The organism is Escherichia sp. WS547 (assembly GCF_046486065.1).
GTDB lineage: Bacteria > Pseudomonadota > Gammaproteobacteria > Enterobacterales > Enterobacteriaceae > Escherichia > Escherichia coli.
Genome location: NZ_JBJQMA010000005.1, coordinates 57,672 through 115,342, shown reverse-complemented (window position 1 = coordinate 115,342; position 57,671 = coordinate 57,672). Strand labels below are relative to the sequence as shown.

The 57,671-nt window shown below is 52.2% G+C and carries 53 protein-coding genes and 1 riboswitch (2 of these 54 cut by a window edge); of the genes, 18 read left to right on the top strand and 35 right to left on the bottom strand.

Annotated elements, in window-relative coordinates; all coding sequences use genetic code 11:
• A protein-coding gene (acnB, locus tag ACJHWK_RS06540; RefSeq protein WP_001303793.1) for a bifunctional aconitate hydratase 2/2-methylisocitrate dehydratase crosses the window boundary here: on the bottom strand, positions 1–255 show its start. The gene continues 2,343 nt to the left of window position 1, outside the view; the window shows 255 of its 2,598 coding nt (coding positions 1–255); it begins with the start codon at positions 253–255; its stop codon lies beyond the left edge, outside the window.
• A gap of 354 nt (positions 256–609) precedes the next feature.
• Here acnB and ACJHWK_RS06535 point away from each other — a divergent pair, with 354 nt between their 5' ends.
• A complete protein-coding gene (locus ACJHWK_RS06535) occupies positions 610–2,367 on the top strand; it encodes a DUF3300 domain-containing protein (RefSeq protein ID WP_001520496.1) in 1,758 nt (585 codons plus the stop codon).
• A gap of 70 nt (positions 2,368–2,437) precedes the next feature.
• Here the strand turns inward: ACJHWK_RS06535 and lpdA are convergent, their stop codons facing one another.
• The 4 genes from lpdA to pdhR form a co-directional block, all read right to left on the bottom strand.
• Positions 2,438–3,862: a dihydrolipoyl dehydrogenase gene (gene lpdA, locus ACJHWK_RS06530; protein WP_000102485.1), complete on the bottom strand. Its 1,425-nt coding sequence runs from the start codon at positions 3,860–3,862 to the stop codon at positions 2,438–2,440.
• A 324-nt stretch (positions 3,863–4,186) separates the two neighbouring features.
• Complete coding sequence (aceF, locus tag ACJHWK_RS06525; RefSeq protein WP_001520495.1) at positions 4,187–6,079, bottom strand: pyruvate dehydrogenase complex dihydrolipoyllysine-residue acetyltransferase; 1,893 nt, start codon at positions 6,077–6,079, stop codon at positions 4,187–4,189.
• Between the two features lie 14 nt (positions 6,080–6,093).
• Entirely contained in the window at positions 6,094–8,757 is a 2,664-nt protein-coding gene (aceE, locus tag ACJHWK_RS06520) for a pyruvate dehydrogenase (acetyl-transferring), homodimeric type (protein ID WP_000003820.1), read from the bottom strand.
• 160 nt (positions 8,758–8,917) lie between these two features.
• Positions 8,918–9,682, bottom strand: coding sequence for a pyruvate dehydrogenase complex transcriptional repressor PdhR (pdhR, locus tag ACJHWK_RS06515; RefSeq protein ID WP_000331776.1), 765 nt, complete (start codon positions 9,680–9,682; stop codon positions 8,918–8,920).
• A gap of 540 nt (positions 9,683–10,222) precedes the next feature.
• Between pdhR and aroP the strand changes: the two genes are divergently transcribed.
• Entirely contained in the window at positions 10,223–11,596 is a 1,374-nt protein-coding gene (aroP, locus tag ACJHWK_RS06510) for an aromatic amino acid transporter AroP (protein ID WP_000969912.1), read from the top strand.
• 42 nt (positions 11,597–11,638) lie between these two features.
• Here aroP and ampE read toward each other — a convergent pair whose 3' ends face one another.
• Both ampE and ampD read right to left on the bottom strand, forming a co-directional pair.
• On the bottom strand, positions 11,639–12,493 hold the full coding sequence (gene ampE / locus ACJHWK_RS06505; RefSeq protein ID WP_000172019.1) for a beta-lactamase regulator AmpE: 855 nt from the start codon (positions 12,491–12,493) through the stop codon (positions 11,639–11,641).
• Positions 12,490–13,041: a 1,6-anhydro-N-acetylmuramyl-L-alanine amidase AmpD gene (ampD, locus tag ACJHWK_RS06500; protein ID WP_000923726.1), complete on the bottom strand. Its 552-nt coding sequence runs from the start codon at positions 13,039–13,041 to the stop codon at positions 12,490–12,492. Before ampD ends, ampE begins: the two co-directional genes overlap by 4 nt.
• An 87-nt stretch (positions 13,042–13,128) precedes the next feature.
• Here ampD and nadC point away from each other — a divergent pair, with 87 nt between their 5' ends.
• The 4 genes from nadC (at position 13,129) to hofC (ending at position 17,252) form a co-directional block, all read left to right on the top strand.
• Positions 13,129–14,022, top strand: a complete 894-nt coding sequence (gene nadC, locus ACJHWK_RS06495; protein ID WP_001135153.1) for a carboxylating nicotinate-nucleotide diphosphorylase — start codon at positions 13,129–13,131, stop codon at positions 14,020–14,022.
• A gap of 202 nt (positions 14,023–14,224) precedes the next feature.
• Positions 14,225–14,665, top strand: coding sequence for a prepilin peptidase-dependent pilin (gene ppdD, locus ACJHWK_RS06490; protein ID WP_000360904.1), 441 nt, complete (start codon positions 14,225–14,227; stop codon positions 14,663–14,665).
• Between the two features lie 9 nt (positions 14,666–14,674).
• Positions 14,675–16,060, top strand: a complete 1,386-nt coding sequence (gene gspE, locus ACJHWK_RS06485; protein ID WP_001025167.1) for a type II secretion system protein GspE — start codon at positions 14,675–14,677, stop codon at positions 16,058–16,060.
• Positions 16,050–17,252: a protein transport protein HofC gene (gene hofC / locus ACJHWK_RS06480; RefSeq protein ID WP_001520493.1), complete on the top strand. Its 1,203-nt coding sequence runs from the start codon at positions 16,050–16,052 to the stop codon at positions 17,250–17,252. Before gspE ends, hofC begins: the two co-directional genes overlap by 11 nt.
• Positions 17,253–17,286: 34 nt before the next feature.
• Here the strand turns inward: hofC and guaC are convergent, their stop codons facing one another.
• Together guaC and ACJHWK_RS06470 are read right to left on the bottom strand one after the other, a co-directional pair.
• Positions 17,287–18,330: a GMP reductase gene (gene guaC / locus ACJHWK_RS06475; RefSeq protein WP_001217337.1), complete on the bottom strand. Its 1,044-nt coding sequence runs from the start codon at positions 18,328–18,330 to the stop codon at positions 17,287–17,289.
• A 155-nt stretch (positions 18,331–18,485) separates the two neighbouring features.
• Positions 18,486–18,530, bottom strand: coding sequence for a protein YacM (locus ACJHWK_RS06470; protein WP_120795372.1), 45 nt, complete (start codon positions 18,528–18,530; stop codon positions 18,486–18,488).
• A gap of 24 nt (positions 18,531–18,554) precedes the next feature.
• Between ACJHWK_RS06470 and coaE the strand changes: the two genes are divergently transcribed.
• Genes coaE through yacG form a run of 3 tightly spaced genes read left to right on the top strand, consistent with a single transcriptional unit; the run spans position 18,555 to position 20,125 of the window.
• Positions 18,555–19,175, top strand: coding sequence for a dephospho-CoA kinase (gene coaE, locus ACJHWK_RS06465; protein WP_001269520.1), 621 nt, complete (start codon positions 18,555–18,557; stop codon positions 19,173–19,175).
• Complete coding sequence (zapD, locus tag ACJHWK_RS06460; RefSeq protein ID WP_001194736.1) at positions 19,175–19,918, top strand: cell division protein ZapD; 744 nt, start codon at positions 19,175–19,177, stop codon at positions 19,916–19,918. The genes coaE and zapD overlap by 1 nt, the downstream gene beginning before the upstream one ends.
• A gap of 9 nt (positions 19,919–19,927) precedes the next feature.
• Positions 19,928–20,125 (top strand): DNA gyrase inhibitor YacG, encoded by a 198-nt coding sequence (yacG, locus tag ACJHWK_RS06455; RefSeq protein WP_000005042.1) that lies wholly within the window; start codon positions 19,928–19,930, stop codon positions 20,123–20,125.
• Between the two features lie 201 nt (positions 20,126–20,326).
• Here the strand turns inward: yacG and mutT are convergent, their stop codons facing one another.
• The 23 genes from mutT to ilvI all read right to left on the bottom strand — a co-directional run bounded on the left by mutT (position 20,327) and on the right by ilvI (position 46,139).
• Positions 20,327–20,725 carry an 8-oxo-dGTP diphosphatase MutT gene (gene mutT / locus ACJHWK_RS06450; protein WP_000736024.1) on the bottom strand — a complete coding sequence of 133 codons (399 nt, stop codon included), beginning with the start codon at positions 20,723–20,725 and terminating at the stop codon, positions 20,327–20,329.
• A 59-nt stretch (positions 20,726–20,784) separates the two neighbouring features.
• The gene (gene secA / locus ACJHWK_RS06445; protein ID WP_000905780.1) at positions 20,785–23,490 is read right to left on the bottom strand and encodes a preprotein translocase subunit SecA; all 2,706 of its coding nucleotides are present in this window, start codon (positions 23,488–23,490) and stop codon (positions 20,785–20,787) included.
• A 61-nt stretch (positions 23,491–23,551) separates the two neighbouring features.
• Entirely contained in the window at positions 23,552–24,064 is a 513-nt protein-coding gene (gene secM / locus ACJHWK_RS06440) for a secA translation cis-regulator SecM (RefSeq protein ID WP_000014320.1), read from the bottom strand.
• A 231-nt stretch (positions 24,065–24,295) separates the two neighbouring features.
• Positions 24,296–25,213, bottom strand: coding sequence for a UDP-3-O-acyl-N-acetylglucosamine deacetylase (gene lpxC, locus ACJHWK_RS06435; RefSeq protein ID WP_000595482.1), 918 nt, complete (start codon positions 25,211–25,213; stop codon positions 24,296–24,298).
• A 100-nt stretch (positions 25,214–25,313) separates the two neighbouring features.
• The gene (gene ftsZ, locus ACJHWK_RS06430; RefSeq protein WP_001520491.1) at positions 25,314–26,465 is read right to left on the bottom strand and encodes a cell division protein FtsZ; all 1,152 of its coding nucleotides are present in this window, start codon (positions 26,463–26,465) and stop codon (positions 25,314–25,316) included.
• A gap of 60 nt (positions 26,466–26,525) precedes the next feature.
• Entirely contained in the window at positions 26,526–27,788 is a 1,263-nt protein-coding gene (gene ftsA / locus ACJHWK_RS06425) for a cell division protein FtsA (RefSeq protein ID WP_001520487.1), read from the bottom strand.
• Complete coding sequence (gene ftsQ, locus ACJHWK_RS06420; RefSeq protein WP_000075744.1) at positions 27,785–28,615, bottom strand: cell division protein FtsQ; 831 nt, start codon at positions 28,613–28,615, stop codon at positions 27,785–27,787. Before ftsQ ends, ftsA begins: the two co-directional genes overlap by 4 nt.
• 1 nt (position 28,616) lies before the next feature.
• Positions 28,617–29,537 (bottom strand): D-alanine--D-alanine ligase, encoded by a 921-nt coding sequence (gene ddlB, locus ACJHWK_RS06415; RefSeq protein WP_000130056.1) that lies wholly within the window; start codon positions 29,535–29,537, stop codon positions 28,617–28,619.
• Positions 29,530–31,005, bottom strand: a complete 1,476-nt coding sequence (gene murC, locus ACJHWK_RS06410; RefSeq protein WP_170886336.1) for a UDP-N-acetylmuramate--L-alanine ligase — start codon at positions 31,003–31,005, stop codon at positions 29,530–29,532. The genes ddlB and murC overlap by 8 nt, the downstream gene beginning before the upstream one ends.
• A 53-nt stretch (positions 31,006–31,058) precedes the next feature.
• The gene (gene murG, locus ACJHWK_RS06405; RefSeq protein WP_000016559.1) at positions 31,059–32,126 is read right to left on the bottom strand and encodes an undecaprenyldiphospho-muramoylpentapeptide beta-N-acetylglucosaminyltransferase; all 1,068 of its coding nucleotides are present in this window, start codon (positions 32,124–32,126) and stop codon (positions 31,059–31,061) included.
• Entirely contained in the window at positions 32,123–33,367 is a 1,245-nt protein-coding gene (ftsW, locus tag ACJHWK_RS06400) for a cell division protein FtsW (RefSeq protein ID WP_001295532.1), read from the bottom strand. Before ftsW ends, murG begins: the two co-directional genes overlap by 4 nt.
• Positions 33,367–34,683 carry a UDP-N-acetylmuramoyl-L-alanine--D-glutamate ligase gene (murD, locus tag ACJHWK_RS06395; RefSeq protein WP_000796455.1) on the bottom strand — a complete coding sequence of 439 codons (1,317 nt, stop codon included), beginning with the start codon at positions 34,681–34,683 and terminating at the stop codon, positions 33,367–33,369. Before murD ends, ftsW begins: the two co-directional genes overlap by 1 nt.
• Before the next feature lie 2 nt (positions 34,684–34,685).
• On the bottom strand, positions 34,686–35,768 hold the full coding sequence (gene mraY / locus ACJHWK_RS06390; protein WP_001520481.1) for a phospho-N-acetylmuramoyl-pentapeptide-transferase: 1,083 nt from the start codon (positions 35,766–35,768) through the stop codon (positions 34,686–34,688).
• The gene (murF, locus tag ACJHWK_RS06385; protein WP_001520480.1) at positions 35,762–37,120 is read right to left on the bottom strand and encodes a UDP-N-acetylmuramoyl-tripeptide--D-alanyl-D-alanine ligase; all 1,359 of its coding nucleotides are present in this window, start codon (positions 37,118–37,120) and stop codon (positions 35,762–35,764) included. Before murF ends, mraY begins: the two co-directional genes overlap by 7 nt.
• The gene (gene murE / locus ACJHWK_RS06380) at positions 37,117–38,604 is read right to left on the bottom strand and encodes a UDP-N-acetylmuramoyl-L-alanyl-D-glutamate--2,6-diaminopimelate ligase (RefSeq protein WP_170886335.1); all 1,488 of its coding nucleotides are present in this window, start codon (positions 38,602–38,604) and stop codon (positions 37,117–37,119) included. Before murE ends, murF begins: the two co-directional genes overlap by 4 nt.
• The gene (gene ftsI, locus ACJHWK_RS06375; RefSeq protein WP_000642204.1) at positions 38,591–40,357 is read right to left on the bottom strand and encodes a peptidoglycan glycosyltransferase FtsI; all 1,767 of its coding nucleotides are present in this window, start codon (positions 40,355–40,357) and stop codon (positions 38,591–38,593) included. The genes murE and ftsI overlap by 14 nt, the downstream gene beginning before the upstream one ends.
• Positions 40,358–40,372: 15 nt before the next feature.
• Positions 40,373–40,738 carry a cell division protein FtsL gene (ftsL, locus tag ACJHWK_RS06370; protein WP_000625658.1) on the bottom strand — a complete coding sequence of 122 codons (366 nt, stop codon included), beginning with the start codon at positions 40,736–40,738 and terminating at the stop codon, positions 40,373–40,375.
• Positions 40,735–41,676: a 16S rRNA (cytosine(1402)-N(4))-methyltransferase RsmH gene (rsmH, locus tag ACJHWK_RS06365; protein ID WP_000970479.1), complete on the bottom strand. Its 942-nt coding sequence runs from the start codon at positions 41,674–41,676 to the stop codon at positions 40,735–40,737. The genes ftsL and rsmH overlap by 4 nt, the downstream gene beginning before the upstream one ends.
• 1 nt (position 41,677) lies before the next feature.
• Positions 41,678–42,136, bottom strand: a complete 459-nt coding sequence (mraZ, locus tag ACJHWK_RS06360; protein WP_001295770.1) for a division/cell wall cluster transcriptional repressor MraZ — start codon at positions 42,134–42,136, stop codon at positions 41,678–41,680.
• Between the two features lie 600 nt (positions 42,137–42,736).
• On the bottom strand, positions 42,737–43,741 hold the full coding sequence (gene cra / locus ACJHWK_RS06355; RefSeq protein WP_000762401.1) for a catabolite repressor/activator: 1,005 nt from the start codon (positions 43,739–43,741) through the stop codon (positions 42,737–42,739).
• Positions 43,742–43,822: 81 nt separating this feature from the next.
• Positions 43,823–43,909 (bottom strand): fruR/shl operon leader peptide, encoded by an 87-nt coding sequence (locus ACJHWK_RS06350; protein ID WP_001303787.1) that lies wholly within the window; start codon positions 43,907–43,909, stop codon positions 43,823–43,825.
• Between the two features lie 11 nt (positions 43,910–43,920).
• Positions 43,921–44,412 carry an acetolactate synthase small subunit gene (ilvN, locus tag ACJHWK_RS06345; RefSeq protein ID WP_001252744.1) on the bottom strand — a complete coding sequence of 164 codons (492 nt, stop codon included), beginning with the start codon at positions 44,410–44,412 and terminating at the stop codon, positions 43,921–43,923.
• 2 nt (positions 44,413–44,414) lie between these two features.
• On the bottom strand, positions 44,415–46,139 hold the full coding sequence (gene ilvI / locus ACJHWK_RS06340) for an acetolactate synthase 3 large subunit (RefSeq protein WP_000425672.1): 1,725 nt from the start codon (positions 46,137–46,139) through the stop codon (positions 44,415–44,417).
• A 118-nt stretch (positions 46,140–46,257) separates the two neighbouring features.
• Here ilvI and ACJHWK_RS06335 point away from each other — a divergent pair, with 118 nt between their 5' ends.
• Positions 46,258–46,302 carry a protein YabR gene (locus ACJHWK_RS06335; RefSeq protein ID WP_120795371.1) on the top strand — a complete coding sequence of 15 codons (45 nt, stop codon included), beginning with the start codon at positions 46,258–46,260 and terminating at the stop codon, positions 46,300–46,302.
• Between the two features lie 154 nt (positions 46,303–46,456).
• On the opposite strand, the gene leuO is transcribed toward ACJHWK_RS06335, so the two are convergent.
• On the bottom strand, positions 46,457–47,401 hold the full coding sequence (gene leuO, locus ACJHWK_RS06330; RefSeq protein WP_001520476.1) for a transcriptional regulator LeuO: 945 nt from the start codon (positions 47,399–47,401) through the stop codon (positions 46,457–46,459).
• 658 nt (positions 47,402–48,059) lie between these two features.
• Here leuO and leuL point away from each other — a divergent pair.
• The 5 genes from leuL to leuD all read left to right on the top strand — a co-directional run bounded on the left by leuL (position 48,060) and on the right by leuD (position 52,920).
• Entirely contained in the window at positions 48,060–48,146 is an 87-nt protein-coding gene (gene leuL, locus ACJHWK_RS06325; RefSeq protein WP_032141177.1) for a leu operon leader peptide, read from the top strand.
• A gap of 92 nt (positions 48,147–48,238) precedes the next feature.
• A complete protein-coding gene (gene leuA, locus ACJHWK_RS06320; RefSeq protein WP_000082846.1) occupies positions 48,239–49,810 on the top strand; it encodes a 2-isopropylmalate synthase in 1,572 nt (523 codons plus the stop codon).
• A complete protein-coding gene (gene leuB, locus ACJHWK_RS06315; RefSeq protein ID WP_000042357.1) occupies positions 49,810–50,901 on the top strand; it encodes a 3-isopropylmalate dehydrogenase in 1,092 nt (363 codons plus the stop codon). The genes leuA and leuB overlap by 1 nt, the downstream gene beginning before the upstream one ends.
• 2 nt (positions 50,902–50,903) lie before the next feature.
• On the top strand, positions 50,904–52,304 hold the full coding sequence (leuC, locus tag ACJHWK_RS06310) for a 3-isopropylmalate dehydratase large subunit (protein ID WP_021522994.1): 1,401 nt from the start codon (positions 50,904–50,906) through the stop codon (positions 52,302–52,304).
• 10 nt (positions 52,305–52,314) lie between these two features.
• Entirely contained in the window at positions 52,315–52,920 is a 606-nt protein-coding gene (gene leuD, locus ACJHWK_RS06305) for a 3-isopropylmalate dehydratase small subunit (protein ID WP_000818239.1), read from the top strand.
• Positions 52,921–53,027: 107 nt separating this feature from the next.
• Here the strand turns inward: leuD and sgrT are convergent, their stop codons facing one another.
• Positions 53,028–53,159 (bottom strand): glucose uptake inhibitor SgrT, encoded by a 132-nt coding sequence (gene sgrT / locus ACJHWK_RS06300; RefSeq protein ID WP_001248769.1) that lies wholly within the window; start codon positions 53,157–53,159, stop codon positions 53,028–53,030.
• A gap of 88 nt (positions 53,160–53,247) precedes the next feature.
• Between sgrT and sgrR the strand changes: the two genes are divergently transcribed.
• The gene (gene sgrR, locus ACJHWK_RS06295; RefSeq protein WP_170886334.1) at positions 53,248–54,906 is read left to right on the top strand and encodes a DNA-binding transcriptional regulator SgrR; all 1,659 of its coding nucleotides are present in this window, start codon (positions 53,248–53,250) and stop codon (positions 54,904–54,906) included.
• Between the two features lie 229 nt (positions 54,907–55,135).
• On the opposite strand, the gene espY2 is transcribed toward sgrR, so the two are convergent.
• The gene (espY2, locus tag ACJHWK_RS06290) at positions 55,136–55,705 is read right to left on the bottom strand and encodes a T3SS effector EspY2 (RefSeq protein WP_001520471.1); all 570 of its coding nucleotides are present in this window, start codon (positions 55,703–55,705) and stop codon (positions 55,136–55,138) included.
• Between the two features lie 240 nt (positions 55,706–55,945).
• A riboswitch (TPP riboswitch) is annotated at positions 55,946–56,045 on the top strand.
• A 30-nt stretch (positions 56,046–56,075) separates the two neighbouring features.
• Here espY2 and thiB point away from each other — a divergent pair.
• Complete coding sequence (gene thiB / locus ACJHWK_RS06285) at positions 56,076–57,059, top strand: thiamine ABC transporter substrate binding subunit (RefSeq protein ID WP_001520470.1); 984 nt, start codon at positions 56,076–56,078, stop codon at positions 57,057–57,059.
• Positions 57,035–57,671, top strand: partial view of a thiamine/thiamine pyrophosphate ABC transporter permease ThiP gene (gene thiP, locus ACJHWK_RS06280; protein WP_170886333.1) — the 5' portion only. Its footprint extends 974 nt past the window's final position; the window shows 637 of its 1,611 coding nt (coding positions 1–637); it begins with the start codon at positions 57,035–57,037; its stop codon lies off the right edge, out of view. Before thiB ends, thiP begins: the two co-directional genes overlap by 25 nt.

Below are 57,671 nucleotides of genomic sequence, written 5' to 3'. Positions count from 1 at the left end.
TTTTTCCGGAGTCAGCAGTGGGGATTTGGCTTCGCCTTTCGCGACAGCAGCCAGGAAGCCTGCTTTGACATAGGCGGCTTCATCGACGCCAGGGGGAACACGGTTGGTTAACAGATCTAACAGGAATTCTTCTTCGCCCGCGGGCGGGTTTTTCAGCAGCTCTACAAGTGCGGCCATTTGGTTTGCATCCAGGGGTTTGGGCGCAATCCCCTCAGCGGCACGCTCAGCTACGTGCTTACGGTATTCTTCTAGCACGACGGTTCTCCTCGCTCTCATTGTCATAGTGCGGCAGGCGATTCTCTTCACGCTCCTGTGAGACAGCAGTTTGTAGGGTAAATGCCCAGTACCGCAACGGGCAGAATAGCAGGATTTTGACGATGTGTTAATCTGTTTACAAAAAAGCAACATAAAAAAGTGGCTGAATCGTTAAGGATGGTCTAGAGATTGTTTCCCTCCGTAAAAACTTCGTTAATTCGCATGGTGATAATCACCTTTCTCAACGAATCCCAAGATTAGTCAAAATTTAAACTACCGCCTCTTTATACTCGGATTCTCAGCACCTGCGGGTGGCAGTTCGCCGACCATTGCGATTTCCTTGAGATTCGAATTATGAAAATGACTTTGCCGTTTAAACCCCATGTGCTGGCGCTAATTTGCAGTGCCGGGCTTTGTGCCGCCTCTGCCGGGCTATATATAAAAAGCCGCACAGTGGAAGCGCCTGTGGAAGCGCAATCGACACAACAGAATGCGCCTGACATCTCCGCAGTTACGCTTCCTGCAACGGTTTCCGCACCTCCCGTAACACCTGCCGTCGTCAAATCTGCATTCAGCACTGCACAAATAGATCAATGGGTCGCGCCCGTCGCGCTGTATCCCGACGCCCTACTTTCGCAGGTGCTGATGGCATCAACCTATCCGACAAACGTTGCTCAAGCAGTGCAATGGTCGCACGATAATCCACTTAAACAAGGCGATGCTGCTATTCAGGCGGTATCTGACCAGCCCTGGGACGCCAGCGTCAAATCACTGGTGGCCTTTCCACAGTTGATGGCATTGATGGGCGAAAACCCGCAATGGGTGCAAAACCTGGGCGATGCTTTTCTGGCGCAGCCGCAGGACGTGATGGACTCGGTACAGCGATTGCGGCAACTGGCGCAACAAACCGGCTCGCTGAAGTCATCAACTGAACAAAAGATCATCACGACAACGAAAAAAGTCGTACCGGTAAATCAGCCCGCCAACGCCCCTGTCACACAATCAAATACCGTTTCTACGTCCAGCCCCGTCGTCGCAGAACCTGCACCGACCGTAATAACCATTGAGCCAGCCAATCCGGATGTGGTTTATATTCCGAACTACAACCCAAACGTGGTTTACGGCAGTTGGGCCAATACCGCTTATCCGCCAGTTTATCTGCCACCACCAGCCGGAGAACCGTTTGTTGACAGCTTTGTGCGCGGATTCGGCTATAGCATGGGCGTTGCTACCACATACGCACTATTCAGCAGCATCGACTGGGACGACGAGGATCATGACCATCATCATCATGACGATGATGATTATCATCACCACGATGGCGGTCATCGTGACGGTAATGACTGGCAACACAACGGCGACAACATCAATATCGACGTCAATAATTTCAACCATATCACCGGTGAGCATCTTACTGATAACAATATGGCATGGCGGCACAATCCAAACTACCGTAATGGTGTGCCCTATCATGATCAGGATATGGCAAAGCGGTTTCACCAAACCGATGTCAACGGCGGCATGAGCGCCACGCAGTTACCTGCTCTATCGCGCGACAGTCAGCGTCAGGCAGCAGCAAGTCAGTTTCAGCAACGAACATACACTGCGCCAGTCATTACGCGATATACTCAACGTCAGGCTGCGGCACAGCGATTTAATGAAGCGGAACATTATGGGAGCTATGACGACTTCCGCGAGTTCAGCCGTCGCCAACCACTGACCCAGCAACAAAAGGACGCCGCTCGTCAACGTTATCAGTCGGCCTCGCCTGAGCAGCGCCAGGCAGTCCGCGAGAAAATGCAGACTAACCCACAGAACCAGCAGCGAAAAGAGGCAGCGCGTGAGCGTATTCAGTCTGCAACTCCCGAACAGCGCCAGGTGTTTAAGGAAAAAGTACAGCAGCGCCCACTGAACCAACAGCAACGTGATAACGCCCGCCAGCGTGTTCAATCAGCATCACCTGAGCAACGTCAGGTTTTTCGGGAGAAAGTTCAGGAGAGCCGCCCACAACGTCTAAACGACAGTAACCGTACTGCCCGATTGAATAATGAGCAACGGTCAGCAGTACGCGAACGTCTCTCTGAGCGCGGAGCAAGGCGACTGGAAAGGTAAATTACAGACGTAAAAAAAGCGGCGTGGTTAGCCGCTTTTTTAATTGCCGGATGTTCCGGCAAACGAAAAATTACTTCTTCTTCGCTTTCGGGTTCGGCAGGTCGGTAATGCTACCTTCGAACACTTCTGCCGCCAGGCCCACAGACTCGTGCAGAGTCGGGTGCGCATGGATGGTCAGTGCGATGTCTTCAGCATCACAACCCATTTCGATTGCCAGGCCGATTTCACCCAGCAGCTCGCCGCCGTTAGTACCGACAATCGCACCACCGATCACACGGTGAGATTCTTTGTCGAAAATCAGCTTGGTCATACCGTCTGCGCAGTCGGAAGCGATAGCACGACCAGAAGCAGCCCACGGGAAGGTGGCAGTTTCATAGCTGATGCCTTTCTCTTTCGCTTCTTTCTCGGTCAGACCCACCCATGCAACTTCTGGTTCGGTATAGGCGATGGACGGGATAACTTTCGGATCGAAGTAGTGTTTCTTACCGGCGATAACTTCAGCGGCAACGTGACCTTCGTGAACACCTTTGTGTGCCAGCATCGGCTGACCGACGATATCGCCGATAGCAAAGATGTGCGGTACGTTAGTGCGCAGCTGTTTGTCAACGCGGATGAAACCACGGTCGTCCACTTCCACGCCAGCTTTGCCTGCGTCGAGGTTTTTACCGTTCGGCACACGACCAATCGCTACCAGCACGGCGTCGTAACGCTGCGGTTCAGCGGGTGCTTTTTTGCCTTCCATCGTCACATAAATACCGTCTTCTTTCGCTTCAACGGCGGTAACTTTGGTTTCCAGCATCAGGTTGAATTTCTTGCTGATACGCTTGGTGAAGACTTTAACGATGTCTTTGTCAGCTGCCGGGATAACCTGGTCGAACATTTCAACCACGTCAATCTGTGAACCCAGCGCGTGGTATACGGTCCCCATTTCCAGACCGATGATACCGCCACCCATTACCAGCAGGCGTTCTGGTACTTCTTTCAGTTCCAGCGCGTCAGTGGAGTCCCAGATACGCGGATCTTCATGCGGAATAAACGGCAGTTGGATCGGGCGAGAACCCGCTGCAATGATCGCGTTGTCGAAGTTGATCACGGTTTTGCCGTTCTCACCTTCAACTTCCAGGGTGTTAGCCCCGGTAAATTTACCCAGACCGTTGACCACTTTGACTTTGCGGCCTTTCGCCATACCAGCCAGACCACCGGTCAGCTGATTGATCACTTTCTCTTTCCAGGTACGAATCTTGTCGATATCGGTTTTCGGTTCGCCGAAGACGATGCCGTGTTCAGCCAGCGCTTTGGCTTCTTCGATAACTTTTGCTACGTGCAGCAGTGCTTTAGAAGGGATACAGCCGACGTTCAGGCAAACACCGCCAAGGGTGTTGTAACGTTCTACGATTACGGTTTCCAGACCTAAATCAGCGCAACGGAAGGCAGCGGAGTAACCTGCGGGGCCTGCCCCAAGTACCACGACCTGAGTTTTGATTTCAGTACTCATCATGACCTCTATATATTTATCTCCGGCGGTCATACCCGTCGTCTTTCAGGCCGCAGCGGCGTTAGCTTCACGCCCTCACCCCAGTCACTTACTTATGTAAGCTCCTGGGGATTCTGGCGCTTGCTACCTTGCTGCACCCAGAAATCCATAGGGTATGTGAAGTAATACCCTAACCACCACCGGGTCGTTCTATCCGTCGGTATTTTACAAAATTGTTAACAATTTTTAAACAACAAACGGCAACCGATTTGTCTATTCGCTAATAACCTCAATACATTCATGAGATTACCAGAAAAAAGCCGGCCGTTGGGCCGGCTCTTTTACTTACATCACCAGACGGCGAATGTCAGACAGCGTGTTGTTAATGATGGTAATGAAACGGGCACCATCAGCACCGTCGATCACGCGGTGGTCGAAGGAGAGAGAAATCGGCAGCATCAGACGCGGCACGAACTCTTTACCATTCCACACCGGCTCCATCGCGGACTTGGAAACGCCGAGGATAGCCACTTCCGGCGCGTTCACAATCGGCGCGAAGTGGGTAGTACCCAGGCCGCCGATGCTGGAGATGGTGAAGCAACCGCCCTGCATTTCGCCCGCAGTCAGCTTACCGTCACGCGCTTTCTTAGAAATAGTCATCAGCTCGCGAGACAGCTCGATGATGCCTTTCTTGTTGACGTCTTTGAATACCGGAACAACCAGACCGTTCGGGGTATCCACCGCCACACCGATGTTGATGTATTTCTTCAGGGTCAGACGCTGACCGTCTTCCGACAGCGAACTGTTGAAGCGAGGCATCTGCTCAAGAGCTGCAGCAACCGCTTTCATGATGAAGACAACTGGGGTTATCTTCACATCCAGCTTACGTTTCGCCGCTTCTTCGTTCTGCTGTTTACGGAACGCTTCCAGCTCGGTGATATCGGTTTTGTCGAAGTGAGTAACATGCGGGATCATCACCCAGTTACGGCTCAGGTTCGCACCAGAAATTTTCTGGATACGGCCCAGTTCCACTTCTTCGATTTCACCAAACTTGCTGAAGTCCACCTTCGGCCACGGCAGCATGCCTGGGATACCGCCGCCAGTCGCCGCCGGAGCCGCTTCTGCACGTTTGATAGCTTCTTTCACGTAAGCCTGAACGTCTTCGCGCAGGATACGACCTTTACGGCCAGTGCCCTTCACTTTCGCCAGGTTAACGCCAAACTCGCGTGCCAGACGGCGGATCAGCGGAGTCGCGTGAACGTAAGCGTCGTTTTCAGCAAATTCAGATTTGCCTTCCGCTTTCGCAGCCGGTGCTGCTGCCGGAGCTTCAGCTTTTGCTGCCGGAGCCGGCGCTGCCGCTTCCCGTTTCGCAGGAGCTGCCGCAGGCGCTGCGCCTTCAACTTCGAAGATCATAATCAGCGAGCCAGTTTTCACTTTATCGCCAACGTTGACTTTCAGTTCCTTCACGACGCCTGCAAACGGAGCCGGAACTTCCATAGAAGCTTTATCGCCTTCTACGGTGATCAGTGACTGTTCAGCGGCAACTTTGTCGCCCACTTTCACCATCACTTCGGTCACTTCAACTTCGTCACCGCCGATATCCGGAACGTTAACTTCTTTCACGCCAGCTGCTGATGCAGGGGCCGCTGCCGGAGCTGCTTCCTGTTTAGCCGCCGGAGCTGCCGCGCCTGCTTCACCCGCGACTTCGAAGACCATAATCAGCGAGCCGGTAGACACTTTGTCACCCACGTTCACTTTGATCTCTTTCACGGTGCCTGCAAACGGAGCCGGAACTTCCATAGAAGCTTTATCGCCTTCTACGGTGATCAGCGACTGTTCAGCTTCAACTTTATCGCCAACTTTCACCAGGATTTCGGTCACTTCAACTTCGTCGCTGCCGATATCCGGAACGTTAACGTCTTTTGCCGCTGCAGCCGCTGGTGCTGCTGCCGGAGCTGCTTCTTTCTTCTCTTCTGCCTGAGCAGGTGCAGCGTCAGCTGCACCGTCGGCGGAATCGAAAATCATAATCAGTGCGCCGGTCTGGGTTTTATCGCCAACAGAGACTTTGATCTCTTTAACGATACCCGCCTGCGGAGACGGAACTTCCATAGAGGCTTTGTCGCCTTCTACGGTGATCAGCGACTGTTCGGCTTCAACTTTGTCGCCCACTTTGACCAGGATCTCGGTGATTTCAACTTCATCAGCCCCGATGTCCGGTACTTTGATTTCGATAGCCATTATTCTTTTACCTCTTAAGCCAGACGCGGGTTAACTTTATCTGCATCGATGTTGAATTTGGCGATTGCGTCAGCAACCACTTTCTTATCGATTTCGCCACGTTTAGCCAGTTCGCCCAGCGCCGCAACCACGACATAAGAAGCATCAACTTCGAAGTGGTGACGCAGGTTCTCACGGCTGTCGGAACGACCGAAGCCATCAGTACCCAGTACGCGGTAGTCGTCAGCCGGTACGTAAGTACGGACCTGCTCAGCGAACAGTTTCATATAGTCGGTAGATGCCACTGCCGGAGCGTCGTTCATCACCTGAGCGATGTATGGAACGCGCGGAGTTTCCAGCGGGTGCAGCATGTTCCAGCGTTCACAATCCTGACCATCACGCGCCAGCTCGGTGAAGGAGGTCACGCTATAAACGTCAGAACCTACGCCGTAATCTTTCGCCAGGATCTCTGCCGCTTCACGGACGTGACGCAGGATAGAACCGGAGCCCAGCAGCTGAACTTTACCTTTGCTACCTTCAATGGTTTCGAGTTTGTAGATACCTTTACGGATACCTTCCTCAGCACCTTCCGGCATTGCCGGCATGTGGTAGTTTTCGTTCAGCGTAGTGATGTAGTAGTAAACGTTCTCTTGTTTTTCACCGTACATACGCTCCAGACCGTCATGCATGATGACAGCAACTTCGTAAGCGTAAGCCGGGTCGTAAGAGATACAGTTCGGGATAGTCAGCGACTGAATGTGGCTGTGACCATCTTCGTGCTGCAGACCTTCGCCGTTCAGGGTGGTACGACCGGAAGTACCGCCGATCAGGAAGCCACGCGCTTGCTGGTCGCCAGCCGCCCAGCACAAGTCACCGATACGCTGGAAGCCGAACATCGAGTAATAGATGTAGAACGGAATCATCGGCAGATTGTTGGTGCTGTAAGAGGTCGCCGCTGCCAGCCAGGAACACCCTGCGCCCAGCTCGTTGATCCCTTCCTGCAGAATCTGACCTTTCTCGTCTTCTTTATAGTAAGCAACCTGCTCGCGGTCCTGCGGGGTGTACTGCTGACCGTTCGGGCTGTAAATACCAATCTGACGGAACAGACCTTCCATACCGAAAGTACGCGCTTCGTCGGCGATGATCGGTACCAGACGATCTTTGATCGACTTGTTCTTCAGCATCACGTTCAGGGCACGAACGAAAGCGATAGTGGTAGAGATCTCTTTGCTCTGCTCTTCCAGCAGCGCGCCGAAGTCTTGCAGGCTCGGCAGCTCAAGCTTCTCGGTGAAGTTCGGCTGACGGCTTGGCAGATAACCGTGCAGTTTCTGACGCTGAGCGTGCAGATAGGTATGCTCTTCAGAACCTTCCGGGAAGGTGATGTACGGCAGTTTTTCGATATCGGCATCAGACACCGGCACATTGAAACGGTCGCGGATATGACGCACGCCGTCCATGTTCATTTTCTTAACCTGGTGCGCGATGTTTTTACCTTCAGCCGCGTCGCCCATGCCGTAACCTTTAATGGTATGAGCAAGGATTACCGTCGCTTTGCCTTTGGTTTCCTGCGCTTTCTTGAATGCAGCGTAGATTTTCTTCGGATCGTGACCACCACGGTTCAGCGCCCAGATCTGCTCGTCAGTCCAGTCTGCAACCAGTGCTGCGGTTTCAGGATATTTACCGAAGAAGTGTTCACGAACGTACGCACCATCTTTCGATTTGAAGGTCTGGTAGTCGCCGTCAACGGTTTCGTTCATCAGCTGGATCAGTTTACCGCTGGTATCTTTACGCAGCAGTTCATCCCAACGGCTACCCCACATCACTTTAATCACGTTCCAGCCAGCACCTTCGAAGATGCCTTCCAGTTCGTTGATGATCTTGCCGTTACCGGTGACCGGGCCGTCAAGACGCTGCAGGTTACAGTTGATAACGAAGACCAGGTTATCCAGTTTTTCACGGGTAGCGATGGTGATCGCACCTTTGGATTCCGGTTCGTCCATTTCACCGTCGCCGAGGAACGCGTAAACGGTCTGTTTAGAGGTATCTTTCAGGCCACGGTGTTCCAGATATTTCAGGAATTTAGCCTGGTAAATAGCACCAATCGGCCCCAGCCCCATAGATACGGTCGGGAACTGCCAGAATTCCGGCATCAGTTTCGGGTGCGGATAGGAAGAGAGGCCATTGCCGTGAACTTCCTGACGGAAGTTATCCAGCTGCTCCTGAGTCAGACGACCTTCCAGGAAAGCACGAGCGTAAACGCCCGGGGAGATGTGGCCCTGGAAGTAAACCAGGTCGCCGCCATCCTGCTCGTTGCGTGCACGGAAGAAGTGGTTAAAGCACACATCATAAATGGTTGCGGAAGACTGGAAGGACGCCATGTGGCCGCCCAGTTCGAGGTCTTTTTTCGACGCACGCAGAACCGTCATGATGGCGTTCCAGCGGATAGCTGAACGAATACGGCGTTCCAGTTCCAGATTACCCGGATACTCCGGTTGTTCTTCAACGGGGATGGTGTTGATGTAGTTGCTGATACCGGTGCCTGCGGCTACGTTGACACCGCCTTTGCGGGCTTCAGCAAGCAGTTGGTCGATCAGATACTGAGCACGCTCAACACCTTCTTCACGGATGACCGATTCGATCGCCTGGAGCCAGTCGCGAGTTTCGATCGGATCCACGTCATTTGGGAAACGTTCTGACATGGGTTATTCCTTATCTATCTAATAACGTTGAGTTTTCTGGAACCTGTCCCATTGAACTCTCGCCGGAAAGCTCAATAAGACAGGTTCTACGTTTAGTTGCCGCGCTTTTATATGCGCTTGATTTACAACATCTTCTGGTTAATTTTTACCAGAAAAATCACTAATTCTTTCGTTGCTCCAGACGACGTAGAGAACGCTCACGGCGGCTCTCTTCACGGCTTCTGTCGAGCAAAATTTCTTCGATAAAGGCCAGATGGCGATGCGATGCTTCGCGCGCTTCTTCCGGCTTACCGGCCATAATCGCTTCGAATATGCGGGTGCGGTGACTACTCACCAGCGGCAGCATCTCGCGACGCGAATAGAGCAATTCGAAGTTCTGGCGGACATTCTGAGCCAACATCGGCTCCATACACCTTAGCAGATGAAGCAGAACCACATTGTGGGCCGCTTCGGTGACGGCAATCTGATACTGGAGTACGGCGTTTGATTCCGCGTCCAGATCGCCAGACTGCTGCGCCAGCTCTATAGCGTGGTGGAGTTCACGGATGCGTTCCTTGTCTTCATCGGTACTACGCAGCGCGGCGTAATAAGCGGCGATACCTTCCAGGGCGTGTCGTGTTTCGAGCAAGTCATACTGTGATTCAGGATGGTCGGAGAGCAGCTCCACCAGCGGATCGCTGAAGCTTTGCCATAGGCTGCTCTGGACAAAAGTGCCGCCACCCTGGCGACGAAGCAACAAGCCCTTCGCTTCGAGACGTTGAATCGCCTCACGCAAGGAGGGACGGGAGACGTCAAACTGTTTTGCCAGTTCGCGTTCCGGTGGGAGTTTTTCGCCCGGGCGGAGAGTGCCTTCGAGGATCAAAAACTCCAGTTGCTGCTCAATCACATCGGAGAGTTTTGGTTGGCGGATTTTGCTGTAGGCCATGAGTTCCTGTCTTAAGCCACTTGCCGAAGTCAATTGGTCTTACCAATTTCATGTCTGTGACGCTAAAGTAACAAAGTATTCACCTTATGTCCATACAGGTTTTGATTGAAATCATGAAACTGTGCACATTTTAACAACTTGACATATATAACGTTTCAAAGTTGTAACTATGCACAAATGTAGACTTTACGTAGGAAAGGGATTTTTTAACGATTATTAAACTATAAAAATCCGAATTGAACCGATTCACTTACCAATTTATCGATTATTAATTCAAAAATAATGAATTTATATTCATTTTGTATATTGAGGGGATTTAAGGCTGACCTTTACAAACGGTTCCTTTTTAAGCAACTCATCTTCAACCATGCATAAAGCGGGTGCATTCGCTGCCGCATACCATTATTCTTGATCTGACGGAAGTCCTTTTGTAACAATTCAAACGTCTTTGATGTAAACAAATTAATACAACAAACGGAATTGCAAACTTACACACGCATCACTGCGTAGATCAAAAAAACAATCACCGAACGAGGTTTCATGATGGAAGGTCAACAGCACGGCGAGCAGCTAAAGCGCGGCCTTAAAAACCGCCATATTCAGCTTATCGCGCTGGGTGGCGCGATAGGGACCGGGCTATTCCTGGGTAGCGCCTCCGTAATACAGTCCGCAGGGCCAGGGATTATCCTGGGTTACGCCATTGCTGGTTTTATCGCCTTTCTGATCATGCGTCAGCTAGGTGAAATGGTGGTCGAAGAACCTGTCGCAGGCTCCTTTAGCCACTTTGCTTATAAATACTGGGGCAGTTTTGCCGGTTTCGCCTCTGGCTGGAACTACTGGGTACTGTACGTTTTAGTTGCCATGGCAGAGCTGACTGCCGTGGGTAAATACATTCAGTTCTGGTATCCGGAAATCCCAACCTGGGTTTCTGCCGCCGTGTTCTTTGTGGTGATTAACGCCATCAACCTGACCAACGTTAAAGTGTTTGGCGAGATGGAGTTCTGGTTTGCCATTATCAAAGTTATCGCGGTGGTAGCGATGATCATCTTCGGCGGCTGGCTGCTATTCAGTGGCAACGGCGGCCCGCAGGCGAGCGTTAGCAACCTGTGGGATCAGGGTGGTTTCCTGCCGCACGGCTTTACCGGGCTGGTGATGATGATGGCGATTATCATGTTCTCGTTCGGTGGTCTGGAACTGGTGGGGATCACCGCAGCAGAAGCTGATAACCCGGAGCAAAGTATCCCGAAAGCAACTAACCAGGTTATCTACCGCATCCTGATTTTCTATATTGGTTCGTTAGCCGTTCTGCTCTCGCTGATGCCGTGGACCCGCGTTACTGCTGATACCAGCCCGTTTGTACTGATCTTCCACGAATTGGGCGATACCTTTGTGGCGAATGCGCTGAACATCGTGGTACTGACTGCTGCGCTCTCCGTATACAACAGCTGCGTATATTGCAACAGCCGTATGCTGTTTGGTCTGGCACAGCAGGGCAACGCGCCAAAAGCGCTGGCGTCTGTCGACAAACGCGGTGTACCGGTTAACACTATTCTGGTGTCTGCGCTGGTTACGGCATTGTGCGTGCTGATTAACTACCTTGCACCGGAATCCGCATTCGGACTGTTAATGGCGCTGGTGGTATCTGCACTGGTAATCAACTGGGCGATGATTAGCCTGGCGCATATGAAATTCCGTCGCGCCAAGCAGGAACAAGGCGTGGTAACTCGCTTCCCTGCTCTGCTTTATCCGCTGGGTAACTGGATCTGCCTGCTGTTTATGGCGGCGGTACTGGTGATTATGCTGATGACCCCAGGAATGGCGATTTCGGTATACCTGATCCCGGTATGGCTGATCGTGTTAGGTATCGGCTATCTGTTTAAAGAGAAAACCGCCAAAGCCGTAAAAGCGCATTAATCTCTCTACGCCCTCACCCGTACAGGGTGAGGGCAATAATCTTTACACCAACGCCCCGTAAATCGTCAGTAGCGCAATCACCACCACGACCACGAACGAGGTTTTCTTCGCCATGGAAACCGCTGCCTTCGGCGTCTCCACCTTATCGACATGCGGTTCACGCGCCAGAGAGAACTGTGCCAGACGCGTTAATACCTGATATTGCGAAGTATGGAAATCACCCAGCGAAGCAAACCAGGCCGGTAACGCTTTCTCCCCATGACCGATCAAGGCATATACCACACCCGCAAGACGAACCGGCACCCAATCCAGTACATGAAGCACTGCATCGATGCCGGACTGTAAACGATGATGCGGCGTCTGGTATCGCGCCAGCCAGTATTGCCATGCACGCAAAAACGCATACCCCATCAGCGTAACGGGTCCCCAGGTTCCCCCCACAATCAGCCAGAACAACGGAGCAAGATAAAAACGAAAGTTAATCCACAGCAATGCATTTTGCAGCTCACGCAAATACTCACGTTCATCGCAGCCTGCCGGGACGCCGTGAATCATGGTGAGTTCGCCAGCCATCGTGGCACGGGCATGGCTATCATTACGTGAAGCAGCTGTCAGATAAGCATGATAATGAAGACGAACTTTACCTGCGCCAATACACAGCAAACCAATCAGCAGCCACACCAGCAGCGTGGGAACGTTGAATAATACTCCCTGCAATGTGCGTAACAGTAAAAAAGTCACGCCCATCGCAATAATGGTCATGCCTAATGTGCGCCCGAGAGAAAAATGTTTCACCCGCCGAAAGAACGCTTCAAGACGATGATCAAGCTGCCAGTGCTCGCCCAACTTAAACAGGCGCTCGAAAATTAACACCAGTAAGGTTGTAAATAGCGTCATGTTGTCTCCTTGCTGACCAGTGCACGAAACCGTGCCCAATCAAATGCAGGACCGGGATCGGTTTTCCGATCCGGCGCAATATCACAATGGCCCGTCATGTTATTAGCGATATCTGGATAGCGATCAATCAGTGCCCGCGTAACCGCCGCAAGCTGTTGATACTGCGCATCGGTATACGCCAGCGTATCGGTGCCTTCCAGCTCAATCCCAATAGAAAAATCATTGCAGCGTTCGCGCCCCTGATACTGAGAGACTCCCGCATGCCAGGCACGTTTATCGAAAGGAACATACTGGACTATTTCACCATCACGGCGAATCAAACAGTGAGCGGAGACGCGCAAATGGGCGATCTCAGCAAAGAAAGGATGTGCCTGCGGATCAATAGTTCCAGTGAATAATGCGTCGATCCACGGACCGCCAAACTCGCCTGGCGGCAGGCTAATATTGTGCACCACCAGCAGGGTGGGTGTTTCGTCATCCGGGCGGCAATCGTAATGTGGTGAGGGAACGCGGCGCGCGCCAACCAGCCACCCCTGTTCTAACAACATGCAGGATCTCCTTATATGTGGTGCTAATACCCGGTTCAGAGTAGCATGTTTCTACCTTATGATTCGTTAGCTATCTGGAGTTTTAACATGCCGCCTCGCCGCTATAACCCTGACACCCGACGTGACGAGCTGCTGGAACGCATTAATCTCGATATCCCCGGCGCGGTGGCCCAGGCGCTACGGGAAGATTTAGGCGGAACAGTCGATGCCAACAATGACATTACGGCAAAACTTTTACCGGAAAACTCTCGCTCTCATGCCACAGTGATCACCCGCGAGAATGGCGTATTTTGCGGCAAACGCTGGGTTGAAGAGGTGTTTATTCAACTGGCAGGCGACGATGTCACCATAATCTGGCATGTGGATGACGGCGATGTCATCAACGCCAATGAACCCTTGTTCGAACTTGAAGGCCCATCCCGCGTGCTGTTAACGGGCGAACGCACTGCGCTTAATTTTGTGCAAACCCTTTCAGGGGTTGCCAGTAAGGTACGCCACTATGTCGAATTACTGGAGGGCACCAACACGCAGTTGTTGGATACGCGCAAAACCTTACCCGGCCTGCGTTCAGCTCTGAAATACGCGGTACTTTGCGGCGGCGGAGCGAATCACCGCCTGGGGCTTTCTGATGCCTTCCTGATCAAAGAAAACCATATTATTGCCTCCGGCTCAGTGCGCCAGGCGGTCGAAAAAGCATCCTGGCTGCACCCGGATGCGCCAGTAGAAGTCGAAGTAGAGAATCTGGAAGAACTTGATGAAGCCCTGAAAGCAGGTGCCGATATCATCATGCTGGATAACTTCGAAACAGAACAGATGCGCGAAGCCGTCAAACGCACCAACGGCAAGGCGCTACTGGAAGTGTCTGGCAACGTCACTGACAAAACACTGCGCGAATTTGCCGAAACGGGCGTGGACTTTATCTCCGTCGGTGCGCTAACTAAACACGTACAGGCACTCGACCTATCAATGCGTTTTCGCTGATTGCTGACAGATTTATCCGCTCCATCGCGGGCGGATAATCTCCCCTTTCCCAACTTTCTTCGTAACGCCTCGCAAATTTCTTGTCTTTCGCTGCAACGTAATAAAAAACTCCGGAAGCTGCTTTCCCGTTTCGTTTTTTGCCCCTCGCTTGTGCTGATGGCGTTTGCCAAAGTAGCGCCAACCAAATCAAGGAGCGAAACAAATGGACAAGCAACGCGGTTTTACACTTATCGAACTGATGGTGGTTATTGGCATCATTGCCATTTTAAGCGCCATTGGTATTCCCGCTTATCAAAACTACCTGCGCAAAGCCGCACTCACCGACATGCTACAAACCTTTGTGCCTTACCGTACCGCCGTAGAGTTGTGCGCGCTGGAACATGGTGGATTAGATACCTGCGACGGTGGCAGTAATGGCATCCCCTCGCCTACCACTACCCGCTATGTTTCAGCCATGAGTGTGGCAAAGGGCGTGGTGTCGCTGACCGGGCAAGAAAGTCTCAATGGGCTAAGCGTCGTCATGACGCCGGGTTGGGATAACGCAAACGGCGTCACCGGTTGGACGCGCAACTGCAATATTCAAAGTGACAGCGCATTGCAGCAAGCCTGCGAAGATGTCTTTCGCTTTGATGACGCAAACTAAGGAGCGGCAATGAATATTCCACAGCTCACCGCCCTGTGTCTGCGTTATCAGGGAGTCTTGCTGGATGCCAGCGAAGAGGTGGTTCATGTTGCGGTAGTCGATGCACCTTCGCATGAGCTACTGGACGCATTGCATTTCGCTACCACCAAACGTATTGAGATCACCTGCTGGACGCGCCAACAAATGGAAGGTCACGCCAGTCGCACACAACAGACATTGCCCGTAGCTATTCATGAGAAGCATCAGCCCAAAGCAGAGTTGCTGACTCGAACGTTACAATCTGCGCTGGAACAACGCGCGTCTGATATTCATATCGAACCAGCGGACAATGCCTACCGCATACGCTTGCGTATCGACGGCGTATTGCATCCTTTACCGGATGTTTCACCGGATGCCGGAGTCGCATTAACCGCCAGATTAAAAGTGCTGGGGAACCTGGATATTGCGGAACATCGCCTGCCGCAGGACGGGCAATTCACTGTCGAACTGGCAGGAAACGCCGTCTCATTTCGTATTGCGACCTTACCATGTCGGGGTGGTGAAAAGGTGGTATTAAGGTTGTTACAGCAGGTGAGTCAGGCACTGGATGTCAACACGCTTGGAATGCAGCCGTTACAACTGGCGGACTTTGCCCATGCCTTGCAACAACCACAGGGACTGGTGCTGGTAACTGGCCCTACAGGCAGCGGCAAAACGGTCACGCTTTATAGTGCCCTGCAAACGCTGAATACCGCTGACATTAATATTTGTAGCGTCGAAGATCCGGTTGAGATCCCCATAGCCGGACTAAACCAGACGCAAATCCATTCGCGTGCCGGACTCACCTTTCAGGGCGTTTTGCGTGCGTTATTGCGCCAGGACCCTGACGTCATCATGATCGGAGAGATCCGCGATGGCGAAACGGCAGAAATTGCCATTAAAGCCGCGCAAACCGGTCACCTGGTGTTGTCTACCCTACACACTAATTCCACCTGCGAAACGCTGGTACGTTTACAACAAATGGGAGTCGCCCGCTGGATGCTATCATCGGCGCTTACGCTGGTAATAGCCCAGCGTCTGGTACGCAAACTTTGCCCGCATTGTCGCCGGCAGCAAGGGGAGCCCATCCATATTCCAGACAATGTATGGCCGTCGCCGCTGCCCCGCTGGCAAGCACCCGGTTGTGTACATTGCTACCACGGTTTTTATGGTCGTACGGCCTTATTTGAAGTTCTACCCATAACACCGATCATACGCCAGCTTATTTCCGCTAATACCGACGTTGAATCGCTGGAAACACACGCCCGACAGGCGGGTATGCGTACGCTTTTTGAAAACGGCTGCCTGGCCGTGGAGCAAGGCTTAACCACCTTTGAAGAGTTAATCCGCGTATTGGGGATGCCGCATGGCGAGTAAGCAACTCTGGCGCTGGCATGGCATAACCGGCGACGGCAATGCGCAAGATGGGATGCTATGGGCTGAGAGCCGTGCTTTGCTGCTCATAGCACTACAGCAACAGATGGTTACCCCACTTAGCCTGAAGCGAATCGCCATCAATTCTGCGCAGTGGCGAGGAGATAAAAGCGCGGAAGTCATTCATCAACTGGCGACGCTACTCAAAGCCGGGTTAACGCTTTCTGAAGGGCTGGCACTGCTGGCGGAACAGCATCCCAGTAAGCAATGGCAAGCGTTGCTGCAATCGCTGGCGCACGATCTCGAACAGGGCATTGCTTTTTCCAATGCCTTATTACCCTGGTCAGAGGTATTTCCGCCGCTCTATCAGGCAATGATCCGCACGGGGGAATTGACTGGTAAGTTAGATGAATGTTGCTTTGAACTTGCTCGACAGCAAAAAGCCCAGCGTCAGTTAGCCGATAAAGTGAAATCAGCGTTGCGTTATCCCATCATCATTTTAGCGATGGCAATCATGGTGGTTGTGGCAATGCTGCATTTTGTGCTGCCGGAGTTTGCTGCTATTTATAAGACCTTCAACACCCCACTACCGGTACTAACGCAGGGGATCATGACGCTGGCAGACTTTAGTGGCGAATGGGGCTGGCTGCTGGTGTTGTTCGGCTTTCTGCTGGCGATAGCCAATAAGTTGCTGATGCGCCGCCCGACCTGGCTTATCGCGCGGCAGAAATTGCTGTTACGCATCCCGATTATGGGTTCACTGATGCGGGGACAAAAACTCACGCAGATCTTTACGATTCTGGCGCTGACTCAAAGTGCAGGCATTACTTTTTTACAGGGCGTAGAGAGCGTCAGAGCAACAATGCGCTGCCCGTACTGGGTGCAACTTCTGACACAAATCCAGCACGATATCAGTAACGGTCATCCCATCTGGCTGGCGCTAAAAAATACCGGTGAGTTTAGCCCGCTCTGTTTGCAATTAGTGAGAACAGGAGAGGCATCCGGCTCGCTGGATCTCATGTTAGACAACCTCGCCCATCATCATCGGGATAACACACTGGCGCTGGCGGATAACCTCGCAGCCTTACTGGAACCGGCGTTGCTGATCATAACGGGAGGAATTATCGGTACGCTGGTGGTGGCAATGTATCTGCCCATTTTCCATTTAGGCGATGCAATGAGTGGAATGGGATAACGCTGGCGTGTTGCTCCACGCCAGCGTTGGGAGATTACAGGTTGTTGAAGATGCGGTTTTCTTGTTCCAGCACACGGATAAATGTGGTGCGCTTGGTCAGCTCTTTCAGGCGTGAAGCCCCAACGTATGTACAAGCTGAACGCAGGCCGCCCAAAATATCACGCGCGGTATTTTCAACCGGGCCTCGCAGCGGCAGCTTAACGGTTTTACCTTCTGCTGCGCGATATTCCGCAACGCCGCCAACGTGACGTTTCATCGCAGACTCGGAGCTCATGCCGTAGAACAGCATAAATTTCTCGCCGTTCTCCTCAACGATGCGACCGCCGCTCTCTTCGTGGCCCGCCAGCATGCCGCCAAGCATGACGAAATCGGCACCGCCGCCAAAGGCTTTCGCGACATCGCCCGGCGTGGTGCAGCCACCGTCGCTGACGATCATTCCGCCCAGACCGTGCGCAGCATCGGCACATTCGATTACCGCAGAAAGTTGCGGATAACCGACGCCTGTTTTGACGCGAGTTGTACAAACAGAACCTGGGCCAATGCCAACTTTAACGATATCGGCACCGGAGAGGATAAGCTCCTCACACATTTCACCAGTCACTACGTTGCCAGCACAAATGGTTTTGGTCGGCCACGCTTCACGCGCTTTCGCAACGAACTGCACGAAGTGTTCGGAATAACCATTCGCCACGTCAATACAAACGAAGTTTAATGCCGGGTTCAGGTCGAGAATCTGTTTAGTTTTTTCGAAATCTGCATCAGACGTGCCGGTAGAAACCATCACATGTTTCAGCACATCAGCGGAAGAATTGTTGATAAACGCTTGCCACTCTTCGACAGAATAGTGTTTATGCACAGCAGTCAAAATATCAAAAGAAGCCAGCGCAGAGGCCATAGAAAATGTGCCTACGGTGTCCATATTTGCGGCGATAATCGGCACGCCGGACCAGCTCTGACCTGAATGTTTGAAGGTGAATTGACGTTCCAGTTCAACATCGGAACGGCTTTTAAGAGTGGAGCGTTTAGGGCGGATGAGAACGTCTTTAAAACCTAACTTCAGATCTTCTTCAATACGCATGTGCGGATTCCTGGGGTTAATGGCTATAAGGGTAAGAGCGCAACTCCAGTGACGCTATCATACGCACTAATCAATGCGGCGCAAGACTGCGAAATTGTCTTTTTTTACGCTACAATCCCATAAATTTACCTGGTAAATAGTGAGCGAACGTTTCATCAATTTCGCTTTCGTGCGCTCATTTTTAACGTTTTGATAATCATGATGAATTCCCGGAAATATAAATTATGAGGTATATAGTTGCCTTAACGGGAGGCATTGGCAGTGGCAAGAGTACCGTTGCCAATGCGTTTGCTGATCTCGGAATTAACGTCATTGATGCCGATATTATTGCGCGTCAGGTGGTTGAACCAGGTGCACCTGCGCTACATGCCATTGCTGATCACTTTGGCGCTAACATGATTGCTGCTGATGGAACATTGCAGCGCCGGGCCTTGCGCGAGCGGATCTTCGCCAACCCGGAAGAGAAAAACTGGCTTAACGCCCTGCTGCATCCGCTGATTCAGCAAGAGACGCAACACCAGATCCAGCAAGCTACTTCCCCCTATGTACTATGGGTTGTGCCATTGCTGGTAGAAAACTCACTGTATAAAAAAGCGAATCGAGTGCTGGTGGTGGATGTCAGCCCAGAAACGCAACTTAAGCGCACCATGCAGCGCGATGATGTAACTCGCGAGCATGTTGAACAAATCCTTGCTGCTCAGGCAACGCGCGAAGCCCGCCTTGCCGTGGCAGATGACGTCATTGATAATAACGGCGCACCGGATGCTATCGCATCGGATGTTGCCCGCCTGCACGCACACTATTTGCAGCTTGCGTCGCAGTTTGTCTCACAGGAAAAACCGTAATGCAGACCCAGGTCCTTTTTGAACATCCACTAAATGAAAAAATGCGTACATGGCTGCGCATTGAGTTTTTGATTCAGCAACTCACCGTTAATCTACCCATCGTTGACCACGCTGGCGCGCTGCATTTCTTCCGTAATGTCAGTGAATTACTGGATGTTTTCGAGCGCGGCGAAGTCCGCACTGAGCTGTTGAAAGAACTTGACCGGCAGCAACGTAAACTCCAGACCTGGATTGGCGTGCCTGGCGTGGACCAGAGCCGTATTGAAGCATTAATTCAGCAGTTAAAAGCGGCGGGGAGCGTATTAATTTCCGCGCCGCGTATCGGGCAATTTCTGCGTGAAGATCGTTTGATTGCTCTGGTGCGTCAGCGACTGAGCATCCCAGGCGGCTGTTGCAGCTTTGATTTACCTACATTGCACATTTGGCTGCATCTACCCCAGACGCAGCGCGACAGCCAGGTAGAAACCTGGATTGCCAGCCTGAACCCGCTCACCCAGGCACTTACCATGGTGCTGGATTTAATTCGCCAGTCGGCCCCCTTCCGTAAACAAACCAGCCTGAATGGTTTTTATCAGGATAACGGTGGCGATGCCGACTTGCTGCGTCTGAATCTGTCGCTCGATTCACAGCTTTATCCGCAAATTTCCGGTCATAAGAGCCGTTTTGCCATTCGTTTTATGCCGCTGGACAGTGAAAACGGACAGGTACCGGAACGTCTGGATTTCGAACTGGCCTGTTGCTAAGGAGTAAAAATGTCAGAAACTATTACGGTGAATTGCCCAACCTGCGGGAAAACGGTGGTGTGGGGTGAAATCAGCCCGTTTCGGCCATTTTGTTCCAAACGTTGCCAGCTGATCGACCTCGGAGAATGGGCTGCTGAAGAAAAACGAATCCCCAGCAGTGGCGATCTTTCCGAAAGCGATGACTGGAGCGAAGAGCCAAAGCAGTGACATTTTGTCTGATGCGACGCTGGCCTGATAAGACGCGGGCAGCGTCGCATCAGGCATCGTGTGCAAATGTCGGATGCGATGTGAACGCCTTATCCGACCTACAAGACCTTACATATCAACGTGTTAAAATTGTAGATACTGATAAGACGCGCCAGCGTCGCATCGGGCATCTTGTGCAAATGTTGGATGCGGCATAAACACCTATCCAACGTACACGCGCTTAAGCTTCGCAATTACCGGTTCATTGGCTGGCGGAAACTCATCGGCATTAAGACCGACCAGCGACATCCACTTACCGGGTTGCCCTTCTTTACCCCACGGCTCCCCTTCCCAGCTTTCGACCAGCCAGAACCACAGTGTTATATGCCTGTCCGGGAATTCATATTCCAGTTTTTCAAATAGCGAAAAATGTTGCGGGGTAATCCCGACTTCCTCCTGAAGTTCACGCACCACCGCCTGTTCCGGCGTTTCGCCCATTTCAATTTTACCGCCGGGAAACTCCAGTTTATTCGCCATGTGCGCATCTGCTGCGCGACGGGTTATAAAGATTTCATTGTTCTCGTTGCGAATAATACCTACCGCAATTTGCAGCTTTTTCATTGTCTTAAACCTATAAAAAAGGCGCAGAATCCTGCGCCTTTTACTTCAACTGTTAGCTTTTATTGCAGGCGACCATGGCACTGCTTGTATTTTTTACCAGAACCGCACGGGCAAGGATCGTTACGTCCTACTTTGCGCTCACCGGTTTGCGCCGCCAGTGCAGCTGCAGCTGCAGAGTCGTCATCCTGATGGCTAAGCTGCTGCATCTGCGCTAAACGCTCGGCTTCCATACGACGCTGTTGTTCCAGCTCCTCAACCTCTTCAGGCATACGTACCTGAACTTTGCTCAGCGTACTGATAACTTCATATTTCAACGACTCCAGCATCGCTGCAAACATGGAGAACGATTCACGTTTGTATTCCTGCTTCGGATCTTTCTGTGCATAGCCACGCAGGTGGATACCCTGACGCAGATAGTCCATCGCCGCCAGGTGCTCTTTCCACAGAGAGTCAAGCGTTTGCAGCATGACGCCTTTTTCGAAGTGACGCATCATCTCAGCACCAACCACTTCTTCTTTACGCTGATACACTTCGATGGACTGCGCCAGAATGCGCTCACGCAGCGTCTCTTCATGCAGTTCTGGTTCTTTATCCAGCCACTCGGCAATTGGCAAATCGAGGTCGAAATCGTTCTTCAGACGTTCCTGCAGCCCCGGAATATCCCACATTTCTTCCAGCGACTGTGGTGGAATGTAGGCATCAATGGTCGCTTTGAACACATCTTCACGAATGCTGTTGATGGTTTCGCTCACATCGCTGACATCCAGCAGTTCGTTACGCTGGGAGTAAATGGCGCGACGCTGATCGTTAGCCACGTCATCATATTCCAGCAGTTGCTTACGAATGTCGAAGTTACGACTTTCAACTTTACGCTGGGCGTTGGCAATCGCTTTAGTCACCCACGGGTGTTCAATGGCTTCGCCTGGCTTCATACCCAGTTTACGCATCATGCCGGATACTCGGTCGGAAGCAAAAATACGCATCAGCGCATCTTCCATCGACAGGTAGAAACGGGAAGAACCAGCATCCCCCTGACGACCAGAACGACCGCGCAACTGGTTATCGATACGACGGGATTCGTGACGCTCGGTACCGATGATATGCAGGCCACCTGCTGCCAGTACCGCATCGTGACGTACCTGCCAGTCGGCTTTAATTTTTTCAATTTGCTCTGCGGTCGGATTTTCCAGCGCGGCAACTTCTGCCTGCCAGCTACCACCGAGCACAATATCTGTACCACGACCCGCCATGTTGGTCGCGATAGTCACCGCAGCCGGATAACCTGCCTGAGCAACAATCGCCGCTTCGTTGGCGTGGAATTTGGCGTTCAGGACGTTGTGCTTAATACCGGCTTTGGTCAGTTCGTTTGACACCAGCTCAGATTTTTCGATGGAGATAGTACCCACCAGCACCGGCTGGCCTTTCGCAGTACGTTCTTTGATATCTTCAATGATCGCCTGAATTTTTTCTGCTTCAGTCATGTAGACCAGGTCCGGCAGATCTTTACGAATCATTGGACGGTTGGTCGGAACAACGACGGTATCCAGCTTATAGATGGAGCTGAATTCGAAAGCTTCGGTATCAGCAGTACCAGTCATCCCCGCCAGTTTTTCATACAGACGGAAGTAGTTCTGGAAGGTGATCGACGCCAGCGTTTGGTTTTCGTTCTGGATCTGCACACCTTCTTTCGCTTCCACAGCCTGGTGCAGACCATCGGACCAGCGACGCCCCTGCATGGTACGACCGGTGTGTTCGTCAACGATGATAACTTCACCATCTTTAACGATGTAATCGACGTCGCGGGTAAACAGCGCATGAGCGCGCAGCGCCGCCGTTACGTGGTGCATCAGCATGATGTTTGCCGGAGAGTACAGAGACTCCCCTTCATCCATGATGCCTTCTTTCACCAGCAGTTCTTCAATCAGGACCAGACCACGTTCGGTCAGGTTCACCTGACGAGATTTTTCGTCCACCGAGAAGTGGCCTTCGCCCTGGAAGGTTTCGGAGTCTTCTTTTTCCTGACGGATCAGGTGCGGAATAATTTTATTCACGCGTTTATACATTTCCGAGCTGTCTTCTGCCGGGCCGGAAATGATCAGCGGTGTACGAGCTTCATCGATCAGGATGGAGTCCACTTCGTCCACCAGCGCATAGTGCAGTTTACGCTGTACACGTTCTTCAGGGCTGAACGCCATGTTATCGCGCAGGTAGTCAAAGCCGTATTCGTTGTTCGTACCGTAAGTGATGTCAGCTGCGTAAGCTTCACGCTTCGCCGGTGCTGGCATGCCCGGCAGGTTGATACCGACAGTCAGGCCAAGGAATTCAAACAGCGGACGGTTGTTTTCGGCGTCACGTTGCGCCAGGTAGTCGTTGACGGTAACAACGTGTACGCCCTTACCGGTTAATGCGTTCAGGTAAGCAGGCAGCGTTGCGGTCAGGGTTTTACCTTCACCGGTACGCATTTCGGCGATGCAGCGTTCGTTAAGAACCATACCGCCGAGTAACTGAACGTCGAAGTGACGCATACCAAAGACGCGCTTACTTGCCTCACGCACCACGGCGAAAGCTTCCGGGATCAGATTTTCCAGCACTTCGCCTTTTTCCAGACGTGCACGAAACTCTGCGGTTTTCCCTTTCAGTTCTTCGTCGGAGAGTTTTTCCATCTCCGGTTCCATGGCATTGATGATGTTAACCACTTTGCGCATCCGGCGCAGGGTGCGATCGTTACGACTACCGAAAACTTTAGTTAATAATTTGATTAGCATAATAAAATCTCAAACGCCCCGCGTTGCGGAGTCAATAAAATGAAGTAAAGGTTTATTGTTGTTAGCTGAGGCGTTGAGGGCCAGCACGGATGCCTTGCGCCTGGCTTATCCAGACGGGCGTGCTGAATTTTGCTTGCGGGGTAAAATGCGCATAATCAATGCGATAACCCTTTTCAGACGGCGTGCCTTCCTGGGTCAACAGCGCGCTGAGCGTATCCAGTAATGCAAGATGTTGCGCCTGAAGAGGCAAAGATTCTTCAGCAACGGGCAGCGTTTGCGGTGCCATTGCGAAGGAAAGATGACGGATTACCGTGCGAATGGCATGTTGATGCCAGTAATCAACGGAATAGTTCGAATTCGGGCGGCGCGTGTTCGCTTCCAGCAAGGCCAATTGACCAAAGTTAACTTTGGCTGAAGGCTCGTGGTTGCGGGTTGTCGCTTTTGCGGGCGCGTTTGGTTCGGCGGCGTTGCTGAGCGCAGGCAAACCTAAACTCGCCGCGACCATCCCTAATAAGAGATGCGGCCAGAAGTAGCGTTTACCAAACTGTCGCCAGCGCGTCAGTATTCCACTCACGTTATTGCCATCCCGATCGTATTTAAACGTATTTAGCGCACAAATCTTATCATTAAAGCCTGAAGTCCACAGCACGAATGAAGATAAGTTATGCGTAAAAGTGCTTAAGAAAACAGCGTTCGCACCGTTTTTTATCGTTCTTATAAAATTCAAAAAAAAAACGACTGGTTCACCTGGCCGGAGAGAGTGCCAGATTTGCCAGTCGAATTTTATACGACAGTATAAATGTCGTTATGCCAGTACGGCTGAAGGCGCTTTGAAGGCCAACGGCAGTTCTGCGTCGTCCTGGAAGGTCACATATTCCCAGGCTTCCTGTTTCGCCAGGACAGCCTGCAGCAGTTTGTTATTCAGTGCATGACCGGATTTATAAGCGGTAAATGCACCAATAATATTGTGACCACACATGAACAAGTCACCGATCGCATCAAGCATTTTGTGACGCACAAATTCGTCTTCAAAACGCAGGCCGTCTTCGTTCAGTACGCGATAATCGTCAACAACGATGGCACAATCGAAGCTGCCGCCCAGGCACAAACCACGGGACTGCAGATATTCGATATCACGCATGAAACCGAACGTACGCGCACGGCTGATCTGGCGCATAAACGCATCAGCGGAGAAGTTCATCGCATAGCGCTGGTTGCTGGAATCAATAGCCGGATGGTTAAAATCGATGGTGAAATCCAGCGAAAAACCATTGTACGGCTTAAATTCAGCCCACTTATCGCCATCTTCGACACGAACAGTCTCTTTGATGCGAACAAATTTCTTGGCGCAGTTCAACTCGTCGATACCGGCGTCAAGCAGCAGATATACAAACGGAGCGGCGCTGCCGTCCATGATCGGGATTTCCGGCGCGTTAACTTCGATAACAATGTTATCGATGCCCAGGCCCGCGAGAGCAGCATTGAGGTGCTCTACGGTTGAAATCCGTACATCATGCTCGTTGACCAGACACGTACAGAGCATGGTATCACGCACAGATTTGGCATCGGCCGGGAAATCTACCGGTGGATTCAAGTCGGTGCGACGATAGATGACCCCGGTGTTGGCCGGCGCAGGGCGTAACGTCAGGGTGACTTTCTTGCCGGTATGTAAACCGACACCCGTCGCCTGAACGATACGTTTAAGTGTCCTTTGTTTGATCATCGTATTATCTCGCCAAATTACCTATCCAACCGAAGTGTACTATACATTCGGCGGGCCAGTTTAGCACAAAGAGCCTCGAAACCCAAATTCCAGTCAATTCTTAATCAGCTTGCTTACGCAGGAATGCTGGGATATCCAGATAATCCGGCTCTTTCGCAGTTTGCGGCGCATTGTCATTCACAACTTTAGCAACCGGCTTCTGCTCCTGGGTCAGCGGAGCCATCCCGTGCTGCTGGTAGCGTTCCATCACTGGCTGCTGAACCTGCTTATTGGTCACCAGAGTGATTTCAGGACGTTTGTCCATGCCGATACCTGTCGCAACAACAGTTACACGCAGCTCGTCATTCATATCCGGGTCAAGAGAAGTACCGATAACCACAGTCGCGTTGTCGGAAGCAAATGCACGGATGGTGTTACCTACCGTTTCGAACTCATCCAGACGCAGGTCGAAGCCCGCTGTGATGTTAACCAGCACGCCGCGCGCGCCAGACAGGTCGATATCTTCAAGCAGCGGAGAAGAGATAGCCATTTCAGCAGCTTCTTCCGCACGGTCTTCACCGCTCGCCACGCCAGAACCCATCATTGCGTAGCCCATTTCAGACATTACGGTGCGTACGTCTGCAAAGTCCACGTTCATCAAACCCGGACGAGTAATCAGTTCGGCGATACCTTGCACAGCGCCTTTGAGTACATCGTTCGCTGCGCCAAACGCATCCAGCAGGGAGATACCGCGGCCCAGAACTTTCAGCAGTTTGTCGTTCGGGATAGTGATCAGAGAGTCCACATGTTTGGACAGTTCAGTGATCCCCTGCTCCGCGAATGCCATACGCTTCTTGCCTTCAAAGTTGAAAGGCTTAGTGACGACAGCAACGGTCAGGATACCCAAATCTTTTGCCACTTCAGCGACGACTGGAGCTGCGCCTGTACCGGTACCACCACCCATACCCGCAGCAATAAAGACCATGTCTGCACCTTCCAGCGCCGCACGCAGTGCATCGCGATCCTCATCAGCCGCATTACGGCCAACTTCTGGATTAGCGCCAGCGCCCAGTCCTTTGGTGATACCGCTACCGATTTGAATCGTCTGTCCAACCGCTGTTTTACGCAGCGCTTGTGCATCGGTATTTACCGCGAAGAATTCAACACCTTCAATGCGCTCGCGCACCATGTGTTCAACAGCATTACCGCCGCCGCCGCCGACGCCGATGACTTTAATCACCGCGTCATTGGTAAGTTCCATTGGTTCAAACATAGTTTCTCTCCGATTTGTGCCTGTCGCCTGAGGCCGTAATCATCGTCGGCCTCATAAAAATTAAAACTCTTTTCGCAGCCAACTATTGAGTCGCTTGATCCACGAGCCAACTGATGCTGTACCACGTTTTTCTACTTCAGCTTCACCGTTAAGATGTGACTCTTTTCCATAGTGAAGCAATCCCACCGCCGTCGAATAATACGGCTCCTGAGCATAATCCGTTAAACCGGTAATGTTCAGCGGCGCGCCGATACGCACTTGCGTATGAAACACGCGCTGAGCACAGGCTGCAAGACCTTCGATCTGCGCTGCGCCACCAGTTAATACAATGCCTGCCGCCAGGTGATGTTTAACCCCTTGTTGGCGAAGCTTTTCCTGCAACTGCAATATCTCTTCGTTGACCAGGTTGAGCAGCTCGGTATAGCGCGGCTCGATCACCTCTGCCAGGGTCTGACGTTGCAGACTCCGCGGCGGACGACCGCCTACGCTCGGCACTTCCACGCTCTCATCTTTTCCAACGATGGAACCCAGCGCACAACCGTGGCGAACTTTAATCGCTTCGGCGTCGCTTGGCGGCGTGCCAAAGGCGTAAGCGATATCACTGGTCACGACATTGCCAGCATAAGGAATTACCTTAGTGTGGCGCAATGCCCCACCGGTATAAACGGCGATATCCATTGTACCACCACCGATATCGACGACGCAGACACCCAGTTCACGTTCATCTTCCGTCAATACCGAATAACTTGATGCCAGTCCAGCAAATATCAGTTGGTCAACTTTCAGCCCACAACGTTCAACCGCTTTGACGATGTTTTTCGCCATATCGTTGTGACATGTGATCAGGTGCACTTTTGCCTGCATCCGCACGCCCGAAAGTCCTACCGGATTCTTGATCCCTTCCTGATAGTCAATCGCATACTCTTGCGGGATCACATGCAGCACACGGTGTTCATCGCGCACACGCACCGATTTCGCGGTATGGACGACGTTTTCCACATCTTCTTGCGTTACTTCTTCTTCAGAAATAGGCACCATACCAATTTCATTCTGGCAGCTGATATGCTTACCAGAAAGCGCCAGATATACCGAAGAGATCTGACAATCTGCCATCAATTCTGCCTGGTCAATGGCGCGTTGTACGCACTTGACCACGGATTCGAGGTCGTTCACCCCGCCTTTATCCATACCACGTGACGGGCAGCTGCCCACGCCAATGATATTGACCATACCGTCGGGCAGAACTTCCCCTACTAAAGCGGCAACCTTCGCGGTACCAATCTCCAGTCCTACTACCAGTTTTCTGTCCGTCGCCTTGATCATTGTTGTTCTGCCTGTGCCTGATTTTGTTGCTGAGTAGATTCCTCTGGCGGCAAGGGCGCCCAGCCTACTGCCGCTCCAGAGTCATAACGCAAATCAACGTAGCTAATCCGTTTGCCATCGGTTTGCGCCTGCTGCTGTAAAACCGGATAAAGTTCTACAAAGCGAGCCAAACGTTTCATCGTATCGCCCCGGCCAAGATTGAGCTTAATATCGTTATTCAGCGTCAACTGCCAGGAACGCCGCGCGGTCATCGCCGCTTCCTTCAGAGTAAATCTGTCCTTTGCCAGCATCTGCCCCATTTCGCGATAGCCCTGCAACACTTCATTGGCGCTGCCTTCCGGGCCATACAGCATTGGAAGCACCTGCTTGCTGGTGCGATCTGGCGGCACGCTGAAAGTGTTTCCTTCCGCGTCTACCATATGTTGATCATTCCACCGCGCAATCGGCACATATTCAACCAGATGAATCTTCAATTCATCAGGCCACTGCTTTCTGACGCTCACCTGCTTAATCCACGGCAGGCGTTGTTCTATTTGCGTCTGGATGATGTTGACATCCTGGGTCATAAAGGTACCTGGCTCACCCAATGCCAGGATCGACTGCCGGATATCGTCATTACGCGTGTAATGGCGTTCACCGGTCAACACCAGCTTTGAGAGCGGCAGGCGTTGCGCATCTTCCATCCAGCCCAACACGACCCAGCCGCTCACCAACACTGTCGTTAAAACGGTCAGCAGGAAAAGGATCCCCGCCAGACGCGTTCCATTATTGCGGCGAGAAGAAACCTCTTCTTCGCTGTTTCGCGTGTTCAGAGCAGCCTGCGACATATTAGTCCGCCAGTTCCAGAATTCGTACTACCAACTGCGAGAAGCTCATACCTGCCTGACGTGCCGCCATCGGCACCAGGCTGTGGCTGGTCATACCCGGTGAGGTATTGGCTTCCAGCAGATAAAACTGTCCATCGCTGTCCAGCATAACGTCAATACGTCCCCATCCTTTGCAACCTAACGTCGTCCATGCTTTCAGCACTAATGCCTGCAAATTGGCCTCTTGTGACGCTTCCAGACCTGCGGGGCAGAAATACTGTGTCTCATCAGAGAGATACTTCGCCTCATAATCATAGAAGGTTCCGGACGGTTGAATACGTATTGACGGTAAAATTTCTTCACCGAGTATCGCAACCGTGAACTCCGGCCCACTTAGCCATTTTTCAATCAATACTTCCTCATCGTGCTGAAATGCCAATCTTAATGCATCTTGTAGAGCATTTTCTGCTACTACTTTTGACATTCCCACACTGGAACCTTCGCGGCTCGGCTTAACGATAACCGGCAAACCCAGAGCAGAAATTTCTGCTAACTGCTTATCACTCAGGCCTTTTTCAAACTCTGCGCGGGTTAACGCTACCCACGGAGCGACCGGTAAACCAGCGCCCTGCCAAAGCAATTTGCTGCGTAGTTTATCCATTGAAAGCGCAGATGCCATCACTCCGCTGCCGGTATAAGGCAAGCCCATCAGCTCGAGCATGCCCTGCAGCGTGCCATCTTCACCGCCGCGACCGTGTAGCGCGATAAACACTTTCTGAAAGCCCATCGACTTCAGTTGCGTCACGTCGACTTCTTTCGGGTCGACAGGATACGCGTCAATACCGCCTTCACGCAGCCCGGCTAACACCGCTGCGCCAGAATTCAGAGAAACTTCCCGCTCAGCGGAGGTCCCACCCAACAGGACCGCGATTTTATCAGTCATGTTGTGCTTCCTCCGGAGCTTGCGGCTTCAGTTTGATTTCAGCTAAAGAACGGGCAATTTTTCCAATATTACCAGCCCCCTGAACGAGAATCAGGTCGTTACCGGTTAATACCGGTGCCAGCATCTCGGCTACCTGCGCCGGGTCAGGCACCAGAATGGGATCAATTTTCCCACGTCCACGAATTGTGCGACACAGCGAACGGCTGTCCGCTCCCGGAATTGGCGCTTCGCCAGCCGGATACACTTCCAGCATCAACAGGGTATCAACCTGCGTCAGCACATTGGCGAAATCATCATACAGGTCGCGTGTACGGGTAAAACGGTGCGGCTGAAACAGCATTACCAGGTTTTTATCCGGCCAGCCTGCACGCGCCGCTTTAATAGTGGCGTCCACTTCCGTCGGGTGGTGGCCGTAGTCATCGACCAGCATTGCCGTACCGCTTTTACCATTCACTGGCTCCAGCGGGAATTCACCGAGGAAATCAAAACGACGACCAGTCCCCTGGAAGCTCTCCAGCGCACGCAAAATAGCCTCGTCGTCAATGCCCTCTTCCGTAGCAACCGCAACCGCAGCTGCGGCGTTCAGCGCGTTATGACGACCTGGCGCATTTAGGGTGACGCGCATCGGCTCTTTGTCCTGGCGCAGCAGCGTAAAGTGCCCTTGCGGGCCAATCTGCTGATAATCTTCTACACGCACGTCGGCATCTTCGCTGAAGCCGTAAGTCGTGGTCTGACGTCCCACACGCGGTAACAATTCGCGGATCACCGGATCATCAACACACATCACTGCACGACCGTAAAACGGCAGGTTGTGCAGAAAATTAATAAAGGTCTGTTTTAAATTCTCAAAGTCGCCCTGGTAGGTATCCATGTGGTCGGCTTCGATATTGGTGACAATCGCCACCATCGGTTGCAGATGCAGGAACGATGCATCACTCTCATCTGCTTCGGCAATCAGGTACCGACCATGCCCCAAACGCGCATGAACCCCCGCCGCTTTTACCAGCCCACCGTTAACGAAGGTTGGGTCGAGCCCCGCTTCTGCGTAGATGCTGGAAACCATCGCAGTGGTTGTCGTTTTGCCGTGCGTTCCGGCAATGGCGATGCCATGACGAAAACGCATTAACTCAGCCAGCATTTCGGCACGACGGATCACCGGAATACGCGCTTCATGAGCTGCGACAATTTCCGGGTTATCGGCAGAAATCGCGCTGGAAACAACGACCACGCTGGCATCACGTACGTTTTCCGGGCGATGGTTGAAATAAATCGTCGCCCCAAGATTCATTAACTGTTGCGTGACCGGATTTGGCGCTAAATCGGAACCACTGATCTGATAACCTTCATTGGCCAGAACTTCGGCAATACCGCCCATACCGGCACCACCGATGCCGACAAAATGTATGTGCCGAACGCGACGCATTTCGGGCACGATGGAACGCAGTTTTGCCAATTGTTGTGTATTCATTCTTTACGCCATTAACTTCTTAAATTCATACGATGCAAAAGGCATCGCTACAATTACGCCCGGGCAGCCCGGCTCACTTCATTTGCCACTCGCTCGGTGGCATCCGGAATGGATGCGGCGCGGGCGCGTTCTGCCATGGTTAATAAGGTTTCTCGCGACCACCCGGCCAGGGTGTTGGCGACAGCATCCACGCTAAGCTGTGGCTGCTCGATAATTTTGGCTGCGCCCGCTTTTTCCAGCGGTAGCGCATTCCAGTATTGCTGGCGGTCTTTATGTTGAAACGGCACAAACAACGCCGGTAGTCCTGCCGCGGCGATTTCACTCACCGTTAACGCACCGGAGCGGCAAACGACGACATCCGCCCACGCATACGCCGCCGCCATATCATCAATAAATTCCGTCACTTTATGCTGCGGTTGCCCCGCTTCGGCATACGCCTGTTCAACGGATTGTTGCGAACCTTTGCCGCTCTGATGCCAGATAGTGACTGAATCACCCAGTTTCGCAGCAACCTGCGGCATTGTCTGGTTAAGAATGCGTGCGCCCTGGGACCCCCCCACTACCAACACACGAACCGGACCTTCACGTCCAGCCAAACGTTGCTGCGGCAACGGCAGCGCCAGCACATCGGTACGCACCGGGTTACCCACCACTTCCGCATTAGGGAAAGCGCCTGGAAACGCCTGCATCACTTTGGTGGCAATCTTAGCCAGCCATTTATTGGTTAAGCCCGCAATACCGTTTTGTTCATGAAGCACAACCGGAATGCCTAACGACCACGCGGCCAGACCACCTGGACCTGATACGTAGCCGCCCATACCGAGCACCACGTCAGGTTTGTACGCTTTCATAATCGCCCGCGCCTGACGCCAGGCGTTGAAGATACGCAGCGGGGCAGCTATCAGTGCTTTTATACCTTTTCCACGCAGACCAGAGATACGAATGAAATCAATTTCGATGCCATGTTTTGGCACTAAGTCCGCTTCCATACGGTCGGCAGTCCCCAGCCAGCGAACTTGCCAACCCTGAGCCATTAGATGGTGCGCAACCGCCAGCCCCGGGAATACATGTCCACCGGTTCCGCCTGCCATCACCATTAATCGCTTTCCTTGACCACTCATCGTGAACCTCGTACAAACGCCTGCGCTTTCTCCAGACGCGTTTCATAATCAATACGCAACAGCATCATGATGGCTGTCGACATAATCAGTAAGCTCGAACCACCGTAACTGATCAGCGGCAATGTCAGACCTTTGGTCGGTAACATCCCCGCCGCCGCGCCTACGTTAACCAGCGCCTGGAAGCTAAACCAGATGCCAATGGAACAGGCGAGAAAACCGGAAAAACGATGGTCAATTTCTAATGCTTTACGGCCAATCGACATCGCACGAAAAGCGACGAAGAATACCATTAAAAGTGCTAGTACCACACCGACATAACCTAATTCTTCGCCGATAATGGCGAAAATAAAGTCAGTGTGCGCTTCCGGCAGATACTCCAGTTTTTGTACCGAGTTACCTAAACCTTGCCCCCAAAGTTCGCCGCGACCAAACGCCATCAGCGATTGCGTTAACTGATAGCCGCTGCCAAAGGGATCTTCCCACGGGTTCCAGAATGCGGTAACACGGCGGATACGGTACGGTTCGGCGAGGATCAGCAACACAACCGCTGAAATGCCCATACCGATAATGGCAATGAACTGCCACAATTTCGCTCCCGCCAGGAATAACATCGCCAGCGTAGTCACAAACAACACCACCACCGTACCAAGGTCTGGCTGTGCCAGCAGTAACACTGCCAACACCAGAATCACGCCCATCGGTTTCAGGAAGCCGCGCAGGTTATTACGTACTTCGTCGCCTTTACGCACCAGATAGTTGGCGATATAGCAAAACAACGACAGTTTTGTCAGCTCCGCAGGCTGGATACGCAGCAAGCCGAGATCGATCCAACGCGATGCCCCTTTAACAGAGCTACCCACTACCAGAACGATCATCAACAGGATGATTGATCCGAGTAGCATCGTAGCGCTGTAACGTTGCCAGAACTCCATCGGCAGACGCAGCGTAATGATCGCCAGAATGAATGCCAGGATCAGATAGACGCCATCACGCTTCGCGAAGAAGAACGGATCGTTGGTTAAGCGTTGCCCTATGGGCATTGACGCCGAGGTCACCATGATAAAGCCAATCGCCGCGAGGCCGAAGGTCAGCCACAGTAAGGTGCGATCGTACATGATCAGGCTGTCGGTATCTTTTTCCCGCGAGCCCATCACCCAGCCCTTTAGCGCCGTGGAGATCCAGACCAGAATACTGAATCCTGGCAGGCGCGGCATTTTCAGGCGAGGGAGAGATAAACGCATCAACCTAACTCCTTCGCCAGACGGGCAAACTCATTGCCTCGTTGTTCAAAGTTCTTGAACTGATCAAGGCTGGCACAGGCCGGGGAGAGCAGAACCATATCGCCCGGCTGAACACGCGGAGCCAGCAAGCGCATCGCCTGTTCCATGGTTTCGGTTTGTTCTGCCACTTCCGGGCGTAGCGCCGCCAGCTGCGCGCCGTCCCGACCGAAACAATACAGACGTACGTTATCGCCATTCAGGTAACGCGCCAGTGGGCTAAAATCTGCCGATTTACCATCGCCGCCCAGCAACAAATGCAGCGTGCCGTCTACGTGCAGGCCATTCAGTGCCGCTTCCGTACTGCCGACGTTGGTCGCTTTTGAATCGTTAATCCAGCGCACACCGTTATGCTCCAGCACAACTTCAAAGCGATGCGGCAGACCAGTGAATGTGGTTAACGCTTTCAGGCTGCTGGCGCGCGGCAAACCAGCTGCGTCTGCCAGTGCCAGTGCTGCGAGCGCATTGGTGTAGTTATGCTGCCCGGAAAGTTTCATTTCTTTCACGTTCAGCACTTTCTCGCCTTTCACCCGCAGCCAGGTTTCGCCCTGCTGATGATTCAGGTGATAGTCACCCATGTTGACGCCAAAGCTGACGCAGCGTTCATCCGCACCGCGAATCGGCATTGTTAAGGCATCATCAGCATTAACCACGCAAATTTTTGCGTTTTCGTAAATGCGCAGTTTTGCTGCACGATACTGTTGTAAACCAAACGGATAGCGATCCATATGATCTTCAGTTACGTTCAGAATGGTCGCTGCTACCGCCTGTAAACTGGAGGTGGTTTCAAGCTGGAAGCTCGACAGCTCTAGCACGTACAGTTCGCACTCATCATCCAGCAGCATCAACGCAGGCAGGCCAATATTGCCACCCACACCAACGTTAACCCCCGCCGCTTTCGCCATTTCACCCACTAGAGTGGTGACCGTGCTTTTGCCGTTAGAACCGGTGATCGCCACAATCGGTGCTTGTGCTTCACGACAGAACAGCTCGATATCGCCAACGATTTCGATTCCGGCATCAGCGGCAGCGCTTAAGGATGGATGCGCCAGTGCAATACCGGGACTGGCGACAATCAGATCTGCCGCCATCAGCCATTCATCATTCAGACCGCCCGTGTGGCGTTCTACGGCTTCGGGTAATTTATCCAGGCCAGGCGGTGTCATACGCGTATCCATAACGCGCGGCGTCACACCGCGAGCGAGGAAAAAGTCCACGCAAGAAAGCCCGGTGAGGCCCAGGCCGATAATGACGACATTTTTACCCTGGTAATCAGCCATGATTAACGTACCTTCAGCGTTGCCAGACCAATCAGGACCAGCATCAGCGAAATAATCCAGAAACGCACAATGACGCGCGGTTCCGGCCAGCCTTTCAGTTCATAGTGGTGATGAATCGGTGCCATGCGGAAAATACGTTGTCCGCGCAGTTTAAAGGAGCCGACCTGCAGGATGACGGAAAGTGTTTCTACCACGAACACGCCCCCCATAATCACCAGCAGGAATTCCTGACGCAGCAGTACGGCGATAATGCCTAACGCACCACCTAACGCCAGCGAACCGACATCGCCCATAAAGACCTGCGCCGGATAGGTGTTAAACCACAGGAAGCCCAGCCCTGCCCCGACTATCGCGGTACAGACAATGACCAGTTCCCCGGCGTGTCGTAGATACGGTATGTGTAAATAGCTGGCAAAGTTCATGTTGCCGGTCGCCCACGCCACCAGCGCAAAACCACCGGAGACAAATACGGTCGGCATAATTGCCAGACCGTCAAGACCATCAGTCAGGTTTACCGCGTTGCCTGTACCCACAATGACGAAGTAAGCCAGCAGAATGTAGAACAGCCCCAGTTGCGGCATCACATCTTTAAAGAACGGAACCACCAGCTGCGTTGCGGGCGTGTCTTTGCCGGCAAGGTACAGCGCGAAGGCAACACCCAGCGCAATGACCGACATCCAGAAATACTTCCAACGAGCGATCAACCCTTTGGTGTCTTTACGCACCACTTTGCGATAGTCATCAACAAAGCCAATGATGCCGTAACCTACCAGCACCACCAGTACGCACCAGACGTACGGATTGGATGGATAAGCCCACAGCAGCACGGAGATCACAATCGCTGTCAGGATCATAATCCCGCCCATGGTCGGCGTACCGCGCTTGCTGAAGTGTGATTCAGGACCGTCGTTACGCACTACCTGACCAAAGGAAAGTTTTTGCAAATGAGCAATCATACGCGGGCCCATCCACAATGAGATGAACAGCGCGGTCAGCAGGCTGACGATGGCGCGAAACGTCAGATAGGAAAAGACGTTAAAGCCGGAATAATATTTGACCAAATGTTCGGCCAGCCAAACTAACATGTCCCATTCTCCTGTAAAGCGCGTACTACCTCTTCCATGGCGGCACTACGTGAACCCTTAACTAAAATCGTAATTACCTGTTGCTCAGCAATCAGTGATTTAATACGCGCGATAAGCGCTGTTTTATCTGCAAAATGTTCGCCAACGCCGCTGGCGGTGCTGATAGCATGGCTTTGTTTACCCACGCTTAACACGCGGTCAATACCAGCAGCTTTTGCCGCTTCGCCCACCTGTACATGGCAGGCTTCGCTTTCAGCGCCCAGTTCCGCCATATCGCCCACCACCAGCACGCGGTAGCCCGGCATTTCAGCCAGTACCTGGACTGCTGCGGTCATTGAACCGACATTGGCGTTGTAGGAGTCGTCGAGCAGCAACTGGTTTTCTGCCAGTTGGATGGGGAACAGACGGCCTGGAACAGCTTTCAGATTTGCCAGCCCCGCTTTGATAGCATCAAGCGTTGCGCCCACGGACATGGAGAGCGCAGCGGCTGCCAGCGCATTCGCAATATTGTGACGCCCCGGCAACGGCAGCAGAACATCCACGCTACCGGTTGGGGTTTGCAGGGTAAATTCCGTACCGTGCGAAGTCACATGGATGTTGGTGGCGGTGAAATCGCTGTTGGCGGCATTGGGTGAGAAACGCCACACTTTGCGTGAGCCAATTACGCTCTGCCAGTTCAGCCAGTCGTTGTTGTCGGCATTCATAATGGCGATACCGTTTTCCGGCAGGCCGCTAAAGATTTCACCTTTCGCTTTCGCGACACCCGCAAGCGAGCCAAAACCTTCCAGATGTGCCGCTGCCAGGTTGTTGACCAGCGCCGCTTCCGGGCGAGTCAGACTCACAGTCCAGGCAATTTCGCCCTGATGGTTCGCGCCAAGTTCAATGACTGCGTAATCGTATTCCGACGTTAAGCGCAGCAGCGTCATCGGTACGCCGATGTCGTTGTTGAGATTGCCTGCCGTATAAAGCGTGTTGCCGCACTGGCTTAAAATCGCCGCCGTCATCTCTTTAACGGAGGTTTTGCCGGAGGAACCCGTCAGAGCAACCACGCGCGCCGGAACTTGCTGGCGAACCCATGCAGCCAGTTCACCAAACGCCAGACGCGTATCCTTGACGATTAACTGCGGCAGATCGATATCCAGCGGACGGCTGACCAGTAGTGCGCCCGCGCCGCCAGCTTTCGCCTGGTCGGCAAAATCATGAGCATCGAAACGTTCGCCTTTCAGGGCAACAAACAGGCAGCCCGGCGTCAGTTTTCGCGTGTCAGTGGTTACAGCATCAAGGGTAATATCTGCACCTTGCAGTTCACCGTTGAGAATATCGGTAAGTTGGCTAAGGGTTACGCTAATCATGCAATCACCCCCAGCAGACGCGCCACCGTGACGCGATCGGAGTAGTCCAGACGCTGATTGCCAACAATCTGGTAATCCTCATGACCTTTGCCCGCGACCAGTACCACATCATTCTCTTTAGCCTGCATAACGGCGCAAGTCACCGCTTCAGCACGGCCTTCCATCACTTTGGCATGTCCGGCATCTAACATTCCCGCCAGAATATCGTTGATGATGGCACGCGGTTCTTCGGTACGCGGGTTATCGTCCGTCACCACCGCCACGTCAGCAAACTCTTCAGCAATTGCGCCCATCAGTGGACGTTTGCCTTTATCACGATCGCCACCACAGCCAAAGACGCACCACAGCTTGCCTGCACAGTGCAGGCGCGCCGCCTGTAAGGCTTTTTCCAGTGCATCTGGCGTATGCGCGTAATCCACCACCACCGTCGGTTTGCCTGGTGCAGTGAACACTTCCATACGTCCGCAAACCGGTTGCAGACGCGCGGCGGTTTTCAGCAAATCAGCCAGCAGATAGCCGAGTGCCAGCAGCGTCGCCAGCGCCAGCAGCAAGTTGCTGACGTTAAAAGCGCCCATCAGATGGCTTTCAATTTCGCCATCGCCCCAGCTTGAGCTAAAGCGAATCGTCGCACCGCTGTCGTGATAGTTCACGTCGGTCGCTTTCAACCAGCGTCCGTGACAGTTCGGATTGATATGATCTTCCATTGACACCGCAACTGCGTCTGGCAGTTTTGCCAGCCAGCGGCGACCCACTTCATCGTCGGCGTTAACAATCGCCTGACCGCAATGATGTGCAGAATAAAGCAGCCATTTCGCGGCTTCGTAGTGTTCCATATCACCATGATAATCAAGGTGATCGCGGCTTAAGTTGGTAAAGACCGACGCCGCAAATTTCAATGCCGCCACACGGTGCTGTACCAGCCCGTGGGAGGAAACTTCCATTGCGCAAAAAGTCGCGCCCTGATCCACCAGCCCCGCCAGCTCATGCTGAACATCGACTGCCGAACCGGTTGTATTTTCTGTCGGGATCACTTTCCCCAGCAGGCCGTTACCAACGGTGCCCATTACCGCGCTGGTTTCGCCAAGCAGTTGGCTCCACTGCGCCAGCAGCTGGGTCGTCGTGGTTTTGCCGTTGGTGCCCGTTACGCCTACAAGACGTAAATTGTCAGAGGGTTCATGGTAAAAGCGGCCCGCCAGTGCAGATAAACGCTCGTTGAGCTGGCTGAGATAGATGACCGGTACGCCGTGCATTTCACGGATTTCACCGTCGGTCGCCTCATCTTTCGCCTCTGCAATAATGGCAGCCACACCTTGCGCTATCGCCTGCGGGATATATCGACGCCCGTCCGCCTGATGACCTACTACAGCTACAAAGAGATCGCCCGCCGCAGCCACACGGCTGTCGAGTGTCATCTCTCGCAGTGCTCGCGAAGGTGCGTCTGGCACCCACGGAGCAAGAAGGTCGCGCAAATTACGATCTGCCACCTGTCCCCTCGCCTTGATTAATCACAAATTCATTTTTATCGCCCGTTGTCAGCGCATCCGGCTCGATGTTCATGGTACGCAATACGCCGCCCATGATGGCACCAAAGACCGGCGCGGAAACGGCGCCGCCGTAGTATTTACCCGCCTGCGGATCGTTGATAACAACAACCAGCGCGAAGCGCGGCTGACTCGCAGGCGCAACGCCTGCGGTATAAGCAATATATTTATTGATGTAGCGACCGTCCGGCCCGACCTTTTTCGCGGTACCGGTTTTAATGGCGATACGATAGCCCTTAATCGCCGCCTTCACGCCGCCACCACCCGGTAGCGCCACGCTTTCCATCATATGCACCACGGTGCGAACAATGGATTCCGGGAAGACTCGTTCACCGGGAACCGGGGGGTCAACTTTGGTAATCGACAGTGGGCGATAAATGCCGTAGCTGCCGATAGTTGCGTAGACTCGCGCTAACTGTAACGGTGTTACCATTAGCCCGTAGCCGAAAGAGAAGGTGGCCCTCTCTATGTCAGACCACCGTTGTTTTTGAGGATATAAGCCACTGCGTTCTCCGACCAACCCCAAATTGGTCGCTTTTCCCAGTCCAAAACGTGAGTAAGTATCTACTAACGCTGAGGACGGCATCGCTAACGCCAGCTTGGAAACACCGACGTTACTCGACTTCTGTAATACCCCGGTCAGGGTTAATTCGCTGTAGCGTGCCACGTCTTTGATTTCGTGGCCGTTAATTCGATAAGGAACGGTATTGAGTACCGAGTTTTCCCGCACTACGCCACGTTGCAACGCGGTCATCACCACCATCGGTTTAACCGTTGAACCCGGTTCAAACACGTCGGTGATGGTACGGTTACGCATCGCCTCTTTCGGCGTGCCGCTCAGATTGTTAGGGTTGTATGACGGGCTGTTAGCCATCGCCAGCACTTCACCGGTGTTGACATCCACCAGCACGGCGCTACCAGATTCAGCTTTGTTAAAGGCCACCGCGTTGTTCAGTTCGCGATAAACCAGCGCCTGCAGGCGTTCATCAATACTCAGCGCCAGGTTGTGCGCCGCCTGACTGTCGGTGGAAGAGATATCTTCAATTACGCGACCATAGCGGTCTTTACGCACAATGCGCTCACCCGGCTGCCCGGTAAGCCATTTATCGAAACTCTTCTCGACGCCCTCAATCCCCTGACTATCGACGTTAGTAAAGCCGATGAGGTGAGCAGTCACTTCGCCGGATGGATAATAACGGCGAGATTCTTCACGCAGATGAATCCCCGGCAGTTTCAGTTTTTTGATGTAGTCCGCCATGTCAGGGTTTACCTGACGCGCCAGATAAATAAAGCGCCCTTTCGGGTTGGCGTTAATGCGGGCTGAAAGCTGATCCAGCGGAATATTGAGCGCGTTAGCCAGCGCCTTCCAGCGGTCACCGACGCTGATACCGCCAGCGTCATGCACTTCTTTCGGGTCAGCCCAAATCGCTTTTACCGGCACGCTCACCGCTAACGGGCGACCAGAACGGTCAGTAATCATGCCGCGGGAGGTGGAAACTTGCTGAACGCGAAGAGAACGCATGTCGCCCTCTTTCACCAGCATATCCGGGGAGATAACTTGTAACCACGCTACGCGTCCGAGCAGAAAAGCCAGCGCCAGGAGAATACAGCCGCATAACAACGCAAAACGCCAACTGATAAAGTTGGCATGTTCTTCCTGACGTTTTGGTTTCTGCGTTTTCGCCGCTGCTTTCATGCGTCGCGTTTATCCTTATTTTTGCACTACGATATTTTCTTGTGACGGATCAACATGCTGCATTTGCAGCTTTTCCGTGGCGATCCTTTCCACCCGGCTATGGTCGCCGAGCGCATTCTCTTCAAGGATCAGGTTGCGCCATTCAATGTCTAAAGCATCTCGCTCCAGCACCAGTTGTTCGCGCTGAGCGGTCAGTAAACGGGTATGGTGCGCCGTGGTTACCACGGTCACCGCCGTCAAAATAATGCAAATGAACAGGCAGAGTGGCAGCTTCCCAAATCGCAAAAGATCGTCACCGATAACACCAGGCAATGCATGGCGCTCGTGGCTTCCCATCGATCCTTTAACTTTGCTTAGAGCTTCTGTCACTCTGCTGATCATGCGTTCGTCCTCTCTGCAATACGCAGAACTGAACTACGGGCACGAGGGTTCTCAGCCACCTCTTCTTCGCCCGGCATTAACTTGCCTAGTGCTCGCAGCTGACGGCCACCCAGTTTTTTGAGCTGCTCTTCAGTCATCGGTAACCCTGCCGGAACTTGCGGACCGCGGCTGTTTTCACGCATAAAACGTTTCACAATACGGTCTTCCAGCGAGTGGAAGCTGATGATCGAAAGCCGCCCACCCGGGGCCAGCACGTTGAGCGAGCTTTTTAGCGCCTGCTCTATCTCCTCCAGTTCACTGTTTACCCAAATGCGCACCGCCTGGAAGGTCCGAGTCGCGGGATGTTTAAACTTATCTTTCACCGGCGTTGCAGCAGCCACGACTTCCGCCAGTTCTTTGGTGCGGGTCATCGGCTGTTCGCGGTTTCGCTCGACAATGGCGCGGGCAATGCGTTTAGCAAAACGCTCTTCACCGTAGGTTTTCAATACCCAGGCGATATCGGCTTCTTCTGCGGTTTGTAGCCATTCAGCGGCTGACTGCCCACGGGTTGGGTCCATACGCATGTCCAGCGGACCATCGCGCATAAAGGAAAAGCCGCGTTCAGCATCATCAAGTTGCGGTGAAGAGACGCCAAGATCGAGGAGAATGCCGTCGATCTTGCCGATAAGATCGCGCTCGGCAACGTATTCGCCCAGCGCGGAGAAAGGTCCGTGGATGATGGAGAAGCGCGGATCATCAATAGTCTTCGCAACGGCGATAGCCTGCGGGTCGCGATCGATCGCCAGCAAACGCCCCTCTTCGCCAAGCTGCGAGAGGATCAAACGTGAGTGACCACCGCGACCAAAAGTCCCATCAATGTAGATGCCATCAGGACGGATATTGAGGCCATTAACGGCTTCATCCAGCAGCACCGTAGTATGTTTATAGTTTTCCATCATTTTATAGAGACAAGTCCTGCAGTCGCTCCGATAAGTCTCCGGTAGCCAACTGCTCTGCGTCGATATCTTCCTTGACCTGTTGATGCCAGGTTGTTTCATCCCACAGCTCAAACTTGTTGAACTGTCCAACCAGCATCACTTCTTTTGTCAGCCCGGCATGTTGCCGCAGTACTGGCGCGATTAACAATCGACCTGCGCCATCCATCTGACATTCGCTGGCATGACCTAACAGTAGGCGCTGCACACGGCGCTCAACCGGGTTCATGCTCGACAGACGCGATAATTTTTGCTCGATAATTTCCCATTCAGGCAGGGGGTAAAGCAGCAGGCACGGGTGATGAATGTCAATGGTGCAAACCATTTGACCGGCAGCGTTCTCAAGCAGCTGTTCCCGATAACGGGTAGGCACTGATAAGCGCCCTTTGCTGTCGAGATTGACTAACGTTGCTCCCCGGAACATGCCAGCCTCACCCCTTATTCCCACTTTGCCCCACAATTTCCCACTGAAAGGAGTTTACGGAGCGGAGGAAAAGCTTGTCAAGCCAGTCACAAGGCATACCGAGGTAAAAAACCCGATGTTTACGGCTAATATCAGCGTTGTTTATTTTACGTCCAACGTGCGAAGCAAATTAACGTTATGAATAGCTGTAAGAAAAAATCCCTCATCGTCATCACCGTTTTAAAATGACTCACTATTTTCCACAGCAAATATAAAGTGTCAGTTTGCGACGCGAGCGGCATTTTAGGACATATCTTCCCCGGTTAACAGTCCCTGTTGCGTCTGTGTGGCGCTTGATGCCAGCGGGTTTGCGCAAAAGCAAAGAAAAGTGTTTGTTAAATCGGCAATTCATCTCTGCATGTAACAAAATAATGCAAAAACGCGCTATCGATATCACTTAATTATTGTGAATTTCAGCTGGTGAGGTAATTAACGGGCAGGTTTAAAAGCATTTATCAATAATAGCCAGGAATAGTCTTATTTACTTTAAGGATATTGATGTCCATTCCGTACTCAACGCGCCAGAGAGAAATTCACCTGGCGCGTATTTTTGTTCGCGGCTTAGCTACGGCTGAGCACGCCGCGGCGATAGAGATTACGTTTAATGCGCGTTAAACCAGGTTTTGGCTTACGCGGTTCGTCCAGGCTTGCCAGGACAATCTCCAGCACACGCTCTGCGACATCGCGGTGACGTTGAGCCACTGCCAGCACCGGGCACTGTAAGAAGTCGAGCAGTTCGTTATCGCCAAAGGTGGCAATTGCCAGGTCAGAAGGCAGTTTGCCGTCACGACGTAGCGTGACATCCATCACCCCTTGCAACAACGCAAACGACGTTGTGAACAGTGCCTGCGGCATCGGATGCGTTTCCAGCCATTTTTCGAATAACTGGGCAGCCGCCTCCCGCTCATAGCTGTTGGCATAAAGGAAATGCACTTCGCGCGGATCATCTTTCCAGGCAGTACGGAAACCTTGTTCACGCAGGAAGCTGACAGAAAGCTCCGGCAGCGCGCCAAGATAAAGTACCGTCTCGGCGGGAAACTTACGTAACTCTTCCGCCAGCATTTCGGCATCATCCTGATCGGCACCAACCACGCTGGTGAAATGTTCACGATCGAGGGCGCGGTCCAGCGCGACAATCGGGAACGGGTCGTTAGCCCAGCGTTGATAAAAAGGATGCTCAGGTGGCAACGACGTCGAAACAATAATGGCATCAACCTGACGCTGCAAAAGATGCTCGATACAACGCATTTCGTTGTCGGGCTGATCTTCCGAGCAGGCAATCAGCAGTTGATAACCCCTTTGCCGCGCCTGGCGTTCAAGATAGTTAGCGATGCGGGTATAGCTGGTGTTCTCCAGATCGGGGATCACAAGACCAATAGAACGTGTGCGTCCAGCACGAAGCCCAGCTGCCACGGCGTTCGGGTGGTAATTGTGCTCACGCACCACAGCCATGACTTTTTCAACGGTTTTGTCGCTCACACGGTATTGCTTCGCTTTGCCGTTAATAACATAGCTTGCAGTGGTCCGCGACACTCCCGCCAGCCGAGCGATTTCATCCAGTTTCACAATTGCCCCTTGCGTAAAATGTAAAAACCATAGCCATTGTACTGGTATGGGTTAAATTCATTAACATCTAAGCGCAGAAAATTAACTGCGGCAACTGCTTTTATTCCAGGTTCCCACTGATTTCGCAAAAAAAGCCCAACGTGACATGTTGGGCTGCAAATTGCGCATTGAGATCATTATCAACGCATTATTTTATCGCCGCGCGAAAGTCCTACCACACCAGAGCGAGCAACTTCCACAATTTTCGCCACATCGCGAATCGATGCTAAAAATGCATCAAGCTTATCGCTGGTGCCTGCTAATTGAACGGTATAAAGCGAGGGTGTGACATCAATAATTTGCCCACGGAATATTTCCGTATTACGTTTCACTTCGTCACGCCCGTAGCCGCTGGCCTGAATTTTCACCAGCATGATTTCCCGCTCAACATGCGCGCCCTGCCCTAACTCGCTCACGCGTAATACATCGACCAGCTTGTGTAATTGCTTTTCGATCTGCTCAAGCACTTTTTCATCGCCCACGGTCTGGATGGTCATACGCGATAATGTCGGATCGTCGGTTGGCGCAACGGTCAGGCTTTCAATGTTGTAGCCACGCTGGGAAAAAAGGCCAATCACGCGGGATAACGCGCCTGATTCATTTTCGAGTAAGACTGATAATATCCGGCGCATAATCAGGTTCTCTCCGTTTTGCTTAACCACATTTCATCCATTCCGCCCCCGCGAATCTGCATCGGGTAGACGTGCTCACTGCCATCGACGGTAACATCAACAAACACCAGGCGATTATTGCGCACCTGTTCCAGCGCCTCGCTAAGTTTGCTTTCCAGTTCTTGCGGATGAGAAATCTGGATCCCGACGTGACCATAGGCTTCCGCCAGACGAACGAAATCGGGTAGCGATTGCATATAAGATTGTGAATGACGGCCGGAATAGATCATGTCCTGCCACTGTTTCACCATCCCCAGATAGCGGTTATTGAGATTCACCACCAGTACCGGCAACTCGTATTGCAACGCTGTAGACAGTTCCTGGATGTTCATCTGAATACTGCCGTCGCCAGTGACGCAAACCACGGTTTCTTCTGGCAACGCCATTTTGACGCCCAGTGCCGCAGGTAAACCAAACCCCATCGTGCCGAGGCCCCCAGAGTTGATCCAGCGACGCGGTTTGTCGAATGGATAATAAAGCGCAGCAAACATCTGGTGCTGCCCGACATCGGACGTCACGTAAGCGTCTCCCTTCGTCAACCGCCAAAGAGTCTCGATCACCGCCTGCGGTTTAATCTTTTCACTGTAAGAGTCATATTTCAGGCACTGACGAGCGCGCCACTGTTCAATCTGCTGCCACCAGTCGCGGATCTCATCCAGCGGTTGATGGACGGATTCTTGCGACAGGAGTTCAAGCATTTGTTCGAGGACCTGGCGAGCATCCCCCACAATCGGGATATCAGCAGTCACGGTTTTAGAAATGGAAGTAGGATCAATATCGATATGCAGAACCGTGGCATTTGGGCAGTACTTCGCCAGATTGTTCGTCGTTCGGTCATCAAAACGTACCCCGACGGCAAAAATCACATCCGCGTTATGCATCGTCATATTAGCTTCGTAGGTGCCGTGCATTCCCAGCATGCCAAGTGCCTGACGATGCGTTGCCGGAAACGCCCCCAGCCCCATTAATGAGGAAACAACGGGCAGATTCAACGCCTCCACCGTTTCTTTTAGCTGCTGATGACAGCCCGCCGTGATTGCCCCACCGCCTACATAGACAACCGGTTTTTTTGCCGCCACCAGCGTTTGCAGAGCACGCTTAATTTGCCCTTTATGTCCGGTAGTAGTGGGATTGTAAGAACGCATACTGACCGACTCCGGCCAGACGTAGGGTAATTTGTTCGCCGGATTAAGAATATCTTTGGGTAAATCAACGACCACGGGCCCAGGGCGACCACTTGCCGCCAGCCAGAAAGCCTTTTTCAGCACCTGCGGAATGTCTTCCGTTTGCTTAACCAGAAAACTGTGTTTAACCACCGGGCGAGAAATCCCCACCATGTCGCACTCCTGAAAGGCATCGTAGCCTATCAACGAGGTCGCTACCTGCCCGGAAAGGACAACTAAGGGAATGGAATCCATATAAGCGGTGGCAATGCCAGTAATCGCATTGGTCGCCCCTGGACCCGACGTTACCAGCACGACGCCGACTTCCCCGGTCGCGCGCGCCAGACCATCGGCCATATGCACCGCCGCCTGCTCATGACGAACTAAAACATGATCGATACCACCCACGGTATGCAATGCATCGTAAATATCAAGGACCGCGCCTCCGGGATAACCGAATACTTGTTTAACGCCCTGATCGATAAGCGATCGGACGACCATCTCGGCTCCAGACAACATCTCCATGGCCTGCCTCACTGTTTGACGGAAAAAATGTGTAAAACACATTAACCGTCCGATCTTGCTTAAGCAATTGGCAGCCTAAGACATAAACACGGAGTAATAAGAATAAACAGGAGGAAAGGTGAAAAGAAACGATAAAATCCTCCATTACAGAGGATTAAATTGATAATAAATCGGCTGAATCCCACAACTTACAGCAATTTCTCTATTTTTTTAATTAATCCTAAAATAGCGAGATCACACATTCAGAATAAAATTCTACATTCAATAAAAAATGCAGAATAAACCAGACATTAATGTCTGACCTATTCTGCATTCAGTTAGCGTTTGCAAATTGAGACTAATTGCTCTTCCATCCACTGATGGCCTTTATCGCGCCCAGCAGCTTCATGCCAGGAGAGATAACAGGTTCTGCTATTTTGTTTTAACGGTAGCGGTAATACCTGTAACTCTAAGGATTCAGCGAACTCTTCAGCCAGCCAACGCGGCGCTATAGCGACCAGATGCGTTTGCGACACCACGCTAAGTACGCTCATCATTGCCATGCCCTGATACGCGATACTGGCTTGCTTATCTACCGTGTCATACCACGGTTGACTAAATGACGCGAAACGATCGAGCGAAACCGCCGCATGTTGTTCGTTATAAACATCATGTTTCAGTAACGGGCCTTTAATTGTTGGATGATTTTTGCTGGCTACCAGCACCATTTCATCTTTAAATAATGGCACACTGGTAAATTCAGGACGATGGAAGTCTTCATAACTAATCACAAACTCCGTTTCCTGATAACGCAGCTGATGTTCAGTGTTCTGATTTAATGAAGACTTGAACATAACATGTATATTTGGCGCAATCTGCTCAATGTGATTATAAATCTGCGAGGTCAGAATGCTGTCTAACGGGCTGCAGACACAAAGATGAAATATACGTTCACTACTGGCAGGCTCAAAGCCTGAACCTGGTAATTCATTTTGTACTAATTGCAATGCCTGACGAACTGAACCAAAAAGTTGAAATGCGCGAGCAGTCGGTTGAATACCACGGCCATAACGAACAAAAAGCTCGTCATTAAACATCACCTTCAGGCGTGCAACAGCGTTACTGACCGCAGGTTGCGACATTCCCAGAACATGAGCGGCACGGGTGATGTTTTGCTCCTGCATCACGGCATCGAAAACGGTTAATAAGTTGAGATCGACCATGCGTAGCTGTGGCTTGCTTAACTCCGCCGTCTCTGGATGATCTGTTTGTACCTCTGGCATACTTAACTCCACTGTCACACTTAACTCCCTTTCCCTTATTGGAATGCAGAGAAATAATCCTCGAGAATATGATTTATCATGCATATAAAATAAGAAAAAGGAAAATGAGTAAAATTAGGAAAACATAAAGATACGGGTTCTGATAAAAACAGAATCCACTGCCGAGCAAAGCGTCATTTACCACAGCATAATAATCCATAATGTTTTTGTTGCGAAAACAATCTAATCATAACTACCACGAATACTCAATCATCCACAAAATGGATTAAATGTGCTTTTTTAATAATTAATTTATATGTTTAATGCATTAATTCTTAACATTAATCGATCAATAATATTCACCAAATGAATATCAAAAAATTCGCAAAACATATAATTCAATACAAATCATCAGGATAGGTTTTGTAACGCGTGCATTTTATCCCCCTTTCCCTCGTCGATTAGACGCAAAAATTTATTCTGAAATATGTCAACCGATGAAAAGCGGCGGTGGTTAAGCAGAAATTAATATCGCTTGTTTTAACCACCGCAGCACAATTAGCTAATTTGACGGATGCAGAACTCATGCTGGCTGGACGTTTTTGTTGCATCAGGGTTGACATCCGTTTTGGTATCCAGTAACTCTAAAAGCATATCGCATTCATCTGGAGCTGATTTAATGACTCACATCGTTCGCTTTATCGGTCTACTACTACTAAACGCATCTTCTTTGCGCGGTAGACTGGTGAGCGGCATTCAGAATTAAGTCAGCACTCAGTCAAACAAAAAACCCGCGCCATTGCGCGGGTTTTTTTATGCCCGAAGCGAGGCGCTCAAAAAGAGACAAGGACCCAAACCATGAGCCAGCAAGTCATTATTTTCGATACCACATTGCGCGACGGTGAACAGGCGTTACAGGCAAGCTTGAGTGTGAAAGAAAAACTGCAAATTGCGCTGGCCCTTGAGCGTATGGGTGTTGACGTGATGGAAGTCGGGTTCCCCGTCTCTTCGCCGGGTGATTTTGAATCAGTGCAAACCATCGCTCGCCAGGTTAAAAACAGCCGCGTATGCGCGTTAGCTCGCTGCGTGGAAAAGGATATCGACGTGGCGGCTGAATCTCTGAAAGTCGCCGAAGCCTTCCGGATTCATACCTTTATTGCCACTTCGCCAATGCACATTGCCACCAAGCTGCGTAGCACGCTGGACGAGGTGATCGAACGCGCTATCTATATGGTGAAACGCGCCCGTAATTACACCGATGATGTTGAATTTTCTTGCGAAGATGCCGGACGCACCCCAATTGCCGATCTGGCGCGAGTGGTCGAAGCGGCGATTAATGCCGGTGCCACCACCATCAACATCCCGGACACCGTGGGCTACACCATGCCATTTGAGTTCGCCGGAATCATCAGCGGGCTGTATGAACGCGTACCCAACATCGACAAAGCCATTATTTCCGTACATACCCACGACGATTTGGGCCTGGCGGTCGGAAACTCACTGGCGGCGGTACATGCCGGTGCACGCCAGGTGGAAGGTGCAATGAACGGGATCGGCGAGCGTGCCGGTAACTGTTCCCTGGAAGAAGTGATCATGGCGATCAAAGTTCGTAAGGATATTCTCAACGTCCACACCGCCATTAATCACCAGGAAATATGGCGCACCAGCCAGTTAGTTAGCCAGATTTGTAATATGCCGATCCCGGCAAACAAAGCCATTGTTGGCAGCGGCGCATTCGCACACTCCTCCGGTATCCACCAGGATGGCGTGCTGAAAAACCGCGAAAACTACGAAATCATGACACCAGAATCTATTGGTCTGAACCAAATCCAGCTGAATCTGACCTCTCGTTCGGGGCGTGCGGCGGTGAAACATCGCATGGATGAGATGGGGTATAAAGAAAGTGAATATAATTTAGACAATTTGTACGATGCTTTCCTGAAGCTGGCGGACAAAAAAGGTCAGGTGTTTGATTACGATCTGGAGGCGCTGGCCTTCATCGGTAAGCAGCAAGAAGAGCCAGAGCATTTCCGTCTGGATTACTTCAGCGTGCAGTCTGGCTCTAACGATATTGCCACTGCCGCCGTCAAACTGGCCTGTGGCGAAGAAGTCAAAGCAGAAGCCGCCAACGGTAACGGTCCGGTCGATGCCGTCTATCAGGCAATTAACCGCATCACTGACTATAACGTCGAACTGGTGAAATACAGCCTGACCGCCAAAGGCCACGGTAAAGATGCGCTGGGTCAGGTGGATATCGTCGCAAATTACAACGGTCGCCGCTTCCACGGCGTCGGCCTGGCCACCGATATTGTCGAGTCCTCCGCCAAAGCCATGGTGCACGTACTGAACAATATCTGGCGTGCCGCAGAAGTCGAAAAAGAGTTGCAACGCAAAGCTCAACACAACGAAAACAACAAGGAAACCGTGTGATGTCGAAGAATTACCATATTGCCGTATTGCCGGGGGACGGTATTGGTCCGGAAGTGATGACCCAGGCGCTGAAAGTGCTGGATGCCGTGCGCAACCGCTTTGCGATGCGTATCACCACCAGCCATTACGATGTAGGCGGCGCAGCCATTGATAACCACGGGCAGCCGCTGCCGCCTGCGACGGTTGAAGGTTGTGAGCAAGCCGATGCCGTGCTGTTTGGCTCGGTAGGTGGTCCGAAGTGGGAACATTTGCCGCCAGACCAGCAACCAGAACGCGGCGCACTGTTGCCTTTGCGTAAACACTTCAAATTATTCAGCAATCTGCGTCCGGCAAAACTGTATCAGGGGCTGGAAGCATTCTGTCCGCTGCGTGCTGACATTGCCGCTAACGGCTTCGACATCCTGTGTGTGCGCGAACTGACCGGCGGCATCTATTTCGGTCAGCCAAAAGGCCGCGAAGGTAGCGGACAATATGAAAAAGCGTTTGATACCGAGGTGTATCACCGTTTTGAGATCGAACGTATCGCCCGCATCGCGTTTGAATCTGCTCGTAAACGTCGCCATAAAGTGACGTCTATCGACAAAGCCAACGTGCTGCAATCCTCTATTTTATGGCGGGAGATCGTTAACGAGATCGCCACGGAATACCCGGATGTCGAACTGGCGCATATGTACATCGACAACGCCACCATGCAGCTGATTAAAGATCCATCACAGTTTGACGTCCTGCTGTGCTCCAACCTGTTTGGCGACATTCTGTCTGACGAGTGCGCAATGATCACTGGCTCAATGGGGATGTTGCCTTCCGCCAGCCTGAACGAACAAGGTTTTGGTCTGTATGAACCGGCAGGCGGCTCCGCACCAGATATCGCAGGCAAAAACATCGCCAACCCGATTGCACAAATCCTGTCGCTGGCACTGCTGCTGCGTTACAGCCTGGATGCCGATGATGCGGCTTCCGCCATTGAACGCGCCATTAACCGCGCATTAGAAGAAGGCATTCGCACCGGAGATTTAGCCCGTGGCGCTGCCGCCGTTAGTACCAATGAAATGGGCGATATCATTGCCCGCTATGTGGCAGAAGGGGTGTAATCATGGCTAAGACGTTATACGAAAAATTGTTCGACGCTCACGTAGTGTACGAAGCCGAAAACGAAACCCCGCTGTTATATATCGACCGCCACCTGGTGCATGAAGTGACCTCACCGCAGGCGTTCGATGGTCTGCGCGCCCACGGTCGCCCGGTACGTCAGCCGGGGAAAACCTTCGCCACCATGGATCACAACGTCTCTACTCAGACCAAAGACATTAATGCCTGCGGTGAAATGGCGCGCATCCAGATGCAGGAGCTGATCAAAAACTGCAAAGAGTTTGGCGTCGAGCTGTATGACCTGAATCACCCGTATCAGGGGATCGTCCATGTAATGGGGCCGGAACAGGGCGTCACATTGCCGGGGATGACTATTGTCTGCGGCGACTCGCATACCGCCACCCACGGCGCGTTTGGCGCACTGGCCTTTGGTATCGGCACTTCCGAAGTTGAACACGTACTGGCAACGCAAACCCTGAAACAGGGTCGTGCGAAGACCATGAAAATTGAAGTCCAGGGCAAAGCTGCGCCAGGCATTACCGCGAAAGATATCGTGCTGGCAATTATCGGTAAAACTGGCAGCGCAGGCGGCACCGGGCATGTGGTGGAGTTTTGCGGCGAAGCAATCCGTGATTTAAGCATGGAAGGTCGTATGACCCTGTGCAATATGGCAATCGAAATGGGCGCGAAAGCCGGTCTGGTTGCACCGGACGAAACCACCTTTAACTATGTCAAAGGCCGTCTGCATGCGCCGAAAGGCAAAGATTTCGACGACGCCGTTGCCTACTGGAAAACTCTGCAAACCGACGAAGGCGCAACTTTCGATACCGTTGTGACTTTGCGGGCAGAAGAGATTTCACCGCAGGTCACCTGGGGTACCAATCCAGGTCAGGTGATTTCCGTGAACGACAATATTCCCGATCCGGCTTCGTTTGCCGATCCGGTTGAACGCGCGTCGGCAGAAAAAGCGTTGGCCTATATGGGGCTGAAACCGGGTATTCCGCTCACCGAAGTGACTATCGATAAAGTGTTTATCGGTTCCTGCACCAACTCGCGCATTGAAGATTTACGCGCGGCAGCGGAAATCGCCAAAGGCCGGAAAGTCGCGCCAGGTGTACAAGCGCTGGTGGTTCCCGGCTCCGGTCCGGTAAAAGCGCAGGCGGAAGCGGAAGGTTTGGACAAAATCTTTATCGAAGCTGGTTTTGAATGGCGCTTGCCTGGCTGCTCAATGTGTCTGGCGATGAACAACGATCGCCTGAATCCGGGTGAGCGTTGTGCCTCCACCAGCAACCGTAACTTTGAAGGCCGCCAGGGGCGTGGAGGGCGCACCCATCTGGTCAGCCCGGCAATGGCTGCCGCTGCTGCGGTGACCGGACATTTCGCCGACATTCGCAACATTAAATAAGGAGCACACCATGGCAGAGAAATTTATCAAACACACAGGCCTGGTGGTTCCGCTGGATGCCGCCAATGTCGATACCGATGCAATCATCCCGAAACAGTTTTTGCAGAAAGTGACCCGTACTGGTTTTGGCGCGCATCTGTTTAACGACTGGCGTTTTCTGGATGAAAAAGGCCAACAGCCAAACCCGGACTTCGTGCTGAACTTCCCGCAGTATCAGGGCGCTTCCATTTTGCTGGCACGAGAAAACTTCGGCTGCGGTTCCTCGCGTGAGCACGCGCCGTGGGCATTGACCGATTACGGTTTTAAAGTGGTGATTGCACCGAGTTTTGCTGACATCTTCTACGGCAACAGCTTTAACAACCAGCTGCTGCCGGTGAAATTAAGCGACGCAGAAGTGGACGAACTGTTTGCGCTGGTGCAGGCCAATCCGGGGATTTATTTCGACGTGGACCTGGAAGCGCAAGAGGTGAAAGCGGGAGAGAAAACTTATCGATTTACCATTGATGCCTTCCGCCGCCACTGCATGATGAATGGTCTGGACAGCATTGGCCTGACCCTGCAGCACGACGACGCTATTGCGTCTTATGAAGAGAAGCAACCGGAATTTATGCGTTAGTTTGTAAACCGTCCGGCACTCAATCGCCAAAAAGAAAAAAGCCAGCAGATAATCACTGCTGGCGTGGCGATTAACACCAATACTCAGTCACACATGATGTCCGCAAATCAGTAGCCAGAATGACTCCCCTCCCACTGCATCAGTTCTTCAAGCATGGTTAATCGTTGTGGGACGCTTAACCAACGCAACCAGCACAACTTCGCTGTCGCGGTAAAATAGTGCTGATAAAACTGACGCATGGGGCACCTCCTTGCTTCATCGTTAGGAATTATTGACTTAATATAGGGAAAATAAAATTGCTGTCTTTTGCGCAGGAGTTCCCCTTTTATGCCATCTGCTCGTCTGCAACAACAGTTCATCCGCCTGTGGCAATGCTGCGAGGGTAAATCGCAGGACACGACGCTCAACGAACTGGCAGCGTTATTGAGCTGCTCGCGTCGTCATATGCGCACCCTGCTCAACACCATGCAGGATCGCGGCTGGCTGACGTGGGAAGCGGAAGTCGGGCGCGGCAAACGCTCGTGTCTGACATTCCTCTATACCGGGCTGGCGCTTCAGCAACAGCGAGCAGAGGACCTGCTGGAGCAGGATCGTATCGATCAACTGGTGCAACTGGTTGGCGACAAAGCGGCTGTGCGGCAAATGTTGGTTTCTCATCTGGGACGCAGCTTCCGCCAGGGGCGGCACATCCTGCGTGTGCTCTACTATCGTCCGTTGCGTAATCTGCTGCCCGGCAGTGCATTGCGCCGTTCCGAAACCCATATCGCCCGGCAAATCTTCAGTTCGCTAACGCGCATAAATGAGGAAAATGGGGAACTGGAAGCGGACATCGCCCACCACTGGCAGCAAATTTCACCGCTTCACTGGCGTTTCTTTTTGCGTCCAGGAGTCCATTTTCATCATGGTCGTGAACTGGAAATGGACGACGTGATCGCCTCTTTAAAACGAATCAATACGCTGCCGCTCTATTCGCATATTGCTGACATTGTGTCGCCGACGCCCTGGACGCTGGATATCCATCTCACGCAACCGGACCGCTGGTTACCGTTACTGCTGGGGCAAGTTCCGGCGATGATCCTGCCGCACGAATGGGAAACCCTCAGCAACTTTGCCAGCCATCCCATCGGAACGGGTCCTTATGCGGTGATCCGCAACAGCAGCAATCAACTGAAAATTCAGGCATTCGACGACTTCTTTGGTTATCGGGCATTAATCGACGAAGTTAACGTCTGGGTCTTGCCGGAAATTGCTGATGACCCCGCGGGAGGCCTGATGCTGAAAGGACCGCAAGACGAGGAAAAAGAGATTGAAAGCCGCCTTGAAGAAGGTTGTTACTATTTACTGTTCGACAGCCGTACCCATCGCGGGGCGAATCAGCAAGTCAGAGACTGGATAAGCTATGTGCTTTCGCCGACCAATCTGGTTTATTTCGCCGAGGAACAGTACCAGCAGCTGTGGTTTCCGGCCTATGGGCTGCTTCCCCGTTGGCACCATACCCGCACCATAAAGAGCGAAAAACCGGCTGGTCTGGAAAGCCTCACCCTGACCTTTTATCAGGATCACAGTGAGCATAGGGTGATTGCCGGGATCATGCAGCAGATTCTGGCAAGTCACCAGGTCACGCTGGAAATCAAAGAGATCAGCTACGATCAGTGGCATGAAGGAGAGATCGAGAGCGATATCTGGCTTAACAGCGCCAACTTTACGCTGCCGCTGGATTTTTCGCTATTCGCGCACCTGTGCGAGGTGCCGCTGCTCCAACACTGTATTCCGATCGACTGGCAAGCCGACGCCGCCCGCTGGCGCAATGGCGAAATGAACCTGGCGAACTGGTGCCAGCAACTGGTCGCCAGCAAAGCAATGGTGCCGCTTATCCACCACTGGCTGATTATTCAGGGACAACGCAGTATGCGCGGCCTGCGCATGAACACCCTCGGCTGGTTCGATTTTAAATCAGCGTGGTTTGCGCCGCCGGATCCAGAGTAGCTTGCGCCTTTTGGCGGTCATGAGCGCATTTTTTATATTCAGACGGAATGAATAAAATACATTACTTTTATATTTTCTCTATTTTATGCATCGTCTGATTAGCGTCGCAAATAAGATTAAAGAAGGGGCATTCCAGCCCCTCTTTCATATTCTGAGTTAATCAATAACGGCGCAGCCTAGCCGTGTTCTGGCCGGAAAGGTCAGCTTTTTCAGGTTAACCTCGCGCAGGTCAGTCATACCAACGGCTATTGTTCGTTTCAGCATTGCTCAGGTCAACCTCGAGACGGTCAATACCACAAATGACAACCCCGTTAAAGTAAGCATGACTCAGATCAATGCACCCGGTACTGGTGCTCTCTTTCAGCTGCAAATCCAGAGTAAGTATTGCCTCATCTCCAATAAAAAAACTGACTCTTAACGTATCTCCTGACGAGAGTGAGGCCTTCGCGGCCATATTTTCCGGATCTATTGCATGTTCTTTGAGTTTATTAAAATTTATCAGCCAGTGGGTAAACTTATCACGCGCATCCCCATCGACAGCCCCGGTAAAGTATTTTGAGTAGTCATCACTATTATGGAAATAAAATGCATCCTTCAGAATTTGCCTTGCCGCAGTCTGGGAATGTTTATCTGACCGGAAGAGATTGCGTAACGTCTCCCATAGCTCTTCAAAGATATTCATATTCTCGGTCTTTTTGACCAGGTTAACCATCCTGATAATCTGAGAATGAGTAAGGCCTGGATCTTTAGTGGTATTACTTGCAGGGATACTAATCTGTTCTGGGTTTCTTACTTTCATGCTGATAGCTCCACTCTGAGTTAAAAACTCAGAATAAGCGTCCTGAATAAGAATACTGTCAAAAATCGCTCATTCACGCAATAAGCCGTTGCATTACCGATTTTGACTGTGCTAAGGGATTCTTTCGGTTCAAAGCTTCCCAGCTATGCAAATACGTCCTTGATAGCTGAACGAATATTGGCTTTTTTAATACACCTTCTCTATGGATTGCTGGTTGATAACAAAATCACTACACTAACGCCGTTCTCAACGGGGTGCCACGCAGACGCGTGCGCTGAGAAAATACCCGTCGAACCTGATCCGGATAACGCCGGCGAAGGGATTTGAGGCTCCTTCTCAAGTCCTTTGCCACTCTTTTTTGAGGTGCAAAGTGTTAAAAAAATATCTGCCCCTGCTGTTGCTGTGCACAGCGCCCGTTTTCGCTAAACCCGTTCTGACCGTCTACACCTACGACTCCTTCGCCGCCGACTGGGGTCCAGGTCCGGTGGTTAAAAAAGCCTTTGAAGCCGACTGTAATTGCGAACTGAAAATGGTGGCGCTGGAAGATGGCGTTTCGCTTCTCAACCGTCTGCGGATGGAAGGCAAAAACAGCAAAGCCGATGTGGTGCTGGGGCTGGATAACAATCTGTTAGACGCAGCCAGTAAAACCGGACTATTTGCCAAAAGCGGCGTGGCAGCGGATGCCGTTAACGTTCCCGGCGGCTGGAATAATGACACTTTCGTACCGTTTGATTACGGCTATTTCGCCTTCGTCTATGACAAGAACAAACTGAAAAATCCGCCGCAAAGCCTGAAAGAGCTGGTTGAAAGCGATCAAAACTGGCGGGTGATTTATCAGGATCCGCGCACCAGCACGCCGGGACTGGGTCTGCTGTTGTGGATGCAAAAAGTCTATGGCGATGACGCCCCACAAGCCTGGCAGAAACTGGCGAAGAAAACGGTCACGGTCACCAAAGGCTGGAGCGAAGCCTACGGCCTGTTTTTAAAAGGTGAAAGCGATCTGGTCCTGAGTTACACCACCTCTCCGGCTTATCACATTCTCGAAGAGAAGAAAGATAACTACGCCACCGCGAACTTCAGCGAAGGTCACTATTTGCAAGTGGAAGTCGCCGCCCGCACCGCTGCCAGCAAGCAGCCAGAGCTGGCGCAAAAATTCCTCCAGTTTATGGTTTCTCCGGCTTTCCAGAATGCGATCCCAACCGGCAACTGGATGTATCCGGTGGCAAATGTCACGCTGCCTGCCGGGTTTGAACAATTGACCAAACCGGCAACCACGCTGGAGTTCACGCCAGCCGAAGTGGCGGCACAACGTCAGGCATGGATTAGCGAATGGCAACGCGCCGTCAGCCGTTAATTCCCGGCTGGTTAATTCCAGGTGTAAGCGCCGCTACGCTTGTGGTGGCGGTTGCGCTGGCGGCGTTTCTCGCCCTGTGGTGGAACGCGCCGCAGGGTGACTGGGTGGCAATCTGGCAGGACAGCTACCTGTGGCATGTGGTGCGCTTCTCCTTCTGGCAGGCGTTTCTCTCGGCGCTACTCTCTGTCGTACCCGCGATATTCCTCGCCCGCGCGCTCTATCGCAGGCGCTTTCCGGGTCGGCTGGCGCTGTTGCGTCTGTGCGCAATGACCTTGATCCTCCCGGTGCTGGTTGCTGTTTTCGGCATTCTTAGCGTCTATGGTCGCCAGGGCTGGCTGGCATCGCTCTGCCAATCGCTCGGTCTGGAGTGGACCTTTTCGCCCTACGGCCTGCAAGGTATTTTGCTGGCGCACGTATTTTTTAATCTGCCGATGGCGAGCCGCTTATTACTCCAGGCACTGGAAAACATTCCCGGCGAACAACGTCAGCTTGCCGCCCAGCTTGGGATGCGCGGCTGGCATTTTTTCCGCTTCGTCGAATGGCCGTGGTTACGGCGACAAATCCCGCCAGTTGCTGCGCTTATCTTTATGCTCTGTTTCGCCAGCTTCGCCA

Bases quoted from the DNA above. Each gene is read 5' to 3' on its own strand.
- ACJHWK_RS06535 (WP_001520496.1), top strand. From the start codon at position 610: ATGAAAATGACTTTGCCGTTTAAACCCCATGTGCTGGCGCTAATTTGC.
- lpdA (WP_000102485.1), bottom strand. From the start codon at position 3,862: ATGAGTACTGAAATCAAAACTCAGGTCGTGGTACTTGGGGCAGGCCCC.
- aceF (WP_001520495.1), bottom strand. From the start codon at position 6,079: ATGGCTATCGAAATCAAAGTACCGGACATCGGGGCTGATGAAGTTGAA.
- aceE (WP_000003820.1), bottom strand. From the start codon at position 8,757: ATGTCAGAACGTTTCCCAAATGACGTGGATCCGATCGAAACTCGCGAC.
- pdhR (WP_000331776.1), bottom strand. From the start codon at position 9,682: ATGGCCTACAGCAAAATCCGCCAACCAAAACTCTCCGATGTGATTGAG.
- aroP (WP_000969912.1), top strand. From the start codon at position 10,223: ATGATGGAAGGTCAACAGCACGGCGAGCAGCTAAAGCGCGGCCTTAAA.
- ampE (WP_000172019.1), bottom strand. From the start codon at position 12,493: ATGACGCTATTTACAACCTTACTGGTGTTAATTTTCGAGCGCCTGTTT.
- ampD (WP_000923726.1), bottom strand. From the start codon at position 13,041: ATGTTGTTAGAACAGGGGTGGCTGGTTGGCGCGCGCCGCGTTCCCTCA.
- nadC (WP_001135153.1), top strand. From the start codon at position 13,129: ATGCCGCCTCGCCGCTATAACCCTGACACCCGACGTGACGAGCTGCTG.
- ppdD (WP_000360904.1), top strand. From the start codon at position 14,225: ATGGACAAGCAACGCGGTTTTACACTTATCGAACTGATGGTGGTTATT.
- gspE (WP_001025167.1), top strand. From the start codon at position 14,675: ATGAATATTCCACAGCTCACCGCCCTGTGTCTGCGTTATCAGGGAGTC.
- hofC (WP_001520493.1), top strand. From the start codon at position 16,050: ATGGCGAGTAAGCAACTCTGGCGCTGGCATGGCATAACCGGCGACGGC.
- guaC (WP_001217337.1), bottom strand. From the start codon at position 18,330: ATGCGTATTGAAGAAGATCTGAAGTTAGGTTTTAAAGACGTTCTCATC.
- coaE (WP_001269520.1), top strand. From the start codon at position 18,555: ATGAGGTATATAGTTGCCTTAACGGGAGGCATTGGCAGTGGCAAGAGT.
- zapD (WP_001194736.1), top strand. From the start codon at position 19,175: ATGCAGACCCAGGTCCTTTTTGAACATCCACTAAATGAAAAAATGCGT.
- yacG (WP_000005042.1), top strand. From the start codon at position 19,928: ATGTCAGAAACTATTACGGTGAATTGCCCAACCTGCGGGAAAACGGTG.
- mutT (WP_000736024.1), bottom strand. From the start codon at position 20,725: ATGAAAAAGCTGCAAATTGCGGTAGGTATTATTCGCAACGAGAACAAT.
- secA (WP_000905780.1), bottom strand. From the start codon at position 23,490: ATGCTAATCAAATTATTAACTAAAGTTTTCGGTAGTCGTAACGATCGC.
- lpxC (WP_000595482.1), bottom strand. From the start codon at position 25,213: ATGATCAAACAAAGGACACTTAAACGTATCGTTCAGGCGACGGGTGTC.
- ftsZ (WP_001520491.1), bottom strand. From the start codon at position 26,465: ATGTTTGAACCAATGGAACTTACCAATGACGCGGTGATTAAAGTCATC.
- ftsA (WP_001520487.1), bottom strand. From the start codon at position 27,788: ATGATCAAGGCGACGGACAGAAAACTGGTAGTAGGACTGGAGATTGGT.
- ftsQ (WP_000075744.1), bottom strand. From the start codon at position 28,615: ATGTCGCAGGCTGCTCTGAACACGCGAAACAGCGAAGAAGAGGTTTCT.
- ddlB (WP_000130056.1), bottom strand. From the start codon at position 29,537: ATGACTGATAAAATCGCGGTCCTGTTGGGTGGGACCTCCGCTGAGCGG.
- murC (WP_170886336.1), bottom strand. From the start codon at position 31,005: ATGAATACACAACAATTGGCAAAACTGCGTTCCATCGTGCCCGAAATG.
- murG (WP_000016559.1), bottom strand. From the start codon at position 32,126: ATGAGTGGTCAAGGAAAGCGATTAATGGTGATGGCAGGCGGAACCGGT.
- ftsW (WP_001295532.1), bottom strand. From the start codon at position 33,367: ATGCGTTTATCTCTCCCTCGCCTGAAAATGCCGCGCCTGCCAGGATTC.
- murD (WP_000796455.1), bottom strand. From the start codon at position 34,683: ATGGCTGATTACCAGGGTAAAAATGTCGTCATTATCGGCCTGGGCCTC.
- mraY (WP_001520481.1), bottom strand. From the start codon at position 35,768: ATGTTAGTTTGGCTGGCCGAACATTTGGTCAAATATTATTCCGGCTTT.
- murF (WP_001520480.1), bottom strand. From the start codon at position 37,120: ATGATTAGCGTAACCCTTAGCCAACTTACCGATATTCTCAACGGTGAA.
- ftsI (WP_000642204.1), bottom strand. From the start codon at position 40,357: ATGAAAGCAGCGGCGAAAACGCAGAAACCAAAACGTCAGGAAGAACAT.
- ftsL (WP_000625658.1), bottom strand. From the start codon at position 40,738: ATGATCAGCAGAGTGACAGAAGCTCTAAGCAAAGTTAAAGGATCGATG.
- rsmH (WP_000970479.1), bottom strand. From the start codon at position 41,676: ATGATGGAAAACTATAAACATACTACGGTGCTGCTGGATGAAGCCGTT.
- mraZ (WP_001295770.1), bottom strand. From the start codon at position 42,136: ATGTTCCGGGGAGCAACGTTAGTCAATCTCGACAGCAAAGGGCGCTTA.
- ACJHWK_RS06350 (WP_001303787.1), bottom strand. From the start codon at position 43,909: ATGCGCAATTTGCAGCCCAACATGTCACGTTGGGCTTTTTTTGCGAAA.
- ilvN (WP_001252744.1), bottom strand. From the start codon at position 44,412: ATGCGCCGGATATTATCAGTCTTACTCGAAAATGAATCAGGCGCGTTA.
- ilvI (WP_000425672.1), bottom strand. From the start codon at position 46,139: ATGGAGATGTTGTCTGGAGCCGAGATGGTCGTCCGATCGCTTATCGAT.
- leuO (WP_001520476.1), bottom strand. From the start codon at position 47,401: ATGCCAGAGGTACAAACAGATCATCCAGAGACGGCGGAGTTAAGCAAG.
- leuL (WP_032141177.1), top strand. From the start codon at position 48,060: ATGACTCACATCGTTCGCTTTATCGGTCTACTACTACTAAACGCATCT.
- leuA (WP_000082846.1), top strand. From the start codon at position 48,239: ATGAGCCAGCAAGTCATTATTTTCGATACCACATTGCGCGACGGTGAA.
- leuB (WP_000042357.1), top strand. From the start codon at position 49,810: ATGTCGAAGAATTACCATATTGCCGTATTGCCGGGGGACGGTATTGGT.
- leuC (WP_021522994.1), top strand. From the start codon at position 50,904: ATGGCTAAGACGTTATACGAAAAATTGTTCGACGCTCACGTAGTGTAC.
- leuD (WP_000818239.1), top strand. From the start codon at position 52,315: ATGGCAGAGAAATTTATCAAACACACAGGCCTGGTGGTTCCGCTGGAT.
- sgrT (WP_001248769.1), bottom strand. From the start codon at position 53,159: ATGCGTCAGTTTTATCAGCACTATTTTACCGCGACAGCGAAGTTGTGC.
- sgrR (WP_170886334.1), top strand. From the start codon at position 53,248: ATGCCATCTGCTCGTCTGCAACAACAGTTCATCCGCCTGTGGCAATGC.
- espY2 (WP_001520471.1), bottom strand. From the start codon at position 55,705: ATGAAAGTAAGAAACCCAGAACAGATTAGTATCCCTGCAAGTAATACC.